Origin of the sequence: Solitalea canadensis DSM 3403, from assembly GCF_000242635.2 — a bacterium.
Taxonomy (GTDB): Bacteria; Bacteroidota; Bacteroidia; order Sphingobacteriales; family Sphingobacteriaceae; genus Solitalea; species Solitalea canadensis.
Genome location: NC_017770.1, coordinates 1,672,472 through 1,730,142 on the forward strand (window position 1 = coordinate 1,672,472; position 57,671 = coordinate 1,730,142).

51 protein-coding genes and 1 riboswitch (2 of these 52 running past the window's edge) are annotated in these 57,671 nt (G+C 36.0%); of the genes, 30 read left to right on the forward strand and 21 right to left on the reverse strand.

The window, feature by feature from the left end:
* The 6 genes in view from ccoN to SOLCA_RS06800 are tightly spaced (at most 26 nt apart) and all read left to right on the forward strand, a layout consistent with a single transcriptional unit that may run on beyond the window.
* Positions 1-492 carry the end of a cytochrome-c oxidase, cbb3-type subunit I gene (ccoN, locus tag SOLCA_RS06780; RefSeq protein ID WP_014679704.1) on the forward strand. It extends 1,644 nt beyond the left edge of the window, so the window shows 492 of its 2,136 coding nt (coding positions 1,645-2,136); the start codon falls outside the window, past its left edge; it ends in the stop codon at positions 490-492.
* Between the two features lie 8 nt (positions 493-500).
* On the forward strand, positions 501-674 hold the full coding sequence (locus SOLCA_RS22745) for a Cbb3-type cytochrome oxidase component FixQ (protein ID WP_014679705.1): 174 nt from the start codon (positions 501-503) through the stop codon (positions 672-674).
* A 26-nt stretch (positions 675-700) separates the two neighbouring features.
* On the forward strand, positions 701-1,708 hold the full coding sequence (locus SOLCA_RS06785) for a cbb3-type cytochrome c oxidase N-terminal domain-containing protein (protein WP_014679706.1): 1,008 nt from the start codon (positions 701-703) through the stop codon (positions 1,706-1,708).
* An 18-nt stretch (positions 1,709-1,726) separates the two neighbouring features.
* Positions 1,727-3,136 (forward strand): cytochrome c oxidase accessory protein CcoG, encoded by a 1,410-nt coding sequence (ccoG, locus tag SOLCA_RS06790; RefSeq protein WP_014679707.1) that lies wholly within the window; start codon positions 1,727-1,729, stop codon positions 3,134-3,136.
* A gap of 12 nt (positions 3,137-3,148) precedes the next feature.
* Complete coding sequence (locus SOLCA_RS22210; RefSeq protein ID WP_014679708.1) at positions 3,149-3,592, forward strand: FixH family protein; 444 nt, start codon at positions 3,149-3,151, stop codon at positions 3,590-3,592.
* A 21-nt stretch (positions 3,593-3,613) separates the two neighbouring features.
* On the forward strand, positions 3,614-4,312 hold the full coding sequence (locus tag SOLCA_RS06800; protein WP_014679709.1) for a sulfite exporter TauE/SafE family protein: 699 nt from the start codon (positions 3,614-3,616) through the stop codon (positions 4,310-4,312).
* A 42-nt stretch (positions 4,313-4,354) separates the two neighbouring features.
* Here SOLCA_RS06800 and SOLCA_RS06805 read toward each other — a convergent pair whose 3' ends face one another.
* The 4 genes from SOLCA_RS06805 to SOLCA_RS06820 all read right to left on the reverse strand — a co-directional run bounded on the left by SOLCA_RS06805 (position 4,355) and on the right by SOLCA_RS06820 (position 12,408).
* Positions 4,355-4,906: a fasciclin domain-containing protein gene (locus tag SOLCA_RS06805; RefSeq protein WP_014679710.1), complete on the reverse strand. Its 552-nt coding sequence runs from the start codon at positions 4,904-4,906 to the stop codon at positions 4,355-4,357.
* A 175-nt stretch (positions 4,907-5,081) separates the two neighbouring features.
* A complete protein-coding gene (gene pafA / locus SOLCA_RS06810; RefSeq protein WP_014679711.1) occupies positions 5,082-6,713 on the reverse strand; it encodes an alkaline phosphatase PafA in 1,632 nt (543 codons plus the stop codon).
* A gap of 172 nt (positions 6,714-6,885) precedes the next feature.
* Positions 6,886-9,951 (reverse strand): PD40 domain-containing protein, encoded by a 3,066-nt coding sequence (locus tag SOLCA_RS06815; RefSeq protein WP_014679712.1) that lies wholly within the window; start codon positions 9,949-9,951, stop codon positions 6,886-6,888.
* A 117-nt stretch (positions 9,952-10,068) separates the two neighbouring features.
* Positions 10,069-12,408 carry a penicillin-binding protein 1A gene (locus SOLCA_RS06820; protein WP_014679713.1) on the reverse strand — a complete coding sequence of 780 codons (2,340 nt, stop codon included), beginning with the start codon at positions 12,406-12,408 and terminating at the stop codon, positions 10,069-10,071.
* Between the two features lie 307 nt (positions 12,409-12,715).
* Between SOLCA_RS06820 and SOLCA_RS06825 the strand changes: the two genes are divergently transcribed.
* A complete protein-coding gene (locus SOLCA_RS06825) occupies positions 12,716-13,630 on the forward strand; it encodes a DUF72 domain-containing protein (protein WP_014679714.1) in 915 nt (304 codons plus the stop codon).
* 71 nt (positions 13,631-13,701) lie between these two features.
* Entirely contained in the window at positions 13,702-14,394 is a 693-nt protein-coding gene (msrA, locus tag SOLCA_RS06830; RefSeq protein ID WP_014679715.1) for a peptide-methionine (S)-S-oxide reductase MsrA, read from the forward strand.
* A 52-nt stretch (positions 14,395-14,446) separates the two neighbouring features.
* On the opposite strand, the gene SOLCA_RS06835 is transcribed toward msrA, so the two are convergent.
* A complete protein-coding gene (locus SOLCA_RS06835; protein WP_081479979.1) occupies positions 14,447-15,622 on the reverse strand; it encodes an esterase-like activity of phytase family protein in 1,176 nt (391 codons plus the stop codon).
* 160 nt (positions 15,623-15,782) lie between these two features.
* On the opposite strand from SOLCA_RS06835, the gene SOLCA_RS06840 reads away from it, so the two are divergent.
* The gene (locus tag SOLCA_RS06840; RefSeq protein WP_014679717.1) at positions 15,783-16,217 is read left to right on the forward strand and encodes an acyl-CoA thioesterase; all 435 of its coding nucleotides are present in this window, start codon (positions 15,783-15,785) and stop codon (positions 16,215-16,217) included.
* Between the two features lie 50 nt (positions 16,218-16,267).
* Here SOLCA_RS06840 and SOLCA_RS06845 read toward each other — a convergent pair whose 3' ends face one another.
* Both SOLCA_RS06845 and SOLCA_RS06850 read right to left on the reverse strand, forming a co-directional pair.
* Entirely contained in the window at positions 16,268-17,050 is a 783-nt protein-coding gene (locus SOLCA_RS06845) for an amidohydrolase (protein WP_014679718.1), read from the reverse strand.
* A 167-nt stretch (positions 17,051-17,217) separates the two neighbouring features.
* Complete coding sequence (locus tag SOLCA_RS06850; RefSeq protein WP_014679719.1) at positions 17,218-18,363, reverse strand: methionine aminotransferase; 1,146 nt, start codon at positions 18,361-18,363, stop codon at positions 17,218-17,220.
* Positions 18,364-18,506: 143 nt separating this feature from the next.
* Between SOLCA_RS06850 and SOLCA_RS06855 the strand changes: the two genes are divergently transcribed.
* The 6 genes from SOLCA_RS06855 (at position 18,507) to SOLCA_RS06880 (ending at position 22,976) form a co-directional block, all read left to right on the forward strand.
* The gene (locus tag SOLCA_RS06855; RefSeq protein ID WP_014679720.1) at positions 18,507-19,463 is read left to right on the forward strand and encodes an ABC transporter substrate-binding protein; all 957 of its coding nucleotides are present in this window, start codon (positions 18,507-18,509) and stop codon (positions 19,461-19,463) included.
* Between the two features lie 186 nt (positions 19,464-19,649).
* Positions 19,650-20,042, forward strand: a complete 393-nt coding sequence (locus SOLCA_RS06860; RefSeq protein ID WP_014679721.1) for a DoxX family protein — start codon at positions 19,650-19,652, stop codon at positions 20,040-20,042.
* 31 nt (positions 20,043-20,073) lie between these two features.
* The gene (locus SOLCA_RS06865) at positions 20,074-20,610 is read left to right on the forward strand and encodes an SRPBCC family protein (protein WP_014679722.1); all 537 of its coding nucleotides are present in this window, start codon (positions 20,074-20,076) and stop codon (positions 20,608-20,610) included.
* Positions 20,611-21,102: 492 nt separating this feature from the next.
* Positions 21,103-21,291 (forward strand): SRPBCC family protein, encoded by a 189-nt coding sequence (locus tag SOLCA_RS06870; protein ID WP_042479460.1) that lies wholly within the window; start codon positions 21,103-21,105, stop codon positions 21,289-21,291.
* Positions 21,292-21,360: 69 nt separating this feature from the next.
* Complete coding sequence (locus tag SOLCA_RS06875; protein ID WP_014679723.1) at positions 21,361-22,227, forward strand: ABC transporter permease; 867 nt, start codon at positions 21,361-21,363, stop codon at positions 22,225-22,227.
* Positions 22,227-22,976, forward strand: coding sequence for an ABC transporter ATP-binding protein (locus SOLCA_RS06880; RefSeq protein ID WP_014679724.1), 750 nt, complete (start codon positions 22,227-22,229; stop codon positions 22,974-22,976). The genes SOLCA_RS06875 and SOLCA_RS06880 overlap by 1 nt, the downstream gene beginning before the upstream one ends.
* 51 nt (positions 22,977-23,027) lie before the next feature.
* On the opposite strand, the gene SOLCA_RS06885 is transcribed toward SOLCA_RS06880, so the two are convergent.
* Positions 23,028-24,281: a serine hydrolase gene (locus tag SOLCA_RS06885; RefSeq protein WP_014679725.1), complete on the reverse strand. Its 1,254-nt coding sequence runs from the start codon at positions 24,279-24,281 to the stop codon at positions 23,028-23,030.
* A 55-nt stretch (positions 24,282-24,336) separates the two neighbouring features.
* A riboswitch (cobalamin riboswitch) is annotated at positions 24,337-24,551 on the forward strand.
* 110 nt (positions 24,552-24,661) lie between these two features.
* Here SOLCA_RS06885 and SOLCA_RS06895 point away from each other — a divergent pair.
* The 4 genes from SOLCA_RS06895 to SOLCA_RS06910 all read left to right on the forward strand — a co-directional run bounded on the left by SOLCA_RS06895 (position 24,662) and on the right by SOLCA_RS06910 (position 29,444).
* A complete protein-coding gene (locus SOLCA_RS06895) occupies positions 24,662-26,590 on the forward strand; it encodes a TonB-dependent receptor plug domain-containing protein (protein ID WP_014679726.1) in 1,929 nt (642 codons plus the stop codon).
* 183 nt (positions 26,591-26,773) lie between these two features.
* On the forward strand, positions 26,774-27,472 hold the full coding sequence (locus SOLCA_RS06900; protein WP_014679727.1) for a Dph6-related ATP pyrophosphatase: 699 nt from the start codon (positions 26,774-26,776) through the stop codon (positions 27,470-27,472).
* Between the two features lie 37 nt (positions 27,473-27,509).
* On the forward strand, positions 27,510-28,196 hold the full coding sequence (locus tag SOLCA_RS06905; protein ID WP_014679728.1) for an SIR2 family NAD-dependent protein deacylase: 687 nt from the start codon (positions 27,510-27,512) through the stop codon (positions 28,194-28,196).
* A 60-nt stretch (positions 28,197-28,256) separates the two neighbouring features.
* Positions 28,257-29,444, forward strand: coding sequence for a class I SAM-dependent methyltransferase (locus tag SOLCA_RS06910; RefSeq protein ID WP_014679729.1), 1,188 nt, complete (start codon positions 28,257-28,259; stop codon positions 29,442-29,444).
* An 81-nt stretch (positions 29,445-29,525) separates the two neighbouring features.
* Here SOLCA_RS06910 and SOLCA_RS06915 read toward each other — a convergent pair whose 3' ends face one another.
* From SOLCA_RS06915 to SOLCA_RS06925, 3 genes are all read right to left on the reverse strand, one after another.
* On the reverse strand, positions 29,526-30,047 hold the full coding sequence (locus SOLCA_RS06915) for a DUF6580 family putative transport protein (protein WP_014679730.1): 522 nt from the start codon (positions 30,045-30,047) through the stop codon (positions 29,526-29,528).
* A 90-nt stretch (positions 30,048-30,137) separates the two neighbouring features.
* Entirely contained in the window at positions 30,138-30,326 is a 189-nt protein-coding gene (locus SOLCA_RS06920; RefSeq protein ID WP_245536758.1) for a hypothetical protein, read from the reverse strand.
* A gap of 152 nt (positions 30,327-30,478) precedes the next feature.
* Positions 30,479-31,384 carry a nucleotidyltransferase family protein gene (locus tag SOLCA_RS06925; protein WP_014679732.1) on the reverse strand — a complete coding sequence of 302 codons (906 nt, stop codon included), beginning with the start codon at positions 31,382-31,384 and terminating at the stop codon, positions 30,479-30,481.
* 284 nt (positions 31,385-31,668) lie between these two features.
* Here SOLCA_RS06925 and SOLCA_RS06930 point away from each other — a divergent pair, with 284 nt between their 5' ends.
* Positions 31,669-32,997: a sugar MFS transporter gene (locus SOLCA_RS06930; protein WP_014679733.1), complete on the forward strand. Its 1,329-nt coding sequence runs from the start codon at positions 31,669-31,671 to the stop codon at positions 32,995-32,997.
* A 368-nt stretch (positions 32,998-33,365) separates the two neighbouring features.
* A complete protein-coding gene (locus SOLCA_RS06935) occupies positions 33,366-34,766 on the forward strand; it encodes an MFS transporter (RefSeq protein WP_042479465.1) in 1,401 nt (466 codons plus the stop codon).
* A gap of 79 nt (positions 34,767-34,845) precedes the next feature.
* On the opposite strand, the gene SOLCA_RS06940 is transcribed toward SOLCA_RS06935, so the two are convergent.
* Both SOLCA_RS06940 and SOLCA_RS06945 read right to left on the reverse strand, forming a co-directional pair.
* A complete protein-coding gene (locus SOLCA_RS06940; RefSeq protein WP_014679734.1) occupies positions 34,846-35,070 on the reverse strand; it encodes a DUF2905 domain-containing protein in 225 nt (74 codons plus the stop codon).
* Between the two features lie 172 nt (positions 35,071-35,242).
* Positions 35,243-37,417 carry a S46 family peptidase gene (locus tag SOLCA_RS06945; protein WP_014679735.1) on the reverse strand — a complete coding sequence of 725 codons (2,175 nt, stop codon included), beginning with the start codon at positions 37,415-37,417 and terminating at the stop codon, positions 35,243-35,245.
* Positions 37,418-37,723: 306 nt separating this feature from the next.
* On the opposite strand from SOLCA_RS06945, the gene SOLCA_RS06950 reads away from it, so the two are divergent.
* The 3 genes from SOLCA_RS06950 to kynU all read left to right on the forward strand — a co-directional run bounded on the left by SOLCA_RS06950 (position 37,724) and on the right by kynU (position 40,200).
* Positions 37,724-38,200, forward strand: a complete 477-nt coding sequence (locus SOLCA_RS06950) for a GAF domain-containing protein (RefSeq protein WP_014679736.1) — start codon at positions 37,724-37,726, stop codon at positions 38,198-38,200.
* A 24-nt stretch (positions 38,201-38,224) separates the two neighbouring features.
* A complete protein-coding gene (locus SOLCA_RS06955) occupies positions 38,225-38,863 on the forward strand; it encodes a DNA-3-methyladenine glycosylase (protein WP_014679737.1) in 639 nt (212 codons plus the stop codon).
* Between the two features lie 65 nt (positions 38,864-38,928).
* On the forward strand, positions 38,929-40,200 hold the full coding sequence (gene kynU / locus SOLCA_RS06960; protein WP_014679738.1) for a kynureninase: 1,272 nt from the start codon (positions 38,929-38,931) through the stop codon (positions 40,198-40,200).
* A 704-nt stretch (positions 40,201-40,904) separates the two neighbouring features.
* Here kynU and SOLCA_RS06965 read toward each other — a convergent pair.
* Positions 40,905-41,366, reverse strand: a complete 462-nt coding sequence (locus SOLCA_RS06965; RefSeq protein ID WP_014679739.1) for a 6-pyruvoyl trahydropterin synthase family protein — start codon at positions 41,364-41,366, stop codon at positions 40,905-40,907.
* Between the two features lie 127 nt (positions 41,367-41,493).
* Between SOLCA_RS06965 and SOLCA_RS06970 the strand changes: the two genes are divergently transcribed.
* Both SOLCA_RS06970 and SOLCA_RS06975 read left to right on the forward strand, forming a co-directional pair.
* Positions 41,494-41,796: a hypothetical protein gene (locus SOLCA_RS06970; protein ID WP_014679740.1), complete on the forward strand. Its 303-nt coding sequence runs from the start codon at positions 41,494-41,496 to the stop codon at positions 41,794-41,796.
* A 62-nt stretch (positions 41,797-41,858) separates the two neighbouring features.
* A complete protein-coding gene (locus tag SOLCA_RS06975) occupies positions 41,859-42,758 on the forward strand; it encodes a histone deacetylase family protein (protein WP_014679741.1) in 900 nt (299 codons plus the stop codon).
* Positions 42,759-42,851: 93 nt separating this feature from the next.
* Here SOLCA_RS06975 and SOLCA_RS06980 read toward each other — a convergent pair whose 3' ends face one another.
* From SOLCA_RS06980 to SOLCA_RS06995, 4 genes are all read right to left on the reverse strand, one after another.
* Complete coding sequence (locus SOLCA_RS06980) at positions 42,852-44,255, reverse strand: MATE family efflux transporter (protein ID WP_014679742.1); 1,404 nt, start codon at positions 44,253-44,255, stop codon at positions 42,852-42,854.
* Between the two features lie 153 nt (positions 44,256-44,408).
* Positions 44,409-45,032, reverse strand: a complete 624-nt coding sequence (locus tag SOLCA_RS06985; protein ID WP_014679743.1) for an RNA-binding domain-containing protein — start codon at positions 45,030-45,032, stop codon at positions 44,409-44,411.
* 14 nt (positions 45,033-45,046) lie between these two features.
* Entirely contained in the window at positions 45,047-45,532 is a 486-nt protein-coding gene (locus tag SOLCA_RS06990; protein ID WP_014679744.1) for a DUF4442 domain-containing protein, read from the reverse strand.
* A 148-nt stretch (positions 45,533-45,680) separates the two neighbouring features.
* Complete coding sequence (locus tag SOLCA_RS06995; protein WP_042480866.1) at positions 45,681-46,841, reverse strand: iron-containing alcohol dehydrogenase; 1,161 nt, start codon at positions 46,839-46,841, stop codon at positions 45,681-45,683.
* 149 nt (positions 46,842-46,990) lie between these two features.
* On the opposite strand from SOLCA_RS06995, the gene SOLCA_RS07000 reads away from it, so the two are divergent.
* The 4 genes from SOLCA_RS07000 (at position 46,991) to SOLCA_RS07015 (ending at position 53,639) form a co-directional block, all read left to right on the forward strand.
* Positions 46,991-48,253 carry an MFS transporter gene (locus SOLCA_RS07000; RefSeq protein WP_014679746.1) on the forward strand — a complete coding sequence of 421 codons (1,263 nt, stop codon included), beginning with the start codon at positions 46,991-46,993 and terminating at the stop codon, positions 48,251-48,253.
* Positions 48,254-48,474: 221 nt separating this feature from the next.
* Positions 48,475-49,371, forward strand: a complete 897-nt coding sequence (gene hemF, locus SOLCA_RS07005; protein ID WP_014679747.1) for an oxygen-dependent coproporphyrinogen oxidase — start codon at positions 48,475-48,477, stop codon at positions 49,369-49,371.
* 565 nt (positions 49,372-49,936) lie between these two features.
* Positions 49,937-52,477, forward strand: coding sequence for a DNA gyrase subunit A (gene gyrA / locus SOLCA_RS07010; RefSeq protein WP_014679748.1), 2,541 nt, complete (start codon positions 49,937-49,939; stop codon positions 52,475-52,477).
* Positions 52,478-52,505: 28 nt separating this feature from the next.
* Complete coding sequence (locus tag SOLCA_RS07015) at positions 52,506-53,639, forward strand: tetratricopeptide repeat protein (RefSeq protein ID WP_014679749.1); 1,134 nt, start codon at positions 52,506-52,508, stop codon at positions 53,637-53,639.
* A gap of 305 nt (positions 53,640-53,944) precedes the next feature.
* On the opposite strand, the gene mgtE is transcribed toward SOLCA_RS07015, so the two are convergent.
* The 3 genes from mgtE to SOLCA_RS07030 form a co-directional block, all read right to left on the reverse strand.
* Positions 53,945-55,327 (reverse strand): magnesium transporter, encoded by a 1,383-nt coding sequence (gene mgtE, locus SOLCA_RS07020; RefSeq protein ID WP_014679750.1) that lies wholly within the window; start codon positions 55,325-55,327, stop codon positions 53,945-53,947.
* 164 nt (positions 55,328-55,491) lie between these two features.
* Positions 55,492-56,226 (reverse strand): polyprenol monophosphomannose synthase, encoded by a 735-nt coding sequence (locus tag SOLCA_RS07025; protein ID WP_014679751.1) that lies wholly within the window; start codon positions 56,224-56,226, stop codon positions 55,492-55,494.
* Positions 56,227-56,368: 142 nt separating this feature from the next.
* A protein-coding gene (locus tag SOLCA_RS07030) for a peptide MFS transporter (RefSeq protein WP_014679752.1) crosses the window boundary here: on the reverse strand, positions 56,369-57,671 show its 3' portion. Its footprint extends 404 nt past the window's final position; 1,303 of the gene's 1,707 nt are visible here — the last part of the coding sequence; the start codon falls outside the window, past its right edge — the gene reads right to left on this strand; its stop codon occupies positions 56,369-56,371.

Here is a 57,671-nt window from a genome sequence, read left to right on the forward strand (position 1 = left end):
TGTTATAACTGTCACTCGCAAATGATTCGTCCTTTCCGTGATGAAACGGTGCGATATGGTGAGTACTCAAAAGCAGGTGAGTTTGTGTATGACCATCCATTCCAATGGGGATCAAAACGTACCGGACCAGATTTACATCGTATTGGTGGTAAATATCCTGATTCATGGCACTATAATCACATGATGGATCCTTCATCAATGGCTCCAGGTTCAATTATGCCTCAATATCCTTCGTTACTTGACAAGCAGTTAGATATTTCATCAACACCTGCTAAGATCAGAGCAATGCAGACATTAGGAGTTCCTTATCCTGCAGGTTATGATCAAAAAGCAAATGATGATTTACATAAACAAGCTGGCGAAATAACAGAACGATTGAAAAAGGATGGTATTGAAACCAAGAGTGATCGTGAAATTATTGCCCTTATTGCTTATCTGCAACGCATGGGAACAGATATTAAAGCTGAAGGTAAAGTAGCTGAAACTAAATAATAACAAAGATGAAATTTATCAACTATCTCGAATCTATATCGGGTGTGGGTGTTTACCCAATGATTTCATTCATGATCTTCTTCATATTTTTTATCGGTTTGGGAGTATATGTTTTTAAAACTCCCAAACGATATATAGATGAAGTGAGCAATATCCCTCTAGATGGGACAGACATCAATTAATTAGAAACACTTAAAACAGTTTGAGAATGAGATTCCGAACTTTTAACATACATTCAAAAATTAAACCAATTCTGGTTTTATTACTTTTCTTGTTTGCAAGTAATGCTGTATTTGCAACACAAGAATTAGGGCAGTTTGGATCAGGAGCTGGAACTCCTGCACCAAGTACCTCTGGTGGTACAGGTTCTTCAGATTTAATGTTCTACTCATTGGTAGCAGCTATTGTAGTAGAGTTATTGGCTATTTTAATTCTTGCCTTTGCAGTCTTAAGACTAATAAAAGTATTCTATGGAATAAGTAGCAAACAACTTAAAGCTGCAGGGGTTGAAGTTGAAGCAGAAGCGAAACCAAAAGCAAAATGGTTCTCTTTTGAACGATTAAATAAATCAGTTCCTATTGAGAGAGAAGGTGACTTGTTGATGGACCATGATTACGATGGTATCCATGAACTGGATAACAAAATGCCACCTTGGTTTTTATGGTTATTCAGAGTTACAATTTTCTTTGCTATTGTATATCTGGGTGTATATCATATTTTCAAATCAAGTCCATTACAATTAGATGAATACAAGAATGAACTTGCTGTAGCAGATAAGCAATTAGAAGCGGTTCGTAAAAATGCAGCTAATCAGATAGATGAAAATAGTGTTACAGTAATTTCTGACGGTGCTCAAATTAAAGCTGGTGAAACAATCTTTACATCTAACTGTGTTGCTTGTCATGGTGCAAAAGGAGAAGGAGGAGTAGGCCCTAATTTAACGGATGATTATTGGTTGCATGGCGGTGGTGTAAAACACATTTTCAAGACAATTAAGTATGGTGTTCCAGAAAAAGGTATGAAAGCGTGGGAACAGGATTTGTCACCATCTCAAATTCAAGAAGTGGCAAGCTATATCCTGACACTGCATGGTACGAATCCTCCTAATGCAAAGGAAAAACAAGGAGAGTTGTACAAGGATGAAGCAGCCGCTAAACCAGCAGACTCAGTACAGTCAACTGCAAAAACTGATTCATTGAAAACCACCAAAATGTAATAACATAAAAAATAAATAATGTCGATAGAAAACAATCAGAATGAAGAGGCCGAAAGTTTTAGGGATCATTTAGCAACTGTAGATGAAACCGGCAAGCGAAAGTGGATATATGTTCAGGAACCTAAAGGGAAACTGTATAACTATCGAACTATTCTGAGTGTTTTCTATTTGATTGTACTTTTTGCCCTTCCATTTCTTAAGGTCAATGGGCACCCGCTTTTTCTATTCAATGTTCTTGAACGTAAGTTCATCCTATTTGGTGTTACATTCTGGCCACAGGATTTTTTCATCTTTGGCGTTGGAATGATTACCTTTTTGGTCTTTATTGTATTATTCACAGTTATTTTTGGCCGTGTTTTTTGTGGTTGGGCTTGTCCGCAAACCATTTTTATGGAAATGGTATTTCGTAGAATTGAGTATTGGATTGAGGGTAATAATAATCAACAAAGAGTACTGAATAACGGGCCATGGACTAACAAGAAGATTTTCAAAAAGACACTTAAGCATACTATCTTTTTTGCAATTTCCTTTTTAATTGCCAATATATTTCTTTCCTACATTATTGGTATAGACGAGCTGATAAAGATTATCAGTGAACCGGTAAATTTGCACATGACCGGCTTTATCGCTATCCTGGCATTCTCCTTTGTTTTTTATGGTGTATTCGCCTATATGCGTGAGCAAGTTTGTATTGCCATTTGTCCATATGGACGTTTGCAAGGAGTTTTGTTAGACAAAGATTCTGTTGTGGTTGCCTATGATAGAGTGAGAGGTGAAGATCGCGGGAAATTTAGGAAAAATGAAACGAGAACTATTGGCGATTGTATTGATTGTTACCAATGTGTGAAAGTTTGTCCAACTGGAATAGATATCAGAAATGGTACCCAGTTAGAATGTGTTAACTGTACAGCGTGTATAGATGCTTGTGACCATATGATGGACAATGTCGGGTTACCTCGTGGATTAATTCGTTTTGCATCTGAAAACAATATCACCAAAAAAGAGAAATTTTCGATAACACCACGTATAAAAGCTTACTCCGCTGTTTTGGTGCTGTTGATTGGCGCAATGGTGTTTATGCTCGTAACACGTAAGGATTTAAATGCTACTGTTACAAGGGTAGGCGGAATGCTTTATCAAAAGCAGGATAACAATAGGGTAAGTAATCTATATAATATCAAGTTACTGAATAAAACTCAGCATAATTTGCCAATTGTATTAAAAGTAGAAAATGCAAATGCTGAAGTTAGGGTTGTTGGTAAAGAGTTGTTAGCAATAAGTGAAAATACGGCTAACGGTACATTTTTTATTATTTTACCTAAAAAAGAGATAAACGCACGAAAAACCGAACTTCAGATCGGCGTTTATAGTGGTGAAAAGAAAATTGAAACGGTTAAAACCTCATTTATGGGGCCATTAAGTGAGTAAAATAATTATATCATGAAACTAGGTTGGGGAACAATTACCGCTTTATTCTACTGTTCATTTGTAGTGTTTATGTTAGGTTTGGTATACCTGGCAATGCGGGAGAAATTTGAATTGGTAACGCCTAACTACTATGCTGAAGAATTAAAGTATCAGCATAAGATTGATGCTGCAAAAAATGCCAATCAGCTAAGCGAAATGACTGATATTCAAATTGTCAATAAATCCGTTACAATTAATTTACCAAAGGAGTTTGATGGAAAGGTTGTTACCGGGCAAATTTATTTTTTCCGTCCTTCAGACGGAACCAAAGATTTAAAAGTTGAACTTAAGCCTGATGATTCAGGCAAACAAGTGATTACCAATAGCTCATTTATTAAGGGCTTATACAAAATAAAATTGGATTGGAAATGTGATGGGAAGGATTATTTTCTTGAACAGAATATATTTTTTCAATAGAAAGTATCTTTAATCTGACTAATGTTAGAAGCGTTCATATTTGGATTTATAGGAAGTTTTCATTGCATAGGAATGTGCGGACCTATTGCTATGGCCTTACCCATCAGCTCCAATTCATTACCGAAACGTATTGCCTCAATCTTTGTATATAATTTCGGACGAGTAATTACCTATGCAGTTATCGGATTGGTCTTTGGGCTAATTGGCTTAGGATTTAAGCTTGCCGGCTTTCAACAAAGTTTATCCATTGCGTTAGGTTGTCTGATACTTTTAATTGCACTTGCACCTCATTTAAAGATCAACCGTTTCTCAACGGATAGTTTCTTGTCAAAACCAATCTCATTTATACGAAGATCTATTTCGAAATTATTTAATCAGCATAGCCTTGGTGCATTATTAACGATAGGGTTGCTAAATGGACTATTACCTTGTGGTTTTGTTTATTTAGGCATCATTTGGACCACCTCTTTAGGCAGCTCAATTGATGGGATGTTATTTATGGTATTCTTTGGATTGGGCACAATTCCTGCAATGTTAGGCATAAGCTTAATGACAGGTTTCATAAGCATTAATTTTAGAAATAAAATCAAAAAAGCAATTCCTGTATTAATGGTTTTAATGGGAATTTTACTGATTGTTCGCGGCATGGATCTTGGAATTCCTTATTTAAGTCCACATATTCAAAATCTACAGGCAGAAATGCCTTCTGATTGTCATTAAAACAAAAAGCTCCGAATGTTCGGAGCTTTTTTGTTTTAATGCTTACTTGGGCAATAGAACTGTATCTATTACATGTATGACTCCATTTTTTTGGAAAACATCTGCTTGAGTAACCCATGACACATCACCCTTTTCATCTTTTAACTCAATTCTTTTCATATCGTTGCTCATCATAGCTGTTAATGTTTCACCATTTACAGTTTTCAAGGTGGTTTTTCCTCCACCTGTTTTTATAGCTTGCATTAATGCATTTGAATCCATTTTACCTGGCACAACATGATAAGTTAATACTTTGGTCAAAGTTTCTTTGTTTTCAGGTTTTAATAGATTGTCGACTGTGCCCATTGGCAACTTTTCGAAAGCTTCATTGGTAGGAGCAAAGACGGTAAAAGGTCCTTTTCCCTTTATGGTCTCAACCAAGCCAGCAGCTTTTACAGCAGCAACTAAAGTAGTGTGATCTTTAGATTTCATGGCATTATCTACAATATCCTTTGTTGGATACATTGCAGCACCACCAACCATCGGGTAATTTTGAGCTTTAGACATTACAACACTTCCTATTGTTAATGCTAATACAAGAATCATTTTTTTCATTTTGAGTTGATTATAAGTTTCATGATTCCGATTAATGGGCCCGTAGTTAACCGAATTCTACCTTAATTACGAAACTTATTCAACGCTGGATTTTTAATTTTTCAAAAATAATTAAGTACTAAAAAAGGCGTTAATTTCAATTAACGCCTTTTAAGTTTTTATTTTTCAAGTGAAATTATTCTTTAACCATTCCTTGTATTGGTAAACCAACACAACCGTTTGGTTCCTGAATATCCAATAATGCGGCCAATGTTGCCGAAATATCTACAATTTCAGTACGTTGCGTGGTATATTTTGGTTGAATCTTCCAGCCATACCATAACAATGGAACATGTGTATCATTTGTATATATACTTCCATGAGTTGTTCCCATCATTGAGCTACCTGACATCCAGTTTGGCTTTTTCATGACGTAAACATCGCCTGATCGTTTAACGTTCATACCATTTTTTATTTTTCCAAGTTGATAGTCAGGAACAAGGTTAGCACTCAAGTTATGCAGATCAACAACATTTGCAACTCCTTCCAATTGCATGATGAAAGCCTTCGTAAGTTCAAATACTGTTTCATATTTAACGCCTTTGCTTGCTAATAAATCATTGTTGAAATAGATTTGATCGTTAATTGCATACTCAATCCATTTACCCTCACCTAATTTCTCTTTTAAGTGAGTATCCAAGGCTTTACCAATTTTTCTATCGTCTTGCATACCGGCCGGAATATTAACACTTTGATTGAATGCAGCAATGTTAGCAACTCCATGATCTGCAGTTAAGAAAACCAGCACATTGTCTTTTCCTAAATAACTGTCTAAATAAGTTAAAAGCTGTTCAATGTCTCGGTCTAAACGAATGTAAGTGTCTTCAGCTTCAATTGAGTTAGGACCGAATGAATGCCCAACGTAATCAGTTGATGAAAAACTTACGGCAAGGAAATCAGTGAATTTACCTTTTCCTAATTGTTCGTTTTTAAGGGCATCTATTGCGAAATCTTTAGTAATGGTATTACCTCCTGGACTGGTTCTTAAAACCTCGTAATTGGCTATTTTATGAGGAAAAACCGGAGCTTCTTCTCCAGGTAATGAACGTTCATAGGGTTGATTATCCGAAGTACTTTCAGTGTAGTCTGAAAGAGGCAATAGGGGAGTCCATGGTTGTTTTAAATATTGATCTGCCGGGCGTTTATCGTTTACTGTTTTAACCCAACTTGGAAGCTCTTTCATATAATAGGTACTGGTAATCCAATTTCCGCTTGCTGAATCAAACCAATAAGATGCATTAGCTGTATGTCCTGCAGGCAAAATTGAACCGCGATCTTTTTGTGATATACCGATTACTCTTGAACCAAAATTTGTTGCCAGACGCAATTGATCAGTAATAGTTGTTACTAACAAATTACGTGGTGACATCAAACCTGCTTTTGAGGTACTGCCAACAGTGGAAACTGTTGTGTCTTCAGCGCAATACATAGACTTTTTTGAGTCACGGTCATACCAATCGTTTCCTGCAATTCCATTAATTGCCGGAACACTCCCTGTATAAATAGAAGCATGCCCCGGGCCTGTGTAAGTTGGAACATAACTATAATGGTTATTTTTGCAGTTATAACCTTCTTGCATTAATCGTTTAAATCCACCTTTTGAATATTTGTCGTAATAGCGATATAAATAATCAAAACGCATTTGGTCAACTACTATTCCTACAATAAGTTTAGGTTTTTCAGGAGTTTGTTTTACATTTTTTTGCGCAAATGAAGTAAAACTGGAAGCCACAAACAGAATCATGGCTATAGGGAAGTACTTATTCATTAATTAAGTTGTGTTGTTAAAGATTAATGAGCTGGTAACTCTTAAATAACTGTTTCTTTCAAAAATAGAAAAGATCGCCTCTTTAAAGGCAATCTTTTCCATTAAATATTCTTTAACAATGTAAAAATATTAGTAAGCTTAACTAGCTGCTCTAATTATCATCACACTATTATTACCAGCCACCGCCAGAAATAAACAATCCGAAATAAGGTTTAGGATTGTAACGTTGAAATGGAATTGCATAATAAGGTTCAATTACAGCATAACCAAATAAGTTGATACGAAGCGTAATACCCGAACTAACGATTGGCGAAGCAGTTCCAGGAACATGTTGCCAAGAAAATTGAACATCCTGTCCTTTAGACCATGCTAAACCTCCATCAACAAAGAAGGCAAGATCTGAAAATAGAAATCCTGATTTTATTTTTGATAACTTTTCAGGGCCTGTTAATGGGAAGCGAACCTCAAAATTGGCTACTGCCATATGATCACCCAATAAGTCGTTTGGATCAACACCTGTTTTACCATCCGGACTAAAGTTATCATATAATGAATTGCTGTTGTAGCCTCTAATTAATTGGTCATAACCCAGGTATACCGGATATAATGCTCTTAAATCTTCTGTTTTGCCGTAACGACCGTAATACATTCCGCGGAATGCTACTGTCCATGGTTTAAAATATAAATACCTTCTATAATCAACGGTTGCTGAAGTGAAGTTATAGGTACCCATTGTTTGGCCAATCTGGAATCTGAAACGCTGCCCTTTAACAGGAGCTGTTAATCCAAATTGCGAATTATCGCCAACATATGCACCTTGTACTGTTACCAGGTCAAACGGTGTAAAGCCTAGGGCTTTTGAATCCATTTTGGTTCTGTTCTGACCTAAATAGTATCCCGTTGCAGCATCATAATAATCACTGAATTTATCTATTCGATAACTGTAGTGGTTAAAACTTGTATTTAATTCCCAGCGCAAAGTTTGAGAAATAGGGTAGTAGGTATATAAGGCTAACTCTTCAACAAAAGTGCGTTGCTTATAGAAAGGATATTCAACTATTGTTTCAGAAGCATCCGTGTAACTCGGATTACCGTAGTATGCACTAAAATATGGTGTGTGCGAAACCCCTACACCCCAGTTTACTCTTCCTGCACGATTAAGGTAAGTTACTCCACCACCAATATCATAAATTTCACCGTTTACCTGAGCAACTGCATATAACTGGTTCCTATCCAAGATATCACCAAATAAGAAACCAATACCTCCTGCCACACCCGTTCCATATTGCGAATTATAGCCAACACCAACACCGCTTTGAGCAACAGTTACCAAGCTAAATTTAGGACGGTACGGTGCTTTTAAATAATCGGCGTCTTTATAAGGAATACTAATGTTTTCCAGGTTTTTAGATAAAACGCTTTCCTTCGGTAAGTCGAAAGGAGGGAGTAAGGAGGCTGTAAAATCGGTTACCTGAGGGTCTACCTTAAATTTAGGGAATTCATCTGCGGCAGCTTTATATAAGTTATAGTCACCGTGACGGAAAAGACAATAAGCAATTAAATCATTTTTACCACTTACACTAAATGCAGGAGCATCTTCAGTAATACCACTGATACCTGTAAAGTATTTAGTAAGCTTATTAATTTCTTTTGTATCTATATTGTACTCGTATAAGTTTCTTAAACCATCAGCATTAGAAAGGAAGAACACCTTTTTATCATTTGCTGAAAATTGGGCATTGAAATTATTAGCACCAGGGAAAAAGTTTAACACTTCAACGATTCCTGTTTCTACATTTAATAAACAAATTTTATAAGAGCCGAATTTAAGTTTAGCCAACTCTGTATCAGAACCTCTGTCTGATGAGAAAACGATAGTTTTTCCATCGTGAGACCAGCTTCCATGGAACTCAGAATAATAATCGTTGGTTAATCGTCTGACTTTTTTGTTTTGAATATTATAAATGAAAAGATCTGATTTACCCTCGATCATAGCGGTAATCAGCATTTTCTGTCCATCAGGAGACCATGAAGGGTTTGAGAAATAAGGCAATGAATGAATCTTGATCTCTTCGAGCGTTCTTCCTGAACGAACATCAACAATAACAAGGACGCTCTTTCCTTTAATCATAACAATGTAGGCATATTTAGTGCCGTCAGGCGACCATGTTCCGGCATCCTGAATGTAGTTATAATCATCTACGTGTAGTTTTTCCGCTTGTGATGATAATTTTCTAATTACACGACCGGTTCTAACATCAGCAAGAAAAAGATCAATTGAAAAAAGGTTTTTTTCACTGAAGAAGGTTACAAAATTACCATCAGGGCTTAAAACAGGGGAGATGTTCATTTCCCCTAAATCTTCCTGACGTATAAGTTTTTTACCCACCAATGCAATTGTATCTTGCATAAATGGCTTATAATTTTCTATTGTTCGTGTTTTCCACATGTTCGACATTACCTTTTCTTCGTATCCTAAGGTACTGTCGACCGCCATTTGATAACCAAACTTGGCGGTGTTAACAAATAATGGTTTTACAACGGTGTCGCCCCAAACACCCGCAACATACGCCCAAAATGCTTGTCCGTAACGGTATGGGAAATATTTATTAGTGGTTGTTAAATCTCGTAGGCTAGGAAAATCTTTACTTACTACCGCATCCCGCATCCACATTGCTGTATGTGAATCCTTTCTTCCTAAAGAAAGGTACTCCGCCATACCCTCAACCATCCATAACGGTAAATTTTGGATATTATAAAGACTTAATGAGTCGGCAGTTTTTAAGATATCATATTGAAAAGCATGCACCAACTCATGGCCTAATACGTGGTCTGTTTGGGAGTTTGCTTCAAAGAAAGGCATGAACACACGGCCACGATAACCTTCAGTAACACCACCTGTTCCCTGACCAATGTTTTCACTTGAAAGCGTGGTTTGAGAAAAATCCGAGTGATTGTTATAGATCATGATCGGATTTTTATTATCAAATCGATGTTCCAATACATTACGATGACGGTAATACCAACGTTCACTTAAATCAGCGAACTTGCGAATCACGGTGTCATTTTCCATGTAGTTATAAATGTCGAAATGGGGAGTCTTTAAAAGTTTGAATTTAAACTTTTCATACTGCACCTTGTTTCTTCCAAAATATTGAGCTTTTGATGTATAGCCGGTAGAGAGTAGAATTAACGAAACTATTAGCGTTAATAACCGTTGAGTGTAGCGACGATGCATGTTTGGAACGTTAAATATTATCACAAAAAAGTTTAAACTGTGAGTTAAGTTGTTATTAGATAAATCTTTTGACTCACGGTTTAAACATATATACGAAAAAAAAAGCTAAAATGAAACTTAAAAGCCTGTAATAATACTGTCTGGTAATGTTTCATAGTCAGTATCAACACTATCTGTGCCAGATGTGGTGTCTCTTCTTGGTACTGAAGTTGGACAATAGTATTTTGTAGCTATTTTAACGGTTGGTTTTGGAAATTTACCCATAGTTATACCTAGGGAAGGATCGCCATATATTTTCTCCATGTATTTTCCGAAAATTGGAAGCGCTGTTTTTGAGCCTTCACCATAGGCACTTGACATAAAGTGTATATTTCTGTCTTCACATCCAACCCATGTTCCGGTAATTAAATCTTTTGTCACACCCATGTACCAACCATCTGAATAATTAGAGGTGGTTCCGGTTTTGCCGCCAATTTCATTGCCTTTTTTAAACAGGTCATATTCCCATAAAGCCTGAGATGTTCCTCCAGGCTCTTGAATACCACCTTGAAGCATGTAAATCATTAACCAGGCAGTTTCTTCGCTTAAAACACGTTTCAACTCAGGTTTAAATTCTTTAATCAGCTTTCCTTCTTTGTTATATATTTTGGTGACTAATAGCGGTTTAGCATACATACCTTTATTTAGAAATACTCCATATGCTGTAATCATCTCAAATAATGAAACATCATTAGATCCTAATCCAACGGAAGGGACTGATTTTAACGGGCTTTCAATCCCGCATTTATGGGCATATTTTACAACATTGTCCCATCCGACTTTTTCGGTTAGCTGAGCGGTTACTGAATTGCAAGAGCGACCCATTGCCCATCGTAAAGTCATATCATAACCAGTAAAATGCCAGTCTGCATTTTTTGGTGACCAACTTTTCTTTTCACCGTTTTCGACATAATTAATGGTAACAGATTGATCCTTAATTTTATCACAAGGAGACCAACCATTATCCAAAGCCGTTAAGTAAACAAATGGTTTGAATGTTGAACCTGCTTGACGTTTAGCTTGAATTACGTGATCAAATTTGAAATGATCAAAATCAATACCTCCAACCCATGCTCTAATGTGCGAAGTTGAAGGCTCAAAAGTCATTAAGCCAGTTTGTAAGATCTGCGAGTAGTAACGCATAGAGTCCACTGTAGAGAAAGTAGTATCACGATCACCTTTCCAGGTGAATACGGTCATTCTTTTTTTCTGGTTAATAGCCTCATTGATCGAATCGATATTTCCTTTATATTTTTTGGTTAAGGCTTTATATACAGGCAATCGTTCTACCATGGTTTCCAGGTAATTCGGAATTTCGTTTCCTTCTTCATCAGTCCATGGGTTCTGACTTTGCCAGTAACCATAAAATCTGCGTTGCAGATAAGCCATTCGGTCAGACACCGCTTCTTCTGCATATTTTTGCATGCGTGAATCAATGGTGGTATAGATTTTTAAACCATCAGCATAAATATCATAATCGTTTTCTTTTGCCCAATCTTTGATCCAGTTAGCTACAGCGTTCCGGATATAGGAATCTTTCTCTTGCTTATTATCTTCTTTATAGCTTAAATCCAAGAAAATAGGTTGAGTTGACAATCTCAAATACTCATCCTTCGGCAAATGATTGTATTTATTCATTTGAGAAAGAACAACATTTCTTCTTTCTTTTGATTTTTCAGCATTGGTTATCGGATTATAAGTTGACGTAGCTTTTAACATACCAACTAATACCGCAGACTCTTCTGTAGTTAGCTCATTAACTTGTTTGTTAAAATATTTATTAGCCGCCACTTTAATTCCGAATGAATTATTACCGAAAGGGACTGTATTCAAGTACAAGGTTAATATTTCATCCTTTGAGTAAACCATTTCCAGTTTAACTGCTGTTAACCACTCTTTTGTTTTGTAAATAACAGTCTTTATAAAAGGTATATGGGTTAGCAAACCAAAAGAACGCTCTCTTCGGGTTTGATAAAGGTTTTTAGATAATTGTTGCGTGATGGTACTGGCTCCGCGTTTGTCTCCGCTTAAAGTTGAAAATATACTTGAGAATAAAGAACGGATGTCAATGCCGGAATGCTGGTAGAACCGCGCATCTTCTGTATCAATAAGGGCGTTTTTTAAGTTTGGTGGTAAGTCTTTAAACTCTACAGGTGTGCGATTTTCGGTGTAATAACGACCAATTAACACACTGTCGGCCGTATATAATTCTGAAGCTGTTGCTAATGGCGGATTCTTTAAATCGCTGAAACCAGGTGAATATCCAAACAACCACAGAAAATTAAGATCAACTGCTGCAAAGAATAAAATAATGAAGGTAAATAAATATATGAGAGCTTTGATAAACTTATTTTTGGGTAGAAAACTGTTAATTTTCTTAAAGAAATTCCTGATTGAAGATATAATCTTGTTGAACATCAGATGGTTAAATTTAATTGATTTGTCTTACAAAGTAAGGCTTTCTTTTTTTTTACAAAAATTAATTTTTAATACTAAAATGAGGTATTAATGCCCTACAAGTAATCAGTTAATTTACTAAAAAGTCTTCTATTTATCAGCGTGTATTTTCAGGATAGCTGTTCCTTTGAGTAGTAACTGTCTTAACCCGAATGGTTCGGATTGTTCTACTAATAATTATTCTATTGTTTCTGGGATTGTTTATAAATAGTGACCAGTTGTTAATGTATTTTTACGTTTCAAACAGTAAATAGAAAACATCATTTTCATGGATTTTGGTCGCGTTGATAATATTGATAGTATAGATTTTACACTTCCTCCTGATCATTTAATGACAACGGAAGTTTTGCAGAAATCTGATAAGAGAACTCCAAAAATTTTTGTTGGTTGCGCGAAATGGGGACGACCGGATTGGGTAGGTAAGATCTATCCGAAGGGAACTAAGGAGGCTTCTTTTCTAAAAGAATATGTTAAGCACTTTAATTCCATTGAATTAAACGCGACTTTTTATCGAATATTTGATAAGAATGTTGTAGAAAAATGGCAGGAAACAGCGCCGGATGGCTTTAAATTTTCTCCGAAATTTTTTCAAACGATAAGTCATATAAAACGACTAAAGGACGTAGACGAGCTAACAAAGGCTTATTACGAAAGTATTGAGATATTGGGTGATAAGCTTGGAAGTTGTTTTTTGCAGTTGCCCGAAAATTTTGGACCTAAACATTATGCATCCATAGAATTTTACCTTAAAAACCTAAGAAAGGATGTTCCTGTGTTTTTAGAACTGCGAAGCAAGGATTGGTTCAAATCGTCGACAGAAAGTAACGAAGCTTTTGAATTCTTCAGGGAACAAAGAATAGGAATGGTGATTACGGATGCAGCGGGTAGGAGAGATTGTGTTCATCAGCATCTTACAACTCCTGAGGCTTTTATTCGTTTTGTTGGAAATAGTTTGCATCCAACCGATTATCAACGTATTGATGAATGGGTTCAACGAATTAAAAGGTGGTTGGATCAGGGCTTACAGACGCTCCATTTTTTCATGCATCAACATGAAGAATTCTACTCACCAGAGTTATGTGTATACTTAATTAAGGCATTAAATAAAGAATGTGGTTTAACGTTAACGGTTCCGGTTTTAGCGTATGAAAAACAAAAAGACATTTCTAGTACTTTATTCTAAGAAATGTAACAGTTTTATGCTATAAAATCCGGTGTTGACTTAAATACGTTCATTAACTCAAAATATATGTTATGAATTATTCATTTTCTAGTTTTCGAAAAGTAAGTCTTTTGAGTTTATGTACGCTGTTATTTAGTCTAAGTGCATGTGCGCAAAAGCAAGAGACAAAAAAAGTTAAACCTTTAGCCTCAAATAATGTTTCAAATAGTATGAATGATAATCCAAATAAAACAATCGATACCGTAATCTTTGGTGCTGGTTGCTTTTGGTGTGTTGAAGCTGTGTTCCAGCAATTAAAAGGTGTTAAATCGGTTACATCTGGATATATGGGAGGACAAACACAAGATCCTACTTACAAGCAAGTTTGTACCGGAATGACAGGACATGCTGAAGTTGCTCAAATTGTTTATGATCCACAAATAATTTCTTACACGGAACTGCTGGAAGCGTTTTGGAGCAGTCATGACCCAACCACTTTAAACCGTCAGGGAGCGGACAGAGGAACACAATATCGATCGGTTATTTTCTATGAAAATGATTATCAGAAAGATTTAGCTGAGAAATACAAAAAAGAATTAGATGCATCGGGTGCTTTTCAGAATCCAATTGTGACTGAGATTAGTCCTATTTCTACCTTCTACAAAGCTGAAAATTATCACCAAAATTATTACAATCAGAATAGTGAGGAACCTTATTGTCAGATTGTAATTGCTCCTAAATTGGAGAAGTTTAAGAAAGTGTTTCAGGATAAGTTGAAGCAGTAGTATAGTTGATGGTTCATAGTGCTATACCATGAACTATGATCTATGATCCATTTCACTTCACCAACTCAAAAACAAGAAATTGCGTTTTTTGATAGGTGGCAAAGTTGTTATCAGATACCAATACAATAGTTTTGTGTCCGTTTGGAAGTTTAGGGCCAAAGGTGATGCCTTCTACATTATCGATGCTTGTGGGTAATGAGGCCAGATCATATGTTAGCTTCTTGGTTACTGGGGTAAATTGTTTGTTCGTTAACGCATTTATGTCTTTTACATTTGTTGCATTGTTTAAATCTACCTCATAAATACGCACTGAATTTGAAGGGATTGCACCAACTGCAAACGAGCGTTCCATCACATACAACTTAGTTTCACTGATTGCTAAAATCTCGTCAACGCCATTTACCTTAAAATCAGTAGATATTAATGGAGCCGCATGTACTTTGTCAAGTTTATAAGCATATTGTGCCACAACCTCTTTTGTAGCCCTGTTGATTTTAGTAATTCGGATCCATGACTGAGTTTCTTTTACATCAGCTCTTGGCCCATCCTGGTATAAAGGCTCTTCATTAGTTATGAAAATGAATTTTTCGTCCTGACTTAAAGTTACTCCCTCTAATGAACCATTTTGGCGCATTCCATAATCTGTTTTATACATTTTATAGATGGTTGGGATCGGATAATCTTTAATAAAAGACCCATCTTTATTCATTTCCATTAAGAATGGATCAATATAAATAGAATCACCTTTAGCAGTAACTTTTCGCTCACCTTCGCTTGTCCAAAGTAATGTTTGGGTTGAATTAACATAACGAATAGCTTCCGGATCAGGAACCTTCGTTTCATCCTGGGTTTTATTTGGGAACAATGTGCCGTCTTCCTGTTTTAAATAATTAACAGCATTAATACGGACACTATCAAATGAATTTGGTTGAAAATAAAGTTTAGCTGAATAAAATCGAGCAGGTTCTTTATCAGAACGATCGTCACAAATAATATAATACAGATCATTTGTGGCATCGTAATCAATACCGGATAAGCCACCAACAGTTGTGTTATTAAACTCCAGATCATTAGGGAGAATATATTCACCAATAAACCGCCAACTTTTTGCCAATGTAGTGTCCTTAAGAGTCTGATCGTTAACGTACATACTTTTGCGGCAAGAAACGATTATAAAAGATAGAGTGATCAGAACAAAGGATAGAACGTTAGTTTTGGATATTTTCATCACAAGAAAAATGTAGCACTAATAATTGGAATCAAAGGTACAAAGAGGAACTGATTACTTTAGTTATTGAAGTAATAAAACAAAAAAGCTATTAAAATGAACAACGGTTCATTTGTTGAAAAGAAACATTATTTTAGCTGTCACTAATGAAGCAATATTTATGACAGAATATTCAAAACCGATAACAATCCGCTGGGCTGATCTAGATCCTAATTTCCACGTTCGACATTCAGTTTATTATGATTTTGGGGCACAGATCCGTGTCGATTTTTTGGCCGATAATGGTGTGACTCCAAAATTGATGATTGAAAAACATTTCGGACCTGTTTTATTTAGGGAAGAAGCTGTTTTTAGGAAGGAAATAAGATCAGGTGATAAGCTTACTATTAACGTAAAACTACAAAAACTTAGGGAAGACCATTCTCGGTTTACAATGATCCATGAGATAAAGAGAGAAGATGGAACCTTGTGTGCTAAAATTACTGTAGACGGTGCCTGGATGGATACCCATCTTCGCAAGTTAACTGCACCTCCTGAAGAAGTTGTTCAAATGACGGATGCCATGCCTAAGGCAGAGGATTTTGAGTGGATGTAACGATTCAAAAAATCCAGCCTCGGCTCAGCCCGAGACTGGATTTTTCTTTTTTATTGAATCTTAAATGAATCCTGATCTTTTAAGAAAGGGAATGCTCTTCTCACAAACTCTAACGTTTCACCAGATAATTCAATTGTGAAAATATCTTCATCATGAGCCTTATGATATAGTATTGCACCGTCCGGAGCAATGATCATACTATCTCCGCTATGATATATTTCATTGCCATCATTTCCTACGCGATTTAAACCAACTACAAAGCATTGGTTTTCAATTGCACGGGCAGGCAATAATGTTTTCCAATGCAAAGATCTGCGTTCAGGCCAATTGGCCACATTGATATATAGATCATAAGGCCTATCTTTTTCATTCCTTGCCCAAACTGGGAAACGCAAATCATAACAAACCATCGGGCAGATTGTCCAACCGTTCAATTCAACCATTAATCGACTGCTTCCAGCAGCATAAGTATCATCCTCCTTTCCAAGTCCAAACAAGTGGCGTTTGTCATAGGTTTCAAAACTACCATCAGGACGCATCCAAATCAAGCGGTTATAAAAGCGGTTTTGATCTTCCACTATAATACTTCCGGTAATAACAGCATTCATATGTCCAGCCATTTCAGCCATCCAGCGGACCGTTTTTCCTTTCGTCTGTTCAGCGAGCATAGCCGCATTCATGGTAAACCCAGTACTGAACATCTCAGGCAGAACAATCAAATCTGTTTCTTCCTTAATGGATAACATTTTCTGCCCAAGCATTGAAAGATTAGCATCAATGTTTTCCCAATAAAGAACTGTTTGTATAATAGTGATGGTAAGGTTATTTTTCATTTTTTTTGATGATTACACTGATTATTGGGATGATTACACCGATTTCTTTTTTGTTGCTTGGATTACACTGATTGATTTGATGATTACACCGATTCAATTAATAAGAAATCCATCAATTTAATTCAATGATCTGTGTAATCATTAAATATTGGTGTAATCCCAAAAAATCATATTTTAATTAATCGTTCGATAGCTCTGTCTAATGTTTCTTCTTTTTTAGCAAAGCAGAAACGAATAACTTTATTATCCGTTCCGCTGGTATAGAATACGGAGGTTGGAATAGTTGCTACTCCAAACTCTTTGGTAATGCGCACTGCAAAATCGTAGTCGCCCTCATTCGAGATTTTATTGTAATGAGCTGTTTGAAAATAGGAGCCACCGACTGTCAATAAATTAAATCTTGTCGCCTTCATTAAGCTTGCGAAATAATTACGTTTTTGTTGATACATTTCTTTTACTTCAAGATAGTTATTAGGATTGGCCATAAAATCAGCAATGGCATACTGAATAGGAGTGATGCAAGTGTAAATTGCAAACTGCTGTAATTTCCTTATTTCTGCCATTAAATAAGCCGGACCCAATAGATAGCCTAATCGCCAACCAGTTGTATGAAACGTTTTTCCAAAAGAAGATACGATCAAACTGCGTTCGGCTAGCTCAGGATATTTGGCCATGCTATGATGTTCTTTTCCATCAAAAACAATGTGTTCATACACCTCATCACTTAAAATAAGAATATCAGTATCTTTAGTAATGTTGATCAGTTCATCAATATCATCCTTACTTAAAATAGTTCCGGTAGGATTGTGAGGTGTGTTGATCATGATCATACGCGTTTTGTGCGAGATCAGTTTTTTAACATTATCCCAATTGATCTTATAATCTGGTGGCGTTAATTCTATCGGACGAGGAATACCCCCATGAACGCGAATATTTGGCGAATAACAATCGTAAGCAGGTTCAAAAATGATGACCTCATCACCATCTCTGATCAATGCTTCTATTGCAGCATAAATGGCTTGTGTGCCTCCTGCGGTAATTGTGATTTCTGTATCCGGACTATAAGTTCGCCCAGTTAATGAAGCAGTCATTTCAGCAATGCGCTCACGCAGTGGCAATATACCAGCAGTTGGTGCATATTGATTCATTCCTTTCTTCATGTATTCGTTTACCAAACTGATAAGCTGCGGTGACGTAGGGAAATCAGGAAAGCCCTGAGCAAGATTTATCGCGTTGTATTCATTGGCTAAACCCGTCATAACCGGGAAAATAGAAGTGCCGGCATTGGGTAATTTAGAGTTAACAGCTATCATAAATTGGCAATGGTTAGGAATAAATTATTTCCAAAAACTATATTTACAGTTTGGTATTGTAGCTATGGGTTATAAATAATCAATAAAGAGTTGTGTTACTTAACTTGCTACAATAAACAAGGCCCTAAAACTATAATTTTAGTATGAAAAAAGGTATTCTTTTAATTATTTGTGCTGTATTTTTACTTGGATGCGATTCAAGTTCCAATAAATCAGGCAAAAGAAAAATTGCATTTATTGATGCATTTGAAGATGCAACACTAGCCCAGGCAAAACAGGGGTTTTATGATGCATTAAAACAAGGTGGGTTTGAAGACAAAAAGAATATTGAAATCATCTATAGCAATGCGCAAAACAATATTCCGACATTAATTCAAAGCATAAATTATGCTGTTAGTCAGAAAGTTGAGTTAATGGCAACCAATGCAACGCTGCCAACTATCACCGCTGCACAACGTCAAAAGAATGTGCCAATTTTTATGATGGTTTCATCAAGTCCAAAAATGGCAGGTTTAACAGATTCAAGAGGCTTACCTCCGTCAAACTTGTTCGGAATTTATGAAGAGTTGAATTACATAGACACCTCTGTAGCCATCATTAAAACATTAAAGCCATCTGTAAAAAGACTAGCAGCCATTTATAGTCAGTCCGAACCACAATCAGTTGATGCATATAACCGTATTGTAGCACAGGCAAAAGCATCGGGCATGGAATTGATCGCTTTACCTGTTAGCAGCTCGGCCGAAACACAATTGGTTGTTGAATCATTGCTGACTAAAAAAGTGGATGCATTTTTTGCGTTGCCGGATAACAGTGTATTTGCTTCGTTTGAGACAATAGTTAGGAGCTGTGATAAAGCTGGAGTGCCAATTTTTACAAGCGAAGCAGGACTGGTAAAACGCGGCGCAGTTGCGGCTTTTGGCGCTGATCTTTACCAATGGGGATTTCAAGCTGGTGAACAAGCTGTTAAGTATTTAAAAGATCCACACACTAAATCTTTAAAGCCCGAAATTGTTAAAGTGCGTAAAAGAGTTTATAATCCGCAGGTTGCTGCAAAATATGGAATTAAAGTAGGAGAGGGATTTGAAGTAGTTAAATAACATTAATTCATGTACTAGACATTAACCTAATTGCCGTTTGTTAAAGCAAGCGGCAATTCTTTTGAAAACCATAACAGATAATTCGCAATTCCCCCTTTACTTTGCCGTTTTAACACCCCTCGAAATAGTTCCTTTCTTAACAATTTAGCCTTAACAAATTTTAGTTAACAATTTAAAATAAACGCTATGAAAAAGGACAAATTAATTTTCTGGATCGCAACTGGTTTCATCTTTTTATTCGATGCTTTAATGCCAGCTCTTACTTCTCACACGGAGATCGCAAAAGAAGGAATTAGACATTTAGGTTACCCAGATTACTTCCGAATTCAATTAACAGTTTTTAAAGTTATGGGTGGATTGTTGTTGGTATTACCATCAATTCCTTCAAGGGTTAAAGAATGGGTTTATGCCGGCTTTGGCATTTCATTAATTTCTGCATGTGTTGGACATTGGGTGGTTGATGGATTCGGTTTTCAAACAGTTTTCCCAATAATTGTATTAGGTGTTTTAGCTGTTTCTTACATTTACTATCATAAACTCAATGAAAAACAAATTCATCCATCTTTTCAGTATAAATAAAAACCTTTAATTCAATCTAAAACAAAATTAAATGAATATTTTACTAAGTATTTTGGGTGTTCTTGCTGCAGTAATTGTTTTGCTGCTGATTATAGCTTTGTTTTCAAAGAAAAGCTATACTGTAGAACGAGAAATCATTATAAACCGACCCAATGAAGAGGTTTTCAGTTACATTAAACACCTAAAGAATCAGGATAATTATAGTAAATGGGTAATGACAGACCCTGACATGAAAAAGACATTTACCGGTAATGACGGTAGCATAGGCTTTGTTTATGCCTGGGAAGAGAATAAAAAGGCAGGGAAAGGTGAGCAGGAAATTATGGGTATAAAGCCCAACGAACGCATTGATGTAGAAGTACGTTTTGAAAAGCCTTTTGCAGGTATTGCAAGTGTGCCATTTAGTACTGAAAGAGTTTCTGAGTACCAAACCAGACTTCGTTGGGGCATGACAAGCCAAATGAATTACCCGATGAACCTCATGTTATTATTGATGAATGTAGATAAAATGCTTGGTAACGATATGCAGCAGAGTTTGGTAAAATTGAAGGGTATTTTAGAAGCCTAGTCGCTTTTTATTATTAATGAACAATTTTTTTGCTCCCTAGAAACAAAACTTTTAGATTGTGTTTAGCCCTTAATAGGGCTATTTCACAATGTAAACAATACATTGTACTAACTTGAATTAATGAGTTATTATGGTATTAGTAGCGAGTTATACGATAAAATAAATCAAAAAAAGCCTAATAGTGCAATAAATGCAGTTTGATGAATTATTTTCTCCCGCCGCTGTCAGCGGGACTCACTTTTTTTCTTCAGCAAAAAAAAGTAAGCAAAAAATGCCGTCGCTGCGTACAGTTCTCCGACAGTTAGTGCGAGTATTTAAATCATCTCTTCCGAACTGTACGAGGCGATTTTGACTTATATGATAATTTATGCTTTAAATTCACATATGTGAAATCAAATCGCACAACGGGTATTAGTAATACTACAATTTTACCAAGCACAGCATTTATTAACCCTCCAACAGATTGTGTAATAGCATCAAATAGAGTGTTTAATGTTCCAAGAGAACAGACCAGAATTTCAGTTGGTGGTAACATTTGATGAAGTAGGGGATAAAACAAAAGTAGTTTTCCAAATGATTTTTAATACTCCAAATGAATGCAATAAAGTAAAGGTTATTGCTATTGATGCCAATGAAGAAAACTTCGATAAATTAGAAGAGGAATTAAAGAAAATGGTTTAACATTCAACGATGAGTTTTAATTTCGCATAAGTTGGAGTATATTCCGGTTTAGCAATTACCATTTTATAAATGACATTTTACATAACTGCCTTATTATTGGGTTTAAGTCTCTCTGCCATCGCCATGGGGATTTTTATTTCCATGAAGATCTTTAACATACCTGACATTACAACCGATGGAAGTTATACACTTGGGGCTGTTATTACAGCAATTTGCTTGAGTAACGGCTATTCGATTATTGTTACTTATTTATTGGCCGTTGCCGGAGGTGCATTGGCCGGAAGCATTTCAGGGTTTATTCATACCCGTTTAAAAGTAAATGCTTTATTAGCTGGAATATTAGTTATGACAGCTTTATATTCTATCAACCTTAGCATATTAGGCCGCTCTAACTTACCATTATTATCTGTTAGCAACATTTTTCAGGTTTTTTCATTTAGTGCTGATATGGATATCAACAGTTTTATAGTGCTATTGATCATCATTGGTATTTTATGGTGTGGATTATCATTATTGCTGAAAACTGATTTTGGATTAGCCATGCGAGCAACAGGAAATAGTGAGGCAATGATCCGGGCGTTAGGCGTAAATACTAACCGAATGAAAATTATTGGCTTAGCGATTTCCAATGGATTAGTGGCAACGGCAGGTTTCTTGGTAGCTCAATACCAGGGTTTTGCCGATATTAATATGGGAATAGGTATTGTAATTGTGGGCCTAGGCTCTGTAATGATAGGTGAAACGTTAAACAATTGGCTAGCTATCCGGAGTGTATGGTTGCAAGTTTTATTGGTTGTTATGGGAGCAGTGGTATTTCAACTGGTATTAGCCTTTACGTTATCGTTGGGTGTTGATCCAAACTTGCTAAAATTGTTTACAGCAGTTTTTGTATTGATAATTGTAAGTATTCCTCAACTCCGACTCCGCAAAGAATAATGATAAACGTAAATAATGTTTCCAAGAGCTTTAATAAAGGTAACGCAAATGAAGTTAAAGCGTTAACGAATGTTGATTTAGCTATAAACGCTGGAGAGTATGTGGTAGTAGTTGGCGCCAATGGTTCAGGTAAATCTACCTTTTTGAATTTAATTGCAGGGAGTACTTTACCTACAGAAGGGAAAATTATACTGCAAAATAATGATGTGACTAACCTTAAGGAATACGAGCGGAGTAAATGGATTTCCCGCGTGTTTCAAAATCCATTAATAGGTACAGCTCCTGATCTGACTATTCTAACAAATTTCAGGTTGGCCTCACTGCGAACTCAGTCGAAGAAGCTGATAATAGGAACGGATAAGCAATTTGCAGAAAGGGTTAAGGAAAAGATTTCAATATTGAAAATGGGCTTGGAAAACAAGTTAGACCAGCCTATGGGAAGTCTTTCCGGCGGACAACGTCAGGCTTTAACATTGTTAATGAGTGTGATGGATGAAGCTAAAATATTGCTTTTAGATGAACCTACTGCTGCGCTCGATCCCAGATCGGCCAATTTAATAATGACTACTGCCGACAAGCTCATCAAAGAATACGGTCTTACGGCTTTGTTGGTAACACATAATCTGAAAGATGCTCATACTTACGGAAACCGGATTTTACAATTTGCAGAAGGGAGAATTATCAGAGATGTTCCAACTCAGGAAAAACAGCAATTGGAACTGAATGATTTATTTAACTGGTTTGAGTAGACCTCATCCCCGGCCCTTCTCCTCAAGGAGAAGGGTTGGGGATGAGGTAAATTATTTCTTATAATCAAACTTAAACTTGCTTAAATCAGGTAATTGTTTCTTCGTACGGTTTACTTCATAATCATAGATCAGTCGCCCCAAATTACCCATAAAAGGATAGCAAATAGTTTCATATTCATATTTGCTATCATTAAAAATGCCGTCAGCATTGCTGAAAACTACTGCCGAAAGCATAAACTCAACCTTTTTATCAAAATCTACGATATAAGCATTGTCGATCAGATAGCCATAGGAATCACCAATCTTATTAAAGATACGGATATTAGCAGGTATATTATCAGTTTTATCACCAAACATCAAAAATTTAACAATAGAAGGTTTGTATTCCTTAGCATTGCTATAATCAGGATGTTTGCTTTCCGCAGGCAGCATTGACATGTATTTGTACAGAAAGTTATAATCGTCATTCGTAAGGTTAAAACGCTGTGATGAGGGAACCGTTTCAGGAAACATTAGTGTGCGAAGCAATTTTTGTTGCTCTTCTAACGGATAACAATTTTTTAGTCCGAAGTTAAACGGTTTATAGATAATCGAATCTTTTGAATTCATATAGCCAATTCCCCTCATGATCGGCTTCAAACCCTTGAAATAATCCGTTTCATTATAAATCTGCGGCTGGCTATAAACGATTTTTTTTTCATTATAAAACTGAATGGGATTGGTATAGCGAGCGGTAATGGTATCGTCACCAACAATGTACCTGGTTAATATTCTTACATCATTAAACCCTTTTTGCTTTAAGGTTTCGTTAATGTACTGCTGACCTAAAAACTCATATAAGCGGTTATATCCATCATTGTCGCTTACCAACAAAATCTTCTTAATATACTGTCCAATTGAAGGCAAGGAATTTACAGCAGAAGTATCAGTGCTCACGGCAATTTGTTTACGAGATGCACTATCAATCTTTAATGGAGTTTCCTTTGTTAATCCTTTAATATTAAGATTGTTTATTTTCTCTAGTGAAAGTAATGATAAAGGTAGTTTTACAGTACTTGCAGGGAAAAAGTAACGGTTCCGATCTACATTATAAGTATAAGTGGTAAATGAAGGTTTATTATTCTTATCTCGGTCTATCTGAGTATAAACAATCTGAACCTCATGTTTAGTTGAGTCATTTAAAATTATATTAAACAATTCCGGTTTTGACTTTAACAGTTCCTCTATTAAATTTTCTTTTTGTTGTGCATTTGCATAATTGAGACAGCATAAAGTGATAATAGTTAACCAAATAAGTTTTTTCATATAATGGGTTTAAGCAAACCTCAATTTCAATTTTTGCAATTAATAAATCAAGTCCTAATTTTACATCGCATTTGGTCTCCGGTTTTTGTCCGGAGTTAAAAGGGAATCAGGTGAAAATCCTGAACAGGCCCGCTGCTGTAAGCTCAGTTAAGCATTCTATGTTTAGCTATGTCCGTCAACCTAACGCCACTGTTGCAGAGATAACTCTTAAAAATGGGAAGGCGACGGAAAAGAGTAAGTCAGAAGACCTGCCAAAGCATTCAATTTATTCATGGCTTTCGGGGACCAAAGCTTGAATGTGAATACTCTTTTTTGACGTATTTTCATTTGTCTTCCTTGTTGGTTATGAGTTTTTTATTAACCTCATAAACTATCAAAAATTGAAAAAAACCTTTACACTTTTTGCCTTAACGGTTACAACCTCATTAGTAGCCTATTCACAAGAGAAAAAATTAGCTCTTGATGAAGTTACTGTAACGGCTACGAAATTTGCGAAGAAGCAATCAGAAACAGGAAAAGTAGTTTCTGTTATTAGCCGTGAAGAATTAGAACGAAGCTCAGGGAAAAGTATTTTGGATATCCTGAACATTCAGCCTTCATTAAATTTTAACAATGCTAACGGAAACAGAGGTGGCAATATTTCTACTTATCTACGTGGTTCGCAAACTGGTAATACGCTTATCCTTATTGACGGAATTCCCGTAAATGACCCTTCACAAATCACCAATGATTATGATTTGAATTTGATTGCTGTAGATATGATTGATCATATTGAAATATTAAAAGGAGGTCATTCAACATTATATGGTTCTGATGCAGTTGCGGGAGTAATCAACATCATCACAAAAAAAGGCGGTGCTAAGCCTTTTAATATAAACGCATTAGTTACAGCAGGTAGTTATAAGGATTTTAAAGAAAGTCTGGGCATATCCGGTTCTTTATCCCGCGTCGATTATAATTTTTCGGTAACTCATGAATATTTAAAAGGCTTTTCGGCGGCGAAAGACACGGTGAAGAAACACCTATCAGACGAACAAAAGTTTGATGATGATCATTTCAAATTGCAATCATTAAATTTCAATATGGGTATTAAGGCCACTGAAAATTTGATGATCAGACCATTTGTGCGTTATAGCAAAACAAATATGGCTGTTGACTATGGTGCTTTTACAGATGATAGAGATTATACAGGTGAATCATCAGATCTTAGTGCAGGTTTTAGCAGTAATCTGAAAATAAAGTCATCAGATCTGTTCTTGAATTATAATTACAGTGATGTTAAACGATCATTTTTAAATGATTCAATCGCAGGCCCCAAAGAATACAGCTCTAATGATACCAAAGGACTGGCCCATAATGTTGATCTTTATGGAAGATTCCTTTTAGTAGACCATTTGGAGTTGCTAACTGGAGGCAGTTTTCGATACGCTAACACAAATCAGGCAAATAATAGTATAAGTCAGTACGGTGTTTATAAGACTGAATTAAATAGTGATTCAGCCAAAAATTCATTAAGCAGCCTTTATGCCTCGGTATTTCTAAAAGATATCAAAGGTTTTAACCTTGAGTTAGGGGGGCGTTTTAACTATCACAGTATTTATGGTAATAATTTTACCTATACAATTAATCCATCGTTAATTATTGAAGAGAATACAAAAGTTTTTGTCAACATTTCTTCAGCATTTAAAATTCCAACATTATACCAATTATACGCACCGGTATATGGTAATCCGAATTTGAATCCGGAAAAAGTACAAACATTTGAAGCCGGGTTTCAAACTGTTTTCGCTGACGGCAAAGCGAAACTAGGTTTAAATGCATTTAAACGTAAGGGTAAGGATGTAATAGCATTCACAACTAAATACGTAAATTATAATAAGCAGGACGATCAAGGAATGGAAGTTGAAGGTGAGGTTGAAGTAATCAAGGATTTGAGCGTCAAAGCTTCTTATGCACTGGTTTATGGCAAAGTAACTACGGCAACCAGTTCTTTTAATAACCTTTACCGAATGCCAAGAAACTCCTTCATTTTTAATGCAGGCTATAAGGTAACCGATAATTTATTTATCTCGACCAATCTGAAAGTTGTTGGTCAACGAGTGGATCCATATTTTGATACCAATACTTTTCAGTCGGTTAATTTAACATTGGATAAGTACTTCTTATTGGATGCTTATGCAGAATATAAATTCAAGATGTTTAAGGTATTTGTTGACTTTAGAAACATCACAAACGAACAATACACGGAAATTACAGGCTATAATACCCGTGGATTTAATCTGAATGGAGGTCTTTCTTTTACGTTGTAATTTAGATGGGAGATATGAGATTTGAGATTCGAGACTTTTTGAATTTAATAAGTAACGTCTTAGAAATTGATGAGATTCTGAAGATAGGATTGAGATGTAAGACTTTCAAATCGTTAAGCAGGTCCAAAATCTCAAATCCCATATCTCAAATCTAACATCTCACATCTCAAATCTAACTCAAATATGAAAGCAGCAATGTTTTGGAGTGGAGGCAAAGACTCTTCATTTGCTTTGTACAAAGTTTTAAAGGAGACTGAAACGGAGGTTGCTTTCCTGGTCACTACCATTAATGAGGAGTATAGGCGAATATCAATGCATGGAATTCGTGAAAATCTTCTGGATGCCCAGGTTGCAAGCATTGGTATTCCTTTAAAGAAAATGCTTGTACCTAAGGAATGTACCAATGAGCTTTATGAAGAGAATCTGCTACAGGTATTTGCCGAATTAAAAAAAGAAGGTGTTGAGGCAATTATTTATGGAGATATTTTCCTCGAAGATTTAAAAGTATACCGTGAAAAGTTACTGGAAAAAGCCGGATTGACAGGCTTGTTTCCACTCTGGAAAGAAGATACTGCGTTATTGGTTAATGAATTTATTGCGCTTGGTTTTAAATCCATTTTATGTTGTGTGAAATCTGATTTGCTGGCAAAAGAGTTCGCCGGAAAATTGATAACGGAAGAGCTGATTAATCAACTGCCTGCTGATGTAGACTCTTGTGGCGAAAATGGAGAATTTCATAGTTTTTGTTATGCCGGACCTATATTTAAACAGGAGATTAAGGTAGAAATCGGTGAAACGGTTTTTAAACCTTATGAGGTAAAAACGGCACAAGATTTATTTCAGCATGGATTTTGGTTTACAGATTTATTGGTACATCAGTAATCAATATCTTAAATTGCTGAAGATTTAAAAGATATCGATGAAAAAGCTAGTCATACTTACAGGAGCTGGAATTAGTGCAGAAAGTGGTTTGAAAACCTTCAGAGATAGTGATGGACTATGGGAAGGGTATGATATAAACGAAGTTGCTACGCCTGAAGGCTGGCGTCGTAATCCTGAATTAGTGCAGGATTTTTATAATATGCGACGTAAGGCTGTTGTTGAAGCTCAACCCAATGCCGCACATTATGCTTTAGCCGATCTTGAGAAATATTTTGAGGTAGTTATAATAACGCAAAATATTGATAACCTGCATGAAAAAGCCGGATCGACCAATGTATTGCATTTGCATGGTATCATTACTAAATCACAGAGTAGTTTAGATCCAAACCTTACCTATGATATTCAGGGTTATGAAATCAAGATGGGGGAGAAGTGCGAAAAAGGTTCTCAGCTTCGTCCACATGTAGTTTGGTTTGGTGAAGCTGTTCCAATGATTGATCCGGCTGCAAAACATTGTTCAAAAGCCGATTATTTTGCAGTTATCGGAACATCATTACAAGTTTACCCGGCTGCTGGCTTAATGAATTTTGTCCCTTTTAAAATACCAAAGTTCTTGGTTGATCCCAATGCTCCCGATGTGAAAAATGGAGTAACCATAATTAATGAGAAAGCCAGTATAGGAGTTCCATTAATGGCGGAGCAGTTATTGAGTTTACTTAAGTAGAAAAGCAAACTCAAAGGTGCATTTAAAAAACGTACCTTTGTATTTTTACAGGAGAGACAAATGGAGAATAATACAGAGGTTTACGAGTTGTTTTTTGACCGTTTGAGAGCAAGTTTAGAAAAAGATTCCTTCTCAAAATTAACCTTAGCCAAAACAATTGGCAATACAGATTTACTCAATATTTATGTAAAACCTGTACAATTAAAGCAGGGACTTAAGCTTTCTCTTACCTATCACTATAAAACTCAGGATAAGGTGGAGAATTTAGATATTGAAAATGCAATTTCTGTTCTTGAAACCTATATAAATAATCCCTTTTTATCTGCGATCTTATTTACTACGGAAGCCGATATTGCTTTGAAACTGAATAAAAAGCGTATTCCTTCAATCATAGAAACGAAACCAACTTTTAAGCAATCGGCAAGTCAAATGCATGATGAAGCTAAAGTTCGTCTGGTTGATGCAAAGGATGCTAAGTATTTGTTTTATTTAGGAGTAACGGATGAAAAAGGAGAAGTGATTAAATCAATGGCGGATAAATACCGTCAGATCAATAAATATATTGAGATCATTGAGAGCCTTGTTAAAAATGCGAAAGTTTCAACAGATAATTTTTTAGCAATCGATATGGGGTCAGGCAAAGGCTATCTGACTTTTGCTCTTTATGATTATTTGGTAAACAAACTGGGTATTAAAGCTAAAGTGACTGGAATTGAATTGCGGGAAGATTTAGTGACACTTTGTAATTCAATCGCTAAACAATGTGGTTTTGATGGGTTAACATTTGTTTCTGAACGCATTGAGAATGTAAAAATAGATCATATTGATTTGTTGATAGCATTGCATGCGTGTGATACAGCAACAGATGATGCATTATTTAAGGGAATCAGTGCCGGTGCTCAACTTATCGTTTGTGCTCCTTGTTGTCACAAACAAATTCGCAAGCAAATTAATTGCTCAACTGAATTAAGTGCTGTATTAAAACATGGTATTTTTGAAGAGCGTCAGGCAGAGATGATTACCGATGGCTTACGTTCATTATTATTGGAGAGTCAGGGTTATAAATCAAAGGTTTTTGAATTTATTTCAAATGAGCACACCCGTAAAAACGTCATGATCGTTGGAACAAAAACGAAAGAAAAGAATGAACGGGAGACAATAAAGCAGCAGATTGATCAGCTTAAAGCCGCGTACGGAATTAAGGAGCAGCAATTAGAGCAACTATTGTCGGCAAATGGGGTTTTATAATTAAAGAGTTTCAATAAAATAAAAAAGGTCATCTTGGTTAAAACCGAGATGACCTTTTTTATTCAGTTCTTTTTATAAAGATTATCTTGTTGCTAAAACAGGATATTTTCTTTCTAATAAATAATATCCACCGAAGAAAACAACGTTGAAAAATGCAGTTCCTGCTAATGTATTCCAGAAGAAAGGAATAGCAGCTACATAACATTCTATTAAACCAGCACCGCTTTTAGGGTATAAGGTCGTTCCATACCATACAAAGAAGTTACTCACAACAAAGAATAACACAGATGCCGCAACAGTTGCAACGGCAACACTTTTAATACCTACGTTATTACGCATTAAAAATCCGATGATCACAATACCAACAAAGCTGATGTAAACAGAAGGAATAAATCCATATGGAATGAATAGATCGCTGATAAACATGGCAACCAACGGTAAAACGATTGCTAAACGTTTATCACTGTACATAGCACCTCCAAACAATGCTAATGAACCAATTGCTGTAAAGTTAGGCGGATGAGGTAAAAAGCGGGTTATTGCTGCTGCAATTATAATAAGAGTTACCACCGCAAAGCGTGGGTTAATTAGTTTATTTTCCATATTCAAAAATAAAAAAATATATAAATAGTTGTGACTTATCTGTTAAGATTAAACGATTGATTCTTTATAATTATTTAAATTTATAGTCTTCTATAGTTGTTCTAGTTGATCTGCAAAATCATTATTCATTTGTTTGAATCTTTCCATTACTGTGGTTAGAAAAGTTTCATTTAGCATTTTCTTAACATCTTCCAGTCCGAAGATAAGATCCATTTCGGCCACCTTATAAGTTTGTTCCAGGTTTCCCTTTTCAAATTTTAGTATGAATTTCTGGTTCATAGCTAAAATACTGAGTTTAAAGCCCGGGAAGCTTATTTCTTCAATTACTCTCATGTCGTCAAAGCTATAAAATAAAAAAGAATCAAAAGGATAAAGGCTGACATAAATCACCTTTCCCTTTTGATTCTCTTATGTTTTAATCTACAGAAATGTTATTTCCAAAGTTTTTCAGGATAAACACCCTGAGCAATCAGTTTTTTAAGTTCATTGCTAACAAACTCTTTATCTTCTGTATAAGTAACACCAAACCAGGTTCCATCATTTTCGAATACTTTAACAACTGCCGATTTATCATCGATCATTTGTTGTACAGGAAGAGGGATAAAGTATTCTGATTTAGGATCTTGAGCATTTTCATTCAAGAAATCCACGAAACGATCTTTAAAACGTTTGAATACATCAGGAGTAAAGCCCCAGAAATTCATGGATACAACTGTATTATCAGGTAATATCCCTTTACCGGTTTTATCATCGTACTCAACTTCTCCGCTACCATTGCGCTGAATTTTTGTACGCTCAATAACTTCAGATAAGTTTCCGTTTGCATCTACCTGGCAGCAGCCTCGAGATACCGAACCAAAGTCTGATAACGTATTTCCTAATACGTAACCAACCATTGAATATTGACCTTCTTTTAGATCTGTAGAAAGGTAATCACCTAAAATTTTATAGGCCTCAGGTCCATAATAATCATCAGCATTAATTACAGCGAAAGGAGTTTGAATATTAGCAGCCGCAGCAATAACGGCATGACCGGTACCCCAAGGTTTAGCACGCTCAATACCTGCAGGAATTACATCCGAAGGCTCTTCTAAACGCTGAATGGCATACTCAACTTCAACACCTGCATTTTTTAGCTTCTGATCAAAAAGATCACGAACATCTTTTTCAATTTCTTCGCGAACGATAAAAACAACTTTTCCAAAGCCTGCTTTAACAGCATCATATAAAGAATAGTCCATTAAGCATTCTCCGTTAGGACCAAATTTGTCAATCTGTTTTACACCTCCGTAACGGCTGCCCATACCAGCTGCTAAAACTAATAATGTAGGTTTCATTTGATAAATATTGTTTCTTTAATGTTAAAAGTTAGATAGAGATAAATTTAAATAATTCAGTTAATAGCCATTTTTAAGCCAAAACGCCGTAAATATCAACATTTAAATTTAAAATTATTATAAAATAATTGATTGTTAATTTAATGGACAAATGCAATAATTGTGCTATTGGTTATATTGTAGATTAAGTATTTTTTAAATTTTGTTAAATAAATTGTTTTAAATATGAAAAATCTTAATTACGTTAGCTTACTTAATAACAAAAACCAATAGATATTTTCAAAATGTCAGACTCTTCAACCTCAACCTTAGCACCTCAACGTGATACACAACCAGTATCTCGTGGCCTATTTTCCCCGATTGTCATAATTGGTGTTCTGTTCTTTATGTTCGGCTTTGTAACATGGCTTAACGGAACACTTATCCAATTTTTTGACTTAGTAGGAGAACAAGCCTTATTAATTCCGTTTGCTTTTTTCATTGCTTATTTTGTTTTAGCATTACCATCCTCTTACATTTTGAAGGTAACAGGCTATAAAAATGGAATGGCTTTAGGATTGTTCATTATGGCAATTGGGTGTTCCTTATTTATTCCGGCTGCAACTACACGCACGTTTGGATTATTCTTAACAGGATTATTTATTCAAGCCTCAGGAATGGCGTTATTACAAACAGCCTGTAATCCATACGTAAGTATTTTAGGTCCCATTGAAAGCGCGGCTAATCGCATTAGCATTATGGGTATTTGCAATAAGTTAGCAGGTATTTTTACTATTTTTCTGGGAGCAGTTATTCTTAAAAATGCTACAAAAATTGAGGAACAATTAAAAGTAACAACAGATGCTGTATTGAAAAATACCATGTTACAAGAACTGGCATCACGTCTAATCATTACATACATCGTTCTAACTATCGTGTTGGTGGTACTGGCCATTGCAATCAAAATGTCTTCACTGCCCGAAATAACGATGGAAGAAGATGAAGCAGATAACAGCACTGTAGCTTCAAGATCGTCAATATTTCAGTATCCACATGTTTGGTTAGGTTTCATCTGCATTTTTGTATATGTAGGAGCCGAGGTAATGGCAGGCGATGTAATTGGGTTGTATGGCAAATCCTCTAATATTCCGTTAGAAGTAACTAAATTTTTTACGCCTGCAACTTTGGTAGCGATGTTAGTAGGTTATATTGTAGGTATTATCACAATTCCTAAATACATATCTCAAGATAAGGCATTGCGAATTTGTGCGATCTTAGGTGCTGTATTTACGGTAGGTGCCTATTTTGCAAGTGGCTATATGGCTATTGCAATGATTGTTTTGCTTGGATTAGCCAATTCATTAATGTGGCCGGCTATATTTCCGCTCGGAATTGATGGTTTAGGGAAGTTTACGAAAGTAGGGGCTGCCATTCTAATCATGGGTATTGCAGGTGGCGCTATAATTCCATTGATATATGGAGGTTTGTATAATCCTAAAGCTATCTTTAGTTTCCTGTATTCACCTTCAATTGACTATAAGCTGGCATTTTTGATTTGTACATTCCCATGTTACCTGTATATTTTATACTATGCGGTTGCGGGACATAAGGTTAAAAATCCAAAATATTTATAATAAATATCATAATTTATAGGGCTTTAACGCCCTATTTTTACCCTGCATTTAGTGTATAAAATACACTAAATGAAAAATTAAACTTCCTACTATTCAAGCGTGTAACAGAGGGAAGTATAATTATCTTTTGAAATTTGAAAATAGTAATTAGATTAGCCAACTGAACTTTTGAAAACAATAGTATCGGCGAAATTTTTAATTAACTTGACGCTGTTTCAAAAGTTTAAAGCTCCCATTAAAATGCTGAAATCAACCAACTGCTTACATGGGAATTTTACGACCAATTGCACAAACACAAAAATTCAATAAACTTGATTGACTTATAACATTATAGTACAGAAAATTCAAAAACCAATTGGGGGCAATTCATCCCCTTAGCTAGCGTTTTCTTCTTTTGGGGATTTGTAGCCGCAAGTAATGATATCTTAATCCCTGTTTTCAAAAAAGCATTTGATTTAACACAAGGAGAAAGCCAATTAGTAGCTTTCGCTTTCTATGTAGCCTATACCGTTGGTTCTCTAATTTATATGGGAATTTCAGTTTTAATAAAAGAAGACTTAGTAAACAAAATAGGGTACAAGAATGGATTGTCGGTTGGATTAGTTATTTCAGCTTTGGGTACACTGTTATTTTATCCGGCTGCGAATACAGGATCATTTGCCTTGATGTTGTCAGGACTTTTTATAGTAGGGCTGGGATTTTCGCTACAACAAACAGTAGCAAATCCACTAGCAATTGCTTTAGGGCCAATTAAAACTGGTTCACAACGTTTAACACTGGCTGGTGGTATCAACAATTTCGGAACCACAATTGGTCCGTTAATTGTAAGTTTTGCCATTTTTGGTTCCAATGCCAATGAGAACACTACTGCCAGTATTGAAAGTGTAAAAATCCCTTATCTTGTGTTAGGACTTGCATTTTTAGTAGTGGGGATTTTATTAAAATTCTCATCATTACCTGAGAGACCAGAACTGGTTGAAGAAGATGATTCTCATGATAAAATAATTGTAAAAAAATCGGCTTTACAATACCCTCAATTAGTTATGGGAATGATTGCCATATTTTTATATGTTGGAGTTGAAGTGTCTACAGCTAGTAATTTACCTGCTTATATGGAAACGGAATTAGGGTTTTTGACCAAAGATGTAGCTCCCTACATTTCTTTATATTGGGCAAGTTTAATGATTGGTCGATGGACTGGGGCAGTTGAAGCCTTTACTGAGAATATGAGCCTCTTAAAAATATTGCGTTTTGTTGCCCCTTACTTTGCTTTTGCAGTGTTTTTGGCCGTAAATGCTATAGCTAAGCATGACTTAACTCCTTTTTATATATATGCATTAGTGATTTTGGTATTAATTGGAGCAGATATGGCAAGTAAAGGAAATCCTTCTAGAATGTTATTAATTTTTTCTTGTTTAGGTATTTTAGCTATTGGCATTGGTATGGTAACTACTGGAATGGTCAGTGTTTATGCATTTACTAGCGTTGGTTTATTTTGCAGTACTCTTTGGCCTTGTATCTTTACCTTGGCAGTAAGTGGACTAGGTAAACACACAAGTCAAGGAAGTAGTTTCCTTATCATGATGATTATGGGAGGTGGTTTTGTTAGTGTATTCCAAGGTAAAATCGCCGAAATTATCGGAATCCAAAGCAGTTACATTGTTGGTGTTATTTGCTTTTCTTATTTAGCGTTTTATGCTTGGAAAGTAAGCAAAATTTTAAAAGCACACGGTATTAATTTCGAATCTAAAGCTGCTGCAGCTCACTAATTAGGTATTATAACATAAAAAAACAGAGAAGGCTGATCAAAATTGATCAGCCTTCTCTGTTTTTTATGTTTCTTGTTAATTAAAACAAACGCTTAATGATTTGAACAATTAATGAAAGTACAATACTAACAAGGATCATTGTAGTTATTGGAAAATAAAACCTCACATTTCCTTTTTCAAAACGAATATCACCTGGTAAATTACCTATCCAATGAAGTTTATCATAAAAGAAATAGATAATTATACCGATCAATAGGATGATTAAACCAATTCCAATTATAATCTTTCCGGTCTCACTGTTCATTGTTAGTTTTGATTTGAGATGTGAGATATGGGATATGAGATATGAGATAAAACTAATAGGCTAATCTAAATCCTTCCATCTTGTTATCTCGAATCTTATATTTCGATGAGAGATTACTAATAGTTTATTTTCCATTTAATTATCTCAAATCTCAAATCTAAATATCTCAAATCTATTTAACACCTAATTCAGTTAAAATGAAATCGGCTTTATCCACTTTCTGGGCAACCCATAATACATAACGAATATCAACACCAATTGAACGGCTATAACTTTCGTTCCAAGCAAAGTCGTTAATTGTTGCACTGTATGCACGATCAAAGTTTACACCGATAAGATTACCGTTTGCATCCATGATCGGACTACCTGAGTTACCTCCGGTGGTATCCATGTTATATAATAAGGCAACCGGTACGTCATCAGCTTTAGGATTCTTGAACATTCCAAAATCTTTTTTCTGATATAGTTCACGAATTACATCCGGATATTTAAACTCCGGATTTCCGGTAGCTCCTTTTTCAATTATTCCTTTAATACCTGTAAAAGGTGAATAATAAGTTGCATCAACAGGGGTGTAACCACGTACATAACCGTAGGTTAAGCGTAATGTACTATTGGCATCAGGAATAAAATCCTTTTTCTTATACAATTCTTTAACAGTAACATAATCGCCCATGAGCTTATTAAGTGTTCCTTCACGTTTTTGCTTGATTGGATCAAGAACAGCCGTTTGTTCGTTAACTTGATTAACGAAACTCATAATAGGTTCATCAAAGGCTAATAATTCTTTTTCAGTACTGCTGTTTAAAAGTTTTGCAGTGAACTCAGAATCTTTTAATGATGTGGTTAAAATGTGGTTAGTTGCTTCTTTGGCACTGGTTTCAATTCCTGTGTCCATTAATAGTAAACGTTGAACAGCATCAACTCTTTGTTCTTGAGGGAGCTTAAATCCATCTAACATCATTCTGTTAAATATCTTTTTATCTGACTCCAATACAAAGCTGTCGTATAAGCCATCAACAACTTTTTTAAAGCGCTCTTTATTTTGCTGGAAATATAGCGTCTTATTTGGAGCAGCTTCAGTTTGTTTTTTTAGAATACTTAATGCATTTGCAATTCCTAACAAGTTAGTACTGCTATAAAGCTCAGATAACCATAAGTCGCGCTGTGCATCTGCAAACACATCTTTGTACAGATTGTCAATGTTTTGTAATAGAGATCCGTATTGTTGGCTTAACTTAGGATCTCCGTTGATGAACTTTTGCATGTCATCATCTTCCGCACGTTTTTGCTCCACCAAACCAATTGAACGTAACCCTTGAAGTTTACCCTGATAATTTTTCAAGCGGTTTGCATTTCTTTTGATACGCGTAGCTTGTTTTAGTTGCAAACCAACATTTCCTGTGCTGGCTTCTTCCATCGACTGGTTTTCAAAAGTATACAGATCAGAAATGTAGGGTAGAAGGTATTTTTCCTGGTATTCAAGATACTGAGCCGGACGGTGACGGAATGTTCGTCCTGGGTATCCTAAAATGAAAACAAAGTCGTTTTCGTTTACACCTTTGGGATTTACTTTTAAGAACTTCTTAGGTTTATATGGTACGTTATCTTTTGAATAAGCAGCAGATGAACCATCTTTTCCAACATAAGCTCTTACAAACGAGAAATCGCCGGTGTGGCGTGGCCATACCCAGTTATCTGTTTCACCACCAAACTCACCAACCGAACGTTGAGGAATATATACAAGACGAATGTCTTTTATGGTTTTATACTTGAATAATACATATGATTTACCCATGAACATTTCTGAAACCTGGGCTTTTATTGTTTTATCCTGAGCTTCAGCTTCACGCTCTAATTCGGTACTTTTATTCTGTATGATACGAATACGTTCTGCAGGATCGTTGGTTGCAGCTGCAGCGTTTAATATCTTCGTAGAAACATCTTCATAAGAATCAGTAATTCTTACTGTTAAACCTTTTGCTTCAATTTCCTGCTCACGTGTTTTAGCAACAAAACCGTTTTCAAGGTAATTATGTTCAGGGGTACTGGCTAATTGTACTGCACTGAAGGCACAATGGTGATTAGTTATGATTAAACCTTCGTTTGAAACAAATGAACCGCTACAACCGCTTATTTGTACCAAAGCATCAATAAGGCTAAGACCGTTGGGGTTATAAATGTCGGATTGGTTGATCTTCAGACCTGCTTTTTTAAGGTCGAGTTTTTTAATCTCACTCAATGGATACATCCCTTCATCAGGCGGATTTACACTTACTGGCGGAGTAAATGCCGATGAAATAACAAGACTTACTCCCAAAGGAATGCTTAATAAATATTTCTTCATGTGCTTACTGAAAATTATAACGGGACTAAGGTACACATAAAATGAAAAAGCCCCACCGGGGTGGCGGGTGCTTTTCCAACAATTAAACCAAACCAAAAACCAAAAAAATCTTTATTTACATAACATTACGTACCACATACTTGTTGTACAGTAAGCGCTTTTTTACAAAGTTTCTTATAGTTATTATACATTCTATAAAAACTATGCCAACAATTAAATAGCTATTAAGAATAATTTTATATTCGCAATGTGTACGAAAAACTGCACGATTTCTGTTTACTATTTTAAACGTAAGATCTAAAAAAAATGGCTGAAGACCTCAAAATCATCGATTCTACCGACAAAAAGCAACAATATGAATCTCTGGTACCGCAGCTTAAAGGACTGTTAAGTGGCGAAGATGATCTTATTGCGAACCTGGCTAATGTCGCTGCGGCGTTAAAACAGGCGTTTAATTTTTTCTGGGTCGGATTTTACCTTGTTAAAGATAATGAATTGGTATTAGGGCCTTTTCAGGGTCCAATTGCTTGTACCAGAATTGGTTTCGGAAAAGGAGTGTGTGGTACATCATGGAAACAACAAGAAATTATTATTGTTGATAATGTTGAAGAATTTCCGGGTCACATCGCTTGTAGTTCACTTTCTAAGTCAGAAATTGTTGTTCCTGTACTGAAAAATGGAATTGTTGTAGCGGTTTTAGACATTGATAGTGATGAGCTGGCTCAGTTCGATGAAACCGATGCTACTTATCTTGAACAGATCGTTAGCTTGCTGAAGTTTTAACTTCTTTACTAAGAATTTGTTGCCTTGGAATTAGTAAACGGAATACGAAAAAAACTCGCTGAAGATTTTTATTTGCGTGATGATGTAGTACAAATCAGTCGCGACCTCTTAGGAAAATACTTGTATACAAAAATAAACGGTGTTGTAACAGGAGGGATGATTACTGAAACGGAGGCCTACCGTGCACCGCTTGACAGAGCTAGTCATGCTTATAATCTCCGACGTACTGCACGTACAGAAACAATGTTCATGCACGGCGGTACTTCGTATGTTTACCTGTGCTATGGAATCCATTCGCTTTTTAATGTGGTTACCAATTACAAGGATATACCTCATGCAGTGCTTATACGATCTATTGAGCCTACTGATGGTATTAACGTTCAGCTCGAAAGAAGAAAATTGAAAAAAGTGGAACCTCGTCTATCTTCGGGACCCGGAGCATTAGCGCAGGCTCTTGATATCACCAGAAAACAAAATGCATTAAGTCTCGATTCAGACGAAATATGGATCGAAAACAATGATGTTTTAATTGATCCGGGAAATATTACGGCAACAACAAGGATAGGAGTGGATTATGCTGGAGAAGATGCAAAATTACCTTGGCGTTTTTACATTACTGATAATATATTTGTCAGTAAGAAAATAAAAGCTGCTAAATTGTAGTGATAATATAGAAAACGCTTTACCAAGGCGTTTTTGATTTTTAAATACCAATCATAACCTAAACGATGAATTTTGAAAACACATTGAGTTTTGCCCAAAATTTGGATCAGCTAGATACATTACATTCATTTCGCAACGAATTCTTAATTCCAAAACATAACGGAAAAGATATTATCTACCTGTGTGGTAATTCTTTAGGTCTTCAACCTAAATCAACCAAAACGCAAATTGAATCCCTATTGAATCAATGGGAGAATTTTGCAGTAGAAGGTTGGTTTACTAAAGGAGTTGAGTGGTTGCATTTTCATGAAGAAATGCAGCAATCTCTAGCTAAAATCTGTGGCGCTAAACCTGTTGAGGTTACTCCAATGAATAACCTTACAGTTAACCTTCATTTAATGATGGTTAGTTTTTACCGTCCGACAAAGCAACGATATAAAATTCTGATGGAAGCCAGGGCTTTCCCTTCTGATCAGTATGCAATTGATAGTCAGGTTCAGTTTCACGGGTTTAATCCTGAGGACGCAATTATTGAAATGGAGCCTCGTGCTGGCGAATCGCTTTTAAGAACGGAAGATATTTTAGCTACAATTGATCAACATAAGGGTGAACTGGCTTTGGTATTAATGGGTGGTATTAATTACCTGACAGGACAGTTGTTTGATATGGAAGTAATCACCAAGCATGCAAAACAATATTCTATTACAGTAGGGTTTGATTTGGCACATGCAATGGGTAATGTTCCTTTAAAACTGCATGACTGGGGTGTTGATTTTGCCATGTGGTGTTCTTACAAGTATATGAATTCGAGTCCGGGAGGAATTAGCGGCATTTTTGTTCACGAAAATAATTTCAATAATAAAGAACTGCATCGTTTTGCCGGTTGGTGGGGTTATGAAAAGGATACCCGCTTTTTAATGACACGAAAGTTTAAACCGGAGAGTGGGGCAGAAGGGTGGCAGGTTAGTACCTCGCAAATGTTATTGCTTGCTGCTCACAAGGCGTCTTTAGCTCTATTTGATCGTGCAGGTTTTGACAACTTACGTGCTAAAAGCGAATTGTTAACGGCTTACCTTGAATTTATTATTGACCAGGTTAATGCTAAGGCTGGTAAAATTCTGTATGAAATTGTAACTCCTCGCGATAAGAAACAACGCGGGTGTCAGCTATCGATCATTGCTCATCATCCTGTGCCTAAAAAGGTTTTCGAAAAGTTAGTTGAAAATGGTGTTATTGGCGACTGGCGTGAACCAAATGTGATGCGTTTTGCTCCGGTGCCGCTGTACAATACTTTTGAAGATGTGTATCGCTTCGGAGAGCTACTGCTTACTGTATAAGATTTAGATTAAACCATATAAGGCATATAAGGAATATATAAGGCTATTTCGCTTAGCTTTCGTGATATTTTATTAAACCATATAAGACATATAAGGAATATATAAGGCTATTTCGCTTAGCGTTCGTGATATTTTATTTAACTATATAAGACATATAAGAAACATATAAGGCTATTTCGCTTAGCGTTCGTGATATTTTATTTAACCATATAAGACATATAAGAAACATATAAGACTATTTCGCTTAGCGTTCGTGATATTTTATTTAACCATATAAGACATATAAGGATATATAAGGCTATTTCGCTTAGCGTTCGTGATATTTTATTTAAACCATATAAGACATATGAGAAAATATAAGATAAACGACACGATACTTAAATGACCTTATATGTCTTATATGGTTTTAATAGATAAGATAAACGACGCGATACTTAAATGACCTTATATGCCTTATATGGTTTAAATAGATAAGTTAAACGATGCGATACTTAAATGACCTTATATGTCTTATATGGTTTAAATAGATAAGATAAACGACGCGATACTTAAATGACCTTATATGTCCTTATATGGTTTAAATAGATAAGTTAAACGATGCGATACTTAAATGACCTTATATGTCTTATATGGTTTAAATAGATAAGATAAACGACGCGATACTTAAATGACCTTAAATGTCTTATATGGTTTAAAATAAAAAATTATACGGTTATTCCATTGTCACTTGCAAACCACTCAGCAAACGATGTTGGAGTTTCGTGAAGCTTTAATGAATAGAGTTTAACATTATCCGGCAATCTCTTCATGATCCGGTTGGCAAAATCGGCAAGCATATTTTCGCAGGTAGGTTGGTAATCTGTTAAAAGAACACGTTCCATATGCTCCATAAGCTGACCCGCCAATTTAATATGAGGTGAATTTTTGTTAAGCACAGTCGCATGATCAAAAATATCAACAATCTCAGTTTTAACGATCTTTTTCAGATCACCGAAATCCATCACCATCCCGTTTTTTACATGCGTTGCATCATTAATTGCATCTCCAACCACTGTTACATATAATTCATAACTATGGCCATGCACGTTTCTGCATTTACCGTCGTACCCGTATAAAGCATGAGCGGTTTCAAAGTTGAAATATTTGGTAATTCTTATTCTCGCCATTCTTTTTTAATAATTCGCAAAGATAAGCATTTTAAAAAAGGGGTGGCATGACAATAGTTATTTGAAATTAAGTAGGCCGTTATTTCTCAAGTAATATTGATTATATTTAAGAAAAACAAATTTCCATATGTATACCTACGATACCATGGTTGAAGCCCTAAACGGTTTGAAAACAAGAGGCTACACACTCAATTTCAATATCAGACAGGATCACTTAGCATGTGAGGATCACGATTTATACTGGCACCCTGAAGAATTTGAAATCGTTGAAGTACACAGGTTTGAAGGAATGACCAATCCTGATGACCAATCGATACTTTATGCAATTGAATCAACCGACGGACAAAAAGGTGTATTTGTAAGTGCTTATGGTGTATACTCAGATCCTGTTTCTGATGAACTTATGAAAAAAATACATCTTAGTCATTAATTGTTGGTTTCAAATTATTCATGCTAATATTGTATTGTTTAAGCAAGAACAATAATTAGTAAATGAAAATCGCTTTCCATCCGATCTATGCACATCCATTACCCGAAGGGCATAGATTTCCAATGATTAAATACGAGTTAATACCTGAACAGTTATTACATGAAGGAACTATCACACATGAAAATCTGTTTAGTCCAGCATTTGTGCCTGAAGAAATTATTCTTTTGACCCATAAGCATGAATATTGGAACAAGCTTAAAACCCTAACCCTTTCGCCCCAGGAAGAACGCCGGACCGGGTTTCCTTTGTCGCAACAGCTGATTGATAGGGAAATAACTATAGCGCAGGGAACAATCGACTGTTGTTATTATGCGCTGAATGACGGAGTTGCGTTAAATGTAGCAGGAGGAACTCATCATGCATTTACTGATAAAGGAGAAGGTTTTTGTTTGTTAAACGATATTGCAATAGCAGCCAACTACTTATTGAAAAAGAAGATCGCATCGAAAATATTGGTCGTAGATCTTGATGTACACCAAGGGAACGGAACAGCAGAAATATTTCAGGATAATAAAGCGGTTTTTACTTTTTCAATGCACGGGAAAACTAATTGGCCTTATAAAAAGGAACGTTCAGACCTGGATATTGAATTGCCCGATAATACCGATGATCAGCTTTATCTTGGATTACTGAAAGAAACTTTAACTCATTTGATCAAAAAGGAAAAACCTGATTTTATATTTTACCAATCAGGAGTAGATATTCTCGAATCTGATAAATTAGGAAAACTTTCTGTTAGCAAGACAGGTTGTAAAGAACGTGATCGTTTTGTTTTTGAACAGTGCAAACAGAATACGATTCCGGTTACAGTTAGCATGGGAGGTGGTTATTCTCCGCGAGTAGCGGATATTGTGGATGCCCATTGCAATACTTTCCGACTGGTGAAGGATATGTTTTTTTAGCTATTAGCTACTAGCATTTGGCCATTAGCTTTTAATAGTTAACTGCTAAAGTAAAATGGCTGTTGTTTGTTTGGAACGGCCGTTTTATTTTGCTTAATGAGGCATAAAATGACTTTCTTTTGTATCTGCAGGTATTGATGAAGGGTTATTTTCCAGTTTTCTGGTTAAGTAATTGAAACGCAGAAACAATAAGATAGCAGCTATTCCCAATCCAATTAATAAAGCCCACCAAACACCGCTAACACCTACATTTAATTTAAAACCTAATACATAACCAACAGGTAAGCCAATTACCCAATAGGCCATCAAGGTAATGGCTGTAGGAATTTTTACGTCACCCATTCCTCTTAATATACCTAACCCAACAACTTGAGCTCCATCAAATAACTGGAACAAGCCAGCTATAATTAATAGTCCGGCAGCTGTGTTGATCACATGCTGATCTTTAATGTATAACGACGGCAAGAAATGGTTGAAAAGTGTAAATACAATTCCGCAAAAGATCATAAAAGCAATGATCATGTGGTAGCTTGCAATTGCAGAAAAACGCAACTGTTTATAATCTCTTTGTCCGAAGTAATTTCCGGTTTTAATTGCTGCAGCAGAGGATATACCACTTGCCATCATAAACGTTAACGACGCCATACTCAAAGCAATTTGGTGTGCCGCTAATTCTTCGGCCCCCAACCAACCAATCATAATTGCAGCACCGCTAAAGGCACCCACTTCAAATATGTATTGCATGGATACAGGAATTCCAATACCAAGGATCTTTTTGCTGATACTTTTTGTGATGTCTCCAAATTTAAATCCTTTCAAATATTCTTTGAACCTTGGAGAACGAAAAACATAAAAACTCATGGCAATGGCCATTAATACACGATCTGTTAATGTTGCAATACCAACCCCAACAACACCCATTGGTTTAATTCCAAATAAACCAAAAACAAGTACAATTCCGACAATGATGTTTACCAGGTTACCCCAAATGGTAATACTCATCGCTTGTTTGGTAAAGCCCAAGCCCTCCGTAAATTGCTTAAAAGTAAGGAATATCATTAATGGGATGATCGAAAAGCCAAGCAGACCCAAAAATGGTTTAGCTTGTGTAACAACATCAACAGGTTGATTCAGGTGCTGAATCATAAATAATCCGAAAAAGATAATTCCGAATAGCAGTAAGCCTGCTATAATGTTGATGATAAAACTACTTGAAAGTAATTTACCACAAGCGGCAAAGTTTTTTCTGCCGTTTTCCTGGGCAATTAAGGGCGTTAATCCGTATGAAATACCAATTCCGGTAACCATAAACAAGGTAAATAAGCTATTCCCTAAAGCTACTGCAGCTAAAGAAACATCACTTCCTGTTTTTTGTCCGATAATAATACTGTCGGCAATGGCAACGGCAACATGGCCCAATTGTGATATTACAACAGGGTAGGCAAGTAAGAAATTACTTTTATATTGATCTCTATATTTTGAGTAAAGTTGTTTCATATCAGAAAATAAGATATTAGAGCAAAGAATAAACTTCTCAGTTATTGAATTATTAGCAAAGACTAAGATTGATTGTTCCCGCGAATGGGACAGGAATCGATAGCTAAGGCGAACTGGTTACAAATATAAGCAACAGATTTTACTTAATGAAAATCAGCTAGCTGTATAGAATTCGGTTTTTTCTGTTGTATGTACCCTGATAACGCCCATCAATACCAGGTTTACTAATATTCGCGAAGCAGATCGCTTGGAGATATTGAGCATTTTTCGATATTCCGGCAAGGTGATCCGATCATTTTGAGATAAGTATTCTAGTAACGCTTTTTCTTTTGGAGAATACTCCAGTAACACATTTTCACCTTTGGCTTCTTTGCGCAAAACATCAACAACAATCTTGCTGGCTAACACACTGTGATCTTTAACTCTGATGTAGACCCACCATTTATTATCTTCACCTAAGGCATAATGAGGTTTGATGTCACTTTCTTCAATTTCAACAGTCAATACGATTTTACCATCAAAAAAAATCTCTTCAAAGATGGGATCTAATTGAGGACGGCAATAAAATTGAGCCGCCTTGGTGATCATGTAACGTTCTTCGTCTTCAGACTTAACTCCTTTGATTGTGCCGTCGTCAGCTACACCAATTAATAATTTGCCGCCTCGATTGTTTGCAAATGAAACCATCGTTTTAGCAATTTTTTCACAGCTTGTAATAGTCTTTTTAAAATCTAACGTAACACTTTCTCCCTCAAGGATCAGTCTTTTAAGGTTCATGGCGATAAACGGTATTAAAAACCTGCTTTCGAATGCTCATCCGGCTGAATTCTCCGCATCCACACATTGGTATAGATCATTGCACAAAGTTCACCTTTTTTGTTTCTGGCCTCTACAGGATAAGCCTTTTCAAATTTACCAATGGTGGTAAGAGCGTCTTCAGCCTCTCTTACATCTTCTTCAGTTAAGCTAAATATAAGAGTTAGATCTGTACTTCCCGGTTTTTTGTATTGAATTTCTGCACTTTTTAACCAACCGATTACTTTAAAGCTTTTATGTCGAAATAATTGCCAAAACATAATTGAATAAAAAGGATCGGCTGCGCTAAAAATGGTGCCTCCAAATATGGTTCCGTTATAGTTTTTATTCAGAAGGCTCTTGTTGATCTTAACTTCAATTGATTTGAAATCTTTAGAAATATGTTTTACCCAAATACGCTGAAAAAATAATGGAGGGTAAAAGCGCATTAACCACTTTAGCGAATTGTTTGATAGTTTCATTGAAAGGTTTAGCAATTAGTTAACATAACCGGTAAATACAAACTATTTCAATTAATTAGCTGAAAAGAAATAAAGTATTTACCGGCTATCAGTTTAATCCCTAAACTACAATTTTGAACCAGTTAAACAATTAGTCCATGAAAAAATATTATGCATACATTAGATCTACTATTTTTTCGCGGGCAGTTTCATCTAACTTAATATGTAAACCATTGGCTTTATATCTGTTAAGATTATCTACGATTTTATCTTTTTGCAGTTCATCTATTTGTGCTTCTTGCAGTCGAATTGGTGTTCCGATGCTTGTAAAGAATTCTTCCAGTTTATGTATGAACTCATAAGCTGCCAATGCTTCATTTTCTTCATTAACATCAAACACATATTTTGCAAGGAATGCCAAGCGCGACTGTAAGTATCTTTGGTTATATTTCATCCACGCAGGGAACACAATCGATAATCCGGCTCCATGGGCAATATCAAATAATGCGCTTAAAGAGTGTTCAATTGCATGACATGCCCAATCTCCATTTTGTTTTCCTAAGGCAAGTGTCCCATTAAGAGCATTGGTTGCCAGCCACATAATGTTTCCACGGCTGTCATAGTCGGTCGGGTCATTGTAAACAATTTTGCCGTATTTTATGGCTAGCCTGATGATCGAAGCTATAGTATGATCTGAAAGCGGAGCATCACCTTGTCCGAAAAATGTTTCCAGGCAATGCGCAATTAAATCGGCCACGCCATAACTTGTGTAGGATTGAGGTACAGAAAAGGTGAGAACAGGATCCAGAAACGAAACTTTAGGGTATAGCAATTCATGGCCGAATCCACGTTTCGACTCTTCTGCATTATTTTGTAAAACGGTAAAAGGATTCATTTCTGTACCTGTTGCCGCCAATGTTAAAACAGCAATAATTGGTAGTGCTTTTTCTGGTTTTGTTTTATGAAGGTAAAAATCCCAAACTGAGTGGTTTACATAATAGCCCATTGCCACAGCTTTAGCACTGTCAATGACAGAACCACCTCCAACTGCAATGATCATTTCTGCCTGAAATTCTTTTGCAAGAGAAACAGCTTCATCTGCGTTATTATACAATGGATTAGATTTAATTCCTTCATACGTTACATAGGATATTCCGGCGGCATCAAGATGGGTACTAATTCTGTCGTATAAACCACTCGACTTTACTGATCCTTTTCCGATAAGAATTAACGCTTTTTTTCCATAGTGAATACTTTCTTTTCCAACCTGATCAACAACATCTTTTCCGAAAACTAATTTGGTTGGGTTTTGATAAGTGAAATTTTCCATGTTCATTTATATTTTGTTATTCTACTACAATTTAAATTTTAGTATTGTTTGTATTTTTATTTAAAATATTTTTAATATGTATTTCCTACTTTTAAAAATATTTTATTAATTAGCTCTTGTTAACAATCAACCAACAACTAATTTTATATATGCAAGCAAGTGAACCAATTTATCAAATGGAAGAAAAGAAGCCAGCTCTAAGTCGAAACGTTGTACTGCTGATCATTGTTGCAGCATTAGGGTATTTCGTCGACATTTATGACCTCATTTTATTCTCCGTTATCCGTATTAAAAGTTTAAATGGATTAGGTATTACCGATCCTGATCAGTTGTCCTCAATTGGATCGTTTCTTATTAATTGCCAGATGATTGGCATGTTAACAGGAGGTATTTTGTGGGGGATTTTGGGTGATAAAAAAGGTCGCCTATGGGTGTTATTTGGTTCAATTATTACATATTCAATTGCCAATATCGCTAACGGATTTGTTACCAATGTAGATCAGTATGCGATACTTCGTTTTATTGCCGGAGTAGGTTTAGCAGGAGAGTTAGGAGCAGGAGTTACCCTGATTACTGAAACTATGAGCAAGGAAAATCGTGGCTATGGCACCATGCTGATTGCCGGAATCGGTTTATTTGGGGCCGTTGTGGCAGCACAGGTTGGCGATCATTTTTCATGGCAAACATCCTACATTGTGGGAGGAGTGATGGGACTTGTCTTGTTATTGATGCGTGTGGGCGTTGTGGAATCAGGAATGTTCCACAAAGTGAAGAATGAAGAAGTGGCAAGAGGGAACTTTTTTATGCTGTTTACTTCTTGGGGCAGGTTTAAGCGATTTATCAACTCCATACTCATTGCAGTTCCGGTATGGTTTGTAATTGGTGTGGTAGTAACGTTCGCCAACGATTTTGGAGTACAGATGGGTGCCACCGAAACGTTGAGCCCTGGTAAGGGTATTATGTATGCATATACAGGTATTGCTATCGGCGATTTATTGTGCGGCTCATTAAGTCAGGTATTTAAAACACGCAAAAAGATTGTTTTTATCTTTTTAACAGCCACTTTAGCAGCTGTATTAACCTTCTTATTCTCACGTAATTTCGATGCTCAGTATTTCCACATTATGTGTTTTATAATGGGTCTGGCTACCGGTTATTGGGTGGTATTCGTAACAATGGGAGCAGAGCAGTTCGGAACCAATATCAGAGCCACTGTGGCAACCACCATTCCCAATTTTGTTAGAGGATCACTTGTACCAGTACTTATCTTCTTCAATTTCCTAAAACCTCATTTTGGTATCATTAACAGTGGATTAATTGTTGGTATTTCAACCATTACTTTAGCTTATATCGCTTTGTATAATCTTGATGAAACCTATGGTAAGGATTTGGATTATATAGAGGAAAAATAGTTTTTTGGTTCATGGTTCATAGATCATTGTTCATAGGGAGAATCAAGTCATTATTCTAAAACTATGATCCTTAATTAATGAACCATGAACTTTTATTAATGTTTATAGGTCTAAATTATGGTAAATTATTCATGAACTATGAACCATGAACTATCAACTATGGATTAAAGACTCAGTACTCCCGACTCCCGACTCCAGACTATTTTTCCTATTTTTACCCCATGATCACAAAAGAGCTTATTGCCGATTGGTTTAAAGGTTTGCAGGATGATATTTGTCAGAAATTAGAAGCTGCAGATGGAACAGGGAAATTTCAGGAAGAAAATTGGGTAAGAGAAGAAGGCGGCGGCGGAAGAAGCCGGGTTTTACAGAACGGAACTGTTTTGGAAAAAGGTGGCGTTATGTTTTCTGCTGTTCATGGTGATTTGCCTGAAGCTATCCAGCGTTCTTTCAAGGTAGAAAAAACCACTTTTTTTGCTACTGGTGTTTCGATCGTTATTCATCCTAATCATCCTTTGGTACCGATCATTCATATGAATGTAAGGTATTTTGAAACTCCTGAGGCTGGATTAAAATGGTTTGGAGGAGGAATCGATCTTACTCCACACTATGTAAATGAAAATGATGCCCGTTTCTTTCATCAAGCATTAAAAGGCACGTGTGATCAGTTTCATCATGATTATTACACCCAATTTAAACATTGGGCCGATGATTATTTCTTTATCAAACATCGAAATGAAACAAGAGGCGTTGGTGGAATATTTTTTGACCGTTTAGGCGAATCAGAGCATTTTACCCTGGCTGATCGTTGGGAATTCGTTAAATCGGTTGGTGAAACATTCGCTAAAGTTTATGTTCCATTAATTGAAAGAAATAAAGATCGTCCATTTACTGAAGAACAGAAAAACTGGCAGTTACTACGCAGAAGCCGTTATGTTGAATTTAATCTGGTTTATGATGCGGGAACAAAGTTTGGTTTAGAAACTAACGGACGCATTGAATCTATTTTAATGAGCATGCCGCCACAAGCAAACTGGGCGTATAATTATCAACCTGTTGCAAACAGTGATGAAGCTCAAACTTTAAGTTTACTGAAAAAAGGTATTAACTGGGTATAAAATATGTTTTAAGTCCTCCTTTCCGGGGGACTTATTTTTTGCTCTTTTTTTGGGAATTCTGTTCAAAATTATCGTAAAAGGCGAATGTGAATGCCTTACTGTCTAAATCCTTTACCAATTTTTCAATTTCTCCCCTAAATGTATACTTAGCAAGCTATAGGCAAGATATTGCTTACTGATTTACTTTGATCATTTCCGCTGACAAAATAACCTCTTGTTCTTTTCAGTGTTTCAAAAAGCCATTTCTTTTCATGAACATAAGATTGTTTTTATGTGCAATTGACTTTAAATCCAAATCTGTTTGTATTTGGCTTGGGAGAAAACCACTGAAAATGTGGATAAAATAAATAACAGATAATCAGCGTTTTTATAATAGTTTATTTAGATTGATAAGTATAATTATTTTATTTACAGGTAGTTATATTTATTGTTTTTTTGCAGCTGGTTTTTTGTTGCTTTTTGAAAATGAGAAACTGTTCATTTTCAGGAATTGACTTAACATTTACCCCAAATTTTGTTAAATTCGCAAGCATTCTAAATTTTTCGAATCATCAACCATCAATAAATGGCAGAAGAGAATAACGAACAGACGAACGGAAGTAAAATCATTCCAATTAATATTGAAGAGGAAATGAAGTCTGCCTACATCGATTATTCGATGTCGGTAATTGTTTCCAGAGCATTACCTGATGTTCGTGACGGATTAAAACCAGTTCACAGACGTGTTTTATACGGTATGCTCGATTTAGGAGTTGGTAGCAACAAAGCTCACAAAAAATCAGCTCGTATTGTAGGAGAGGTGTTAGGTAAGTATCACCCGCATGGTGACGGATCTGTGTACGATGCGATGGTACGTATGGCTCAGGATTGGTCACTACGCTATCCATTTGTTGACGGACAAGGAAACTTTGGTTCGGTTGACGGTGATGATCCGGCGGCAATGCGTTATACAGAGGTTCGTATGCGCCGAATTGCGGAGGAAATGCTTGCCGATATCAATAAAGATACAATTGATTTCCAACTAAACTTCGATGACTCATTGGAAGAACCAACTGTTCTTCCTGCAAAAATCCCTAATCTTTTAGTAAACGGAGCTTCAGGTATTGCTGTTGGTATGGCAACCAATATGGCTCCTCATAATCTTTCGGAAGTAATTGACGCAACTATTGCCTATATCGATAACCGCGACATTACAATTGATGAGATGATGAAATTTGTTAAAGGCCCAGATTTTCCTACCGGAGCAACCATTTATGGTTTTGAAGGTATCAGAGATGCTTTTAACACTGGAAGAGGCAGGGTGGTAATGCGTGCCAATGCGGAAATTGAGACACTTGACAATGGCCGTGAGCGTATCATTGTAAGTGCAATTCCTTATCAGATCAATAAAGCGATGATGATCGAACGCACCGCTGAATTGGTTAACGAAAAGAAAATTGAAGGTATTTCCGAGATCAGAGATGAGTCTGATCGTCAGGGTATGCGCATTGTTTACGAAGTTAAACGTGATGCAAATGCCAATATCGTACTGAATAATCTTTACAAATATACTGCGCTGCAAACTTCATTTAGTATCAACAACATCGCTCTTGTAAAAGGCCGTCCGATGATGTTGAATCTTAAAGACCTGATCCACTATTTTGTGGAACATCGTCATGAAGTAATTATCCGCCGTACCAAATTTGAATTATCAGAAGCTGAAAAACGAGCTCATATTCTGGAAGGTTTATTGATCGCCTTAGATCATTTAGACGAAGTAATCTCATTGATCCGTAACTCTCCGACTCCTGAAGAGGCTCGTGTTGGATTGATGGAGAAATTCGGCTTAAGTGATATTCAGGCTCGTGCAATCCTTGATATGACGCTTCGTCGTTTAACAGGTCTGGAGCGTGATAAAATCAAAGATGAATATGCTGAATTAATGCAAACAATCGAACGCTTAAAAGCAATTTTAGCTGATGAAGGTTTACGTATGGGCATCATCAAAGATGAACTGACAGAGATGAAGGACAAGTACGGTGATGAGCGTAAAACTCAGATCGTACATGCCGAAGGTGAAATTGATATTGAATCATTAATTGAGAATGAAGATGTAGTTATTACTATTTCTCATGCCGGTTATATCAAACGCACTAAACTGACCGAATACCGTAAACAGGCTAGAGGTGGTAGAGGTTCAATGGGTGGAAGTACCCGTGAAGAGGACTTTATAGAGCACTTGTTCATCGCTCAAACACATAATTATATGTTGTTCTTTACTGAAAAAGGACGTTGTTTCTGGCTGAAAGTTTATGGAATTCCTGAGGGAAGCCGTACATCCAAAGGCAGGGCAATGCAAAATCTGATTCAGATTGAGAGTGATGATAAGGTTAAAGCATTTATCACGGTTAAAACGCTTAATGATCCTGCTTACCTGGAAAGCAATTACATCATGATGTGTACCAAACAGGGAACCATCAAGAAAACTACGCTGGAAGCTTATTCTCGTCCGCGTGTAACAGGTATTAACGCCATTACAGTGAACGAAGGTGATCAATTATTAGAAGCTCGTTTAACTACGGGTAACTCTGAAATATTGATGGCATTAAAATCAGGAAGAGCTATTCGTTTCAACGAAAGTACTGTTCGTCCAATGGGTCGTACAGCGGCAGGTGTAAGAGGTGTTACTTTATCAGGTGTAGATGATGAGGTGGTTGGCATGATTGCTGTTGAAGATAGTGAAACGAATATTTTAGTGGTTTCTGAGAAAGGTTATGGTAAACGCTCTGATATTGAAGAGTATCGTGTTACTAACCGCGGTGGTAAAGGTGTGAAAACCATAAATGTTACCGAAAAAACCGGTCAGTTGATCGCTATTAAAGATGTAAAAGAATCTGATGATTTGATGATTATCAACAAATCGGGGATTACTATACGCATTGGTGTGGATGAGTTACGTGTTATGGGACGTGCAACGCAGGGTGTGCGCCTAATAAAACTTAACGAGGATGATGAGATCGCTTCAGTAGCAAAAATTGAAGATGCAGGTGAGGATGCAGAAATTGATGAAACAGGAAATGCAACCGATAGTGCAAATGAATCGTCATCAGAAGAAAAGGAAAATTAATTATTACGATAAATAGTAAAATTCTGAAATGAAAAAAATCTTGTTATCAGGATTGTTTTTAGCAGCCGCTGTCGTTGCTAAAGCACAAAATGCAGAAGTTGATAATGCCGAGAAGATGGTAATGATCGGTCAATATGCGAAAGCGAAAGAATCAATCGATAAGGCTGCTGCAAATCCTAAAACTGCTAACCAGGCTAAAACTTTATTCTTAAAAGGTAAAATTTACGGTGCAATTGCATTAGATACAGCTCAAAAGAACCTTGATTATGATCCGGTAGCTATTGCTTATGAGTCTTTGAATAAAGCAAAAGAACTGGACGTTAAAAAGCAATTGGATGAGAATGAAATGAAGAATGCATACTTCAATATTTATGCTGCGAGCTATAACAAAGGTATCGCTGCAAACAATAAAGAAGATTATCAAACTGCATTAAAAGAGTTCAAATTCGCTTCACAGGTTAATCCTCAGGATACTTCATTGTACTTAAATATTGGTATCATGGCTGAAAAGCTAAAGGATAACAATGAGGCTAAAGCTGCTTATCAAAAGTTAGCGGATATGGACTACAATAAAGAGCCATACATCTATCACCAGTTAGCAGAAATCTATAAAGCTGCCGGCGACAAAAATGCTGTTGTAGCTACATTGGATAAAGGACGTAAGATTTTCCCTACTGATAATACATTAATGATTGACGAAATCAACTTTTATTTAGGTGAAGGTAAATCAGATGTTATCGTAGATAAGTTAAATAAAGCTATTGCTAGTGACCCAACGAATAAAACGTTATACTTTACGTTAGGCGTAACTTACGAAAATGCTAAGAAAATGGATGAAGCAACAGCTGCTTACAAAAAAGCTTTAGAAATTGATCCTAACTATTTTGACGCTAACTATAACTTAGGTGCTTTATATTACAATGAAGCTGCTGAGATCATCAAAAAAGCAAATCAATTACCTGCTAGCAAAGTTAAAGAATACGATGCTGAGCGTGCTAAATTCCAGAAAAAAGCTACAGAGGCTCTTCCTTATTTAGAGAAAGCTTACGAAATCAATCCTAAAGATCGTAACGTAATCATTTCTTTAAAAGAGGTTTACGCTCGTACTAACCAAAAAGAAAAATATGCTAAAGTTGATGCTGCATTAAAGGCATTAGAATAAGCATAAACGCATAAAACAAAAAACGCACGGTGTTTAACATCGTGCGTTTTTTTATATGTTTAGTGCCAGTGGACCATAGACCATAGTCCATGGTACTTGTAAAACTTATTAGAGTTTTTAATCTTCAGTTCTGAGAACTAAAATTGATAGTCAATAATCTAAGACTTTACAAATCAGATAAACAGCAAAGTAGTTAAAAATAACTTCGCATCTTTGCAACTTTGCATGCCTTACCTTCTAGTCTTAAACTTTACAAATAACCATGGTCTATGGACTATGGACCAAAATAAAGTCAAAACTGGCAACTATAACAATATCCCTTTTAAAATAGCTGATGCAACTGTAAAGTAAATTACCAAACCCGTAACATCAACTAATGTGGCCACAAATGGGGCAGAAGATGTTGCGGGGTCAAAGCCAAGTCGGCGAAGCATAAATGGAAGCATTGAGCCTGATAGGCTTCCCCACAGTACAACTCCGATCAGTGATAATCCTACAACCAACCCAATGAGGAGAAAATGGTCGCCATATAAACCCGGAATAATCAATTCGGCAACGCCGATTCTGATAAAGCCAATCACTCCTAAAATTGATCCCAATAAAATACCGGAAATGATCTCCTTGCGCATTACTTTCCACCATTGGCTTAATGTTACTTCTCCAAGTGCCAGGGAGCGGATAATAAGAGTTGCTGCTTGCGAGCCAGAATTACCGCCACTCGAAATAATCAGAGGAACGAACAAGGCTAAAACTACTGCTTTCTCAATTTCATGTTCAAAATAACTCATAGCAGTTGCTGTTAGCATTTCACCCACAAATAGGATGACAAGCCAACCTGCCCGTTTTTTTATCATCTCCCATAAAGGAGTATCAAGGTAAGGCGCTTCAAGAGCCTCCAAACCACCAAATTTCTGAATATCTTCGGTATCTTCTTCCTCAACAATATCCAGCATATCATCAACCGTTACAATACCGATCAATATATTATCTGAATTAACAACAGGTAGTGATACACGGTCATATTGTTTAAATACTTCAATAGCTGCTTCTTTATCATCATTTGCATGTAGATAAACAAAGTTGCCATCCATTAGCTCATTTACTTTTGTATCTAACGGAGCAAGCAAAATATCATTGATGCGTATTTCATCGATTAACCTGCCGGTACCATCGATAACATATAATATACCTAATGATTCGGTTAAATGCCCGTAGCGGCGAATATGATCCAAAACTCGTTCTACCGTCCAATACTCCTTAACGGAAATATAGTTTGGAAGCATCAATCTACCAACTGTGTTTTCGGGGTACCCTAATAGCGTACTTGCAACACGGCGTTCTTCAGGACTTAAAAGTTCGAGTAATTGTTTTACTACCGGACCTGGTAATTCTTCGAAAAGGGCAGTACGATCATCAGCCCACATTTCATTTAAAATGTCGGCAACACGTTCCTGGCCTAAGCCTTTCATTAAATCCTTTTGGATTTTAATGTCGAGGTATTCGAATGTATTGGATGCTAAATCGCGGGGAAGTACTCTGAAAACAATAGCACGATCATCAAGCGGAATATCTTCAAACAACTCAGCTAGCTCACTCGGGTGCCAGTCTTTGATAATTTTTCGTAATGCAAAAAACTTTTTTTGCTCAATCAGTTCTAAAATTTCCTGGATTTGAGTTGTCTCGATCATGTTTTCCGTTGATGAATTATTCTACATTGGTGTTAATTTTTTTATTGACGCAAAAGTAGATTTTTCTACGAAAGAAACAGCAATAAAACGCAAAAAAGAGACCATTTTTGCGTATTTATTTTACTTCGGAAATGCAAGGAAATGTTAATAAATGCAAAGAGAATTTATACAGCTTGAGGATACTTTCGAAACCAACTCAGAACCTTCATCTGTATTACCCCTAAGATGGCTTCCCTGAATATTTTGGGGCTCATTTTAGATGTTCCAGCTGTTCGATCGGTAAAAATAATTGGAACTTCAACCAATTTGAATCCATGTTTAACAGCAGTAAACTTCATCTCAATCTGGAACGCGTACCCAATGAACTTGATTTTTTCCAAGTCAATCGTTTCAAGAACCTTTCTGTGATAACATTTAAAACCTGCAGTATAATCATGAATTTCTACACCTGTAATGTACCTGCAATAACGTGATGCAAAATACGACATTAATACTCTGCCCATTGGCCAGTTGACCACATTAACACCAGTAATGTATCTTGATCCAACTGCCAGGTCAGCACCATCAACACAAGCCTGACGCAAGCGAATCAAGTCTTCAGGATTATGTGAGAAATCACAATCCATTTCAAATATAAACTCATAATGGCGTTGCAACGACCATTTAAAACCATGAATGTAGGCAGTACCTAAACCTAATTTTCCTTTTCTTTCTTGTAAGAAAAGTTGCGTGGGAAATTCTTTTTGTAATTCTTTTACAATAGTAGCAGTTCCGTCTGGTGAACCATCGTCGATAATTAATACATGAAATGCGTAATTTAATGAGAAAACTTTTCTGATCATTTTCTCAACATTTTCTTTCTCGTTGTATGTCGGTATTATGACGATGCTATCTGACACTGTTATTTTATTTGGAATGCGAATATAGCTTAAGAAACGCTAATAAATGAAGTTGAACTAATATTTTACGAATTCCTCAAAAAAGAAAAGCTTCCTGATTTCAGGAAACTTTTCTTAAATAGTATGAAAAATAGCAGGATAATTATCTTATTCCGTGCATCATTTTTTTCAGTTTTGGAGTTAATGCAAATAATAATACAGAAGCAACACCACAAAGAATAACGAATACCATAAAGAATTCGAATAAGTTATGGATTTCAAAACCTGCAAAAACAGGATTTACATGGTTAATGTTATTTGCAGTTAAAAATTTCAATTGTTCAGCCGTTGGTGTTACTGTTTTATCCAAAACGGCTTGCAAATCAATACCAGCTTCTTTAGCCTTTAAAAATTTATCACCAGTAGCCGGTAAGATAGAACCTAATGTTCCTGCTAGAGCATAACCCGAAGCATTAGATAAGAAGAATACACCAAATAATAAAGAAGCGAAACGTTTTGGCGCTAATTTACCTACTAAAGATAAACCGATAGGCGATAAACAAAGCTCTCCAAAGGTTTGAATCAGGTATAAAAGGATTAACCATTTAATAGCTAACAAACCAGAGTATCCTAAATCTTTAACATTAAAGGCAATGATAAAATAACTTAGGGCAATTAAGAATAGACCAATTGCTTGTTTAAAAGGAGAGATTGGCTCTTTTCCAGCAGTTCTTAATTTATCCCAAAGCATACTGAATGGAACAGCAAATGCAACAACAAAAATTCCGTTGAAAATCTGAACCATTGATGGAGGCATCGACCATCCAAAAAAGTTACGGTCTGTTTGGTTATTGGCAATAAATGTTAATGATGAACCAGCCTGTTCAAAGGCTGCCCAGAAGAAAATAACAAAGAAAGAAACGATGTAGATAACCAAAACACGGTCTCTCTCGATTTTTGTTAATGATTTGTCGGATAAAATTAAGCCAGCAAGAGTTAAACCACTTCCATAAATGATTGAATAAATTATGTTCTGACCAAATAATTTATGGAAAATAAAGGATAATGCAATGAAAGCAATTACTGAAACAGTTAAAGCGGTAGAAGTAAAGTGAGCTTTTTGGGCTTCGCCTTCAGCAAAGTCTGAGGCTGTGTTGTGTTTAGGTAAGCCACCGATAGGTCTTCCTTCAGGAGTTTTTACATATTTATCTTTCAAGAAGTAGAAAGAAACAGTACCAATCACCATAGCCGCTGAAGCCGCTAAGAAGCCCCATTTGAATGCAAAAATATCACGATTACCAGCTGCATCAACAACGTCGCCTAACATAGGGCAGATAAACTGACCTAAGAAAGCACCCACATTGATACCCATATAGAAAATGGTAAATGCAGTATCTAATTTATTTTTCTCTTGAGCAGGGTATAAGCTACCAACCATTGAAGAGATATTTGGTTTGAAGAAACCA

Coding starts and splice junctions, on each gene's coding strand:
- hemF (WP_014679747.1), top strand. CDS start 48,475: ATGATCACAAAAGAGCTTATTGCCGATTGGTTTAAAGGTTTGCAGGAT.
- SOLCA_RS22745 (WP_014679705.1), top strand. CDS start 501: ATGAAATTTATCAACTATCTCGAATCTATATCGGGTGTGGGTGTTTAC.
- SOLCA_RS06870 (WP_042479460.1), top strand. CDS start 21,103: ATGTTCCAAGAGAACAGACCAGAATTTCAGTTGGTGGTAACATTTGAT.
- SOLCA_RS06800 (WP_014679709.1), top strand. CDS start 3,614: ATGTTAGAAGCGTTCATATTTGGATTTATAGGAAGTTTTCATTGCATA.
- SOLCA_RS06820 (WP_014679713.1), bottom strand. CDS start 12,408: ATGTTCAACAAGATTATATCTTCAATCAGGAATTTCTTTAAGAAAATT.
- SOLCA_RS06900 (WP_014679727.1), top strand. CDS start 26,774: ATGAAAGCAGCAATGTTTTGGAGTGGAGGCAAAGACTCTTCATTTGCT.
- kynU (WP_014679738.1), top strand. CDS start 38,929: ATGAATTTTGAAAACACATTGAGTTTTGCCCAAAATTTGGATCAGCTA.
- SOLCA_RS06850 (WP_014679719.1), bottom strand. CDS start 18,363: ATGATAGCTGTTAACTCTAAATTACCCAATGCCGGCACTTCTATTTTC.
- SOLCA_RS06950 (WP_014679736.1), top strand. CDS start 37,724: ATGGCTGAAGACCTCAAAATCATCGATTCTACCGACAAAAAGCAACAA.
- SOLCA_RS06980 (WP_014679742.1), bottom strand. CDS start 44,255: ATGAAACAACTTTACTCAAAATATAGAGATCAATATAAAAGTAATTTC.
- SOLCA_RS06805 (WP_014679710.1), bottom strand. CDS start 4,906: ATGAAAAAAATGATTCTTGTATTAGCATTAACAATAGGAAGTGTTGTA.
- SOLCA_RS07000 (WP_014679746.1), top strand. CDS start 46,991: ATGCAAGCAAGTGAACCAATTTATCAAATGGAAGAAAAGAAGCCAGCT.
- SOLCA_RS06860 (WP_014679721.1), top strand. CDS start 19,650: ATGAAAAAGGACAAATTAATTTTCTGGATCGCAACTGGTTTCATCTTT.
- SOLCA_RS06920 (WP_245536758.1), bottom strand. CDS start 30,326: ATGAACCAGAAATTCATACTAAAATTTGAAAAGGGAAACCTGGAACAA.
- SOLCA_RS07015 (WP_014679749.1), top strand. CDS start 52,506: ATGAAAAAAATCTTGTTATCAGGATTGTTTTTAGCAGCCGCTGTCGTT.
- msrA (WP_014679715.1), top strand. CDS start 13,702: ATGAATTATTCATTTTCTAGTTTTCGAAAAGTAAGTCTTTTGAGTTTA.
- SOLCA_RS06915 (WP_014679730.1), bottom strand. CDS start 30,047: ATGGAAAATAAACTAATTAACCCACGCTTTGCGGTGGTAACTCTTATT.
- ccoG (WP_014679707.1), top strand. CDS start 1,727: ATGTCGATAGAAAACAATCAGAATGAAGAGGCCGAAAGTTTTAGGGAT.
- SOLCA_RS06965 (WP_014679739.1), bottom strand. CDS start 41,366: ATGGCGAGAATAAGAATTACCAAATATTTCAACTTTGAAACCGCTCAT.
- SOLCA_RS06825 (WP_014679714.1), top strand. CDS start 12,716: ATGGATTTTGGTCGCGTTGATAATATTGATAGTATAGATTTTACACTT.
- SOLCA_RS06930 (WP_014679733.1), top strand. CDS start 31,669: ATGTCAGACTCTTCAACCTCAACCTTAGCACCTCAACGTGATACACAA.
- SOLCA_RS06905 (WP_014679728.1), top strand. CDS start 27,510: ATGAAAAAGCTAGTCATACTTACAGGAGCTGGAATTAGTGCAGAAAGT.
- SOLCA_RS06840 (WP_014679717.1), top strand. CDS start 15,783: ATGACAGAATATTCAAAACCGATAACAATCCGCTGGGCTGATCTAGAT.
- gyrA (WP_014679748.1), top strand. CDS start 49,937: ATGGCAGAAGAGAATAACGAACAGACGAACGGAAGTAAAATCATTCCA.
- pafA (WP_014679711.1), bottom strand. CDS start 6,713: ATGAATAAGTACTTCCCTATAGCCATGATTCTGTTTGTGGCTTCCAGT.
- SOLCA_RS06945 (WP_014679735.1), bottom strand. CDS start 37,417: ATGAAGAAATATTTATTAAGCATTCCTTTGGGAGTAAGTCTTGTTATT.
- SOLCA_RS06990 (WP_014679744.1), bottom strand. CDS start 45,532: ATGAAACTATCAAACAATTCGCTAAAGTGGTTAATGCGCTTTTACCCT.
- SOLCA_RS06910 (WP_014679729.1), top strand. CDS start 28,257: ATGGAGAATAATACAGAGGTTTACGAGTTGTTTTTTGACCGTTTGAGA.
- mgtE (WP_014679750.1), bottom strand. CDS start 55,327: ATGATCGAGACAACTCAAATCCAGGAAATTTTAGAACTGATTGAGCAA.
- SOLCA_RS06925 (WP_014679732.1), bottom strand. CDS start 31,384: ATGAAACCTACATTATTAGTTTTAGCAGCTGGTATGGGCAGCCGTTAC.
- SOLCA_RS06880 (WP_014679724.1), top strand. CDS start 22,227: ATGATAAACGTAAATAATGTTTCCAAGAGCTTTAATAAAGGTAACGCA.
- SOLCA_RS06970 (WP_014679740.1), top strand. CDS start 41,494: ATGTATACCTACGATACCATGGTTGAAGCCCTAAACGGTTTGAAAACA.
- SOLCA_RS06885 (WP_014679725.1), bottom strand. CDS start 24,281: ATGAAAAAACTTATTTGGTTAACTATTATCACTTTATGCTGTCTCAAT.
- SOLCA_RS06975 (WP_014679741.1), top strand. CDS start 41,859: ATGAAAATCGCTTTCCATCCGATCTATGCACATCCATTACCCGAAGGG.
- SOLCA_RS06865 (WP_014679722.1), top strand. CDS start 20,074: ATGAATATTTTACTAAGTATTTTGGGTGTTCTTGCTGCAGTAATTGTT.
- SOLCA_RS06835 (WP_081479979.1), bottom strand. CDS start 15,622: ATGAAAATATCCAAAACTAACGTTCTATCCTTTGTTCTGATCACTCTA.
- SOLCA_RS22210 (WP_014679708.1), top strand. CDS start 3,149: ATGAAACTAGGTTGGGGAACAATTACCGCTTTATTCTACTGTTCATTT.
- SOLCA_RS06985 (WP_014679743.1), bottom strand. CDS start 45,032: ATGAACCTTAAAAGACTGATCCTTGAGGGAGAAAGTGTTACGTTAGAT.
- SOLCA_RS06855 (WP_014679720.1), top strand. CDS start 18,507: ATGAAAAAAGGTATTCTTTTAATTATTTGTGCTGTATTTTTACTTGGA.
- SOLCA_RS06940 (WP_014679734.1), bottom strand. CDS start 35,070: ATGAACAGTGAGACCGGAAAGATTATAATTGGAATTGGTTTAATCATC.
- SOLCA_RS06815 (WP_014679712.1), bottom strand. CDS start 9,951: ATGCATCGTCGCTACACTCAACGGTTATTAACGCTAATAGTTTCGTTA.
- SOLCA_RS06995 (WP_042480866.1), bottom strand. CDS start 46,841: ATGGAAAATTTCACTTATCAAAACCCAACCAAATTAGTTTTCGGAAAA.
- SOLCA_RS06875 (WP_014679723.1), top strand. CDS start 21,361: ATGACATTTTACATAACTGCCTTATTATTGGGTTTAAGTCTCTCTGCC.
- SOLCA_RS06785 (WP_014679706.1), top strand. CDS start 701: ATGAGATTCCGAACTTTTAACATACATTCAAAAATTAAACCAATTCTG.
- SOLCA_RS06845 (WP_014679718.1), bottom strand. CDS start 17,050: ATGAAAAATAACCTTACCATCACTATTATACAAACAGTTCTTTATTGG.